The organism is Amycolatopsis ultiminotia, from assembly GCF_039536925.1.
Classification (GTDB): domain Bacteria; phylum Actinomycetota; class Actinomycetes; order Mycobacteriales; family Pseudonocardiaceae; genus Amycolatopsis; species Amycolatopsis ultiminotia.
Genome location: NZ_BAAAZN010000033.1, coordinates 1 through 57,671 on the forward strand (window position 1 = coordinate 1; position 57,671 = coordinate 57,671).

At 70.0% G+C, this 57,671-nt stretch carries 51 protein-coding genes (1 of these 51 running past the window's edge); 23 read left to right on the top strand and 28 right to left on the bottom strand.

Annotated features, from left to right (window positions below):
• The 4 genes from ABD793_RS41115 to ABD793_RS41130 form a co-directional block, all read left to right on the top strand.
• A partial coding sequence (locus ABD793_RS41115; RefSeq protein WP_344869161.1) for an RHS repeat-associated core domain-containing protein occupies positions 1-4,571 on the top strand: 4,571 nt, incomplete at its 5' end.
• A 79-nt stretch (positions 4,572-4,650) separates the two neighbouring features.
• Positions 4,651-5,721: a VanZ family protein gene (locus tag ABD793_RS41120; protein ID WP_344869162.1), complete on the top strand. Its 1,071-nt coding sequence runs from the start codon at positions 4,651-4,653 to the stop codon at positions 5,719-5,721.
• Positions 5,722-5,771: 50 nt separating this feature from the next.
• The gene (locus tag ABD793_RS41125; protein ID WP_344869163.1) at positions 5,772-7,256 is read left to right on the top strand and encodes an AlkA N-terminal domain-containing protein; all 1,485 of its coding nucleotides are present in this window, start codon (positions 5,772-5,774) and stop codon (positions 7,254-7,256) included.
• A complete protein-coding gene (locus tag ABD793_RS41130) occupies positions 7,253-7,735 on the top strand; it encodes a methylated-DNA--[protein]-cysteine S-methyltransferase (protein WP_344869165.1) in 483 nt (160 codons plus the stop codon). The genes ABD793_RS41125 and ABD793_RS41130 overlap by 4 nt, the downstream gene beginning before the upstream one ends.
• Positions 7,736-7,757: 22 nt before the next feature.
• Here the strand turns inward: ABD793_RS41130 and ABD793_RS41135 are convergent, their stop codons facing one another.
• Both ABD793_RS41135 and ABD793_RS41140 read right to left on the bottom strand, forming a co-directional pair.
• The gene (locus tag ABD793_RS41135) at positions 7,758-8,765 is read right to left on the bottom strand and encodes an alcohol dehydrogenase catalytic domain-containing protein (RefSeq protein WP_344869166.1); all 1,008 of its coding nucleotides are present in this window, start codon (positions 8,763-8,765) and stop codon (positions 7,758-7,760) included.
• Between the two features lie 61 nt (positions 8,766-8,826).
• Entirely contained in the window at positions 8,827-9,459 is a 633-nt protein-coding gene (locus ABD793_RS41140; protein ID WP_344869168.1) for a peptide deformylase, read from the bottom strand.
• Positions 9,460-9,539: 80 nt separating this feature from the next.
• Between ABD793_RS41140 and ABD793_RS41145 the strand changes: the two genes are divergently transcribed.
• Positions 9,540-10,736 (top strand): cysteine desulfurase-like protein, encoded by a 1,197-nt coding sequence (locus tag ABD793_RS41145; protein WP_344869169.1) that lies wholly within the window; start codon positions 9,540-9,542, stop codon positions 10,734-10,736.
• Positions 10,737-10,740: 4 nt separating this feature from the next.
• On the opposite strand, the gene ABD793_RS41150 is transcribed toward ABD793_RS41145, so the two are convergent.
• Positions 10,741-11,247 carry a TetR/AcrR family transcriptional regulator gene (locus ABD793_RS41150; protein WP_344869170.1) on the bottom strand — a complete coding sequence of 169 codons (507 nt, stop codon included), beginning with the start codon at positions 11,245-11,247 and terminating at the stop codon, positions 10,741-10,743.
• On the bottom strand, positions 11,180-11,794 hold the full coding sequence (locus tag ABD793_RS41155) for a GNAT family N-acetyltransferase (RefSeq protein WP_344869171.1): 615 nt from the start codon (positions 11,792-11,794) through the stop codon (positions 11,180-11,182). Before ABD793_RS41155 ends, ABD793_RS41150 begins: the two co-directional genes overlap by 68 nt.
• Before the next feature lie 341 nt (positions 11,795-12,135).
• Here ABD793_RS41155 and ABD793_RS41160 point away from each other — a divergent pair, with 341 nt between their 5' ends.
• The 4 genes from ABD793_RS41160 (at position 12,136) to ABD793_RS41175 (ending at position 14,537) form a co-directional block, all read left to right on the top strand.
• Entirely contained in the window at positions 12,136-12,558 is a 423-nt protein-coding gene (locus ABD793_RS41160; RefSeq protein WP_344869173.1) for a hypothetical protein, read from the top strand.
• Between the two features lie 141 nt (positions 12,559-12,699).
• On the top strand, positions 12,700-13,320 hold the full coding sequence (locus ABD793_RS41165) for an Rv1733c family protein (protein WP_344869175.1): 621 nt from the start codon (positions 12,700-12,702) through the stop codon (positions 13,318-13,320).
• A gap of 229 nt (positions 13,321-13,549) precedes the next feature.
• Positions 13,550-13,999: a helix-turn-helix domain-containing protein gene (locus ABD793_RS41170; protein WP_344869176.1), complete on the top strand. Its 450-nt coding sequence runs from the start codon at positions 13,550-13,552 to the stop codon at positions 13,997-13,999.
• Between the two features lie 7 nt (positions 14,000-14,006).
• Entirely contained in the window at positions 14,007-14,537 is a 531-nt protein-coding gene (locus ABD793_RS41175; protein ID WP_344869177.1) for a toxin, read from the top strand.
• 606 nt (positions 14,538-15,143) lie between these two features.
• On the opposite strand, the gene ABD793_RS41180 is transcribed toward ABD793_RS41175, so the two are convergent.
• Complete coding sequence (locus ABD793_RS41180) at positions 15,144-19,079, bottom strand: aminotransferase class I/II-fold pyridoxal phosphate-dependent enzyme (protein ID WP_344869179.1); 3,936 nt, start codon at positions 19,077-19,079, stop codon at positions 15,144-15,146.
• A 618-nt stretch (positions 19,080-19,697) separates the two neighbouring features.
• Here ABD793_RS41180 and ABD793_RS41185 point away from each other — a divergent pair.
• Positions 19,698-20,834 (top strand): MAB_1171c family putative transporter, encoded by a 1,137-nt coding sequence (locus ABD793_RS41185; protein WP_344869180.1) that lies wholly within the window; start codon positions 19,698-19,700, stop codon positions 20,832-20,834.
• On the opposite strand, the gene ABD793_RS41190 is transcribed toward ABD793_RS41185, so the two are convergent.
• From ABD793_RS41190 to ABD793_RS41215, 6 genes are all read right to left on the bottom strand, one after another.
• Positions 20,816-21,478, bottom strand: a complete 663-nt coding sequence (locus ABD793_RS41190) for a PDDEXK family nuclease (protein WP_344869182.1) — start codon at positions 21,476-21,478, stop codon at positions 20,816-20,818. The two genes, ABD793_RS41185 and ABD793_RS41190, sit on opposite strands and share 19 nt — an antisense overlap.
• 71 nt (positions 21,479-21,549) lie before the next feature.
• On the bottom strand, positions 21,550-21,858 hold the full coding sequence (gene trxA, locus ABD793_RS41195; protein ID WP_344869183.1) for a thioredoxin: 309 nt from the start codon (positions 21,856-21,858) through the stop codon (positions 21,550-21,552).
• Complete coding sequence (locus ABD793_RS41200; RefSeq protein ID WP_344869185.1) at positions 21,855-22,244, bottom strand: MerR family transcriptional regulator; 390 nt, start codon at positions 22,242-22,244, stop codon at positions 21,855-21,857. The genes trxA and ABD793_RS41200 overlap by 4 nt, the downstream gene beginning before the upstream one ends.
• Positions 22,245-22,289: 45 nt before the next feature.
• Positions 22,290-23,489, bottom strand: a complete 1,200-nt coding sequence (locus ABD793_RS41205; protein ID WP_344869187.1) for an FAD-dependent monooxygenase — start codon at positions 23,487-23,489, stop codon at positions 22,290-22,292.
• Between the two features lie 120 nt (positions 23,490-23,609).
• On the bottom strand, positions 23,610-24,851 hold the full coding sequence (locus ABD793_RS41210) for an MFS transporter (protein WP_425548854.1): 1,242 nt from the start codon (positions 24,849-24,851) through the stop codon (positions 23,610-23,612).
• 23 nt (positions 24,852-24,874) lie between these two features.
• Positions 24,875-25,396, bottom strand: coding sequence for an ArsR/SmtB family transcription factor (locus ABD793_RS41215; protein WP_344869190.1), 522 nt, complete (start codon positions 25,394-25,396; stop codon positions 24,875-24,877).
• A gap of 159 nt (positions 25,397-25,555) precedes the next feature.
• Between ABD793_RS41215 and ABD793_RS41220 the strand changes: the two genes are divergently transcribed.
• Entirely contained in the window at positions 25,556-27,043 is a 1,488-nt protein-coding gene (locus ABD793_RS41220; protein ID WP_344869192.1) for an alpha/beta hydrolase, read from the top strand.
• Positions 27,044-27,081: 38 nt separating this feature from the next.
• Here the strand turns inward: ABD793_RS41220 and ABD793_RS41225 are convergent, their stop codons facing one another.
• From ABD793_RS41225 to rho, 3 genes are all read right to left on the bottom strand, one after another.
• Positions 27,082-27,489 (bottom strand): hypothetical protein, encoded by a 408-nt coding sequence (locus tag ABD793_RS41225; protein ID WP_344869193.1) that lies wholly within the window; start codon positions 27,487-27,489, stop codon positions 27,082-27,084.
• A gap of 159 nt (positions 27,490-27,648) precedes the next feature.
• Positions 27,649-28,146, bottom strand: coding sequence for a GNAT family N-acetyltransferase (locus tag ABD793_RS41230; RefSeq protein ID WP_344869194.1), 498 nt, complete (start codon positions 28,144-28,146; stop codon positions 27,649-27,651).
• Positions 28,147-29,214: a transcription termination factor Rho gene (rho, locus tag ABD793_RS41235; protein WP_344869196.1), complete on the bottom strand. Its 1,068-nt coding sequence runs from the start codon at positions 29,212-29,214 to the stop codon at positions 28,147-28,149. It lies immediately after the preceding gene.
• Positions 29,215-30,137: 923 nt separating this feature from the next.
• Here rho and ABD793_RS41240 point away from each other — a divergent pair.
• The 5 genes from ABD793_RS41240 (at position 30,138) to ABD793_RS41260 (ending at position 33,829) form a co-directional block, all read left to right on the top strand.
• Entirely contained in the window at positions 30,138-30,476 is a 339-nt protein-coding gene (locus ABD793_RS41240) for a hypothetical protein (protein ID WP_344869197.1), read from the top strand.
• Between the two features lie 347 nt (positions 30,477-30,823).
• Complete coding sequence (locus ABD793_RS41245; protein WP_344869198.1) at positions 30,824-31,222, top strand: hypothetical protein; 399 nt, start codon at positions 30,824-30,826, stop codon at positions 31,220-31,222.
• A complete protein-coding gene (locus ABD793_RS41250) occupies positions 31,219-31,836 on the top strand; it encodes a DUF3558 domain-containing protein (RefSeq protein ID WP_344869199.1) in 618 nt (205 codons plus the stop codon). Before ABD793_RS41245 ends, ABD793_RS41250 begins: the two co-directional genes overlap by 4 nt.
• Positions 31,836-33,113 carry a hypothetical protein gene (locus ABD793_RS41255; protein WP_344869200.1) on the top strand — a complete coding sequence of 426 codons (1,278 nt, stop codon included), beginning with the start codon at positions 31,836-31,838 and terminating at the stop codon, positions 33,111-33,113. Before ABD793_RS41250 ends, ABD793_RS41255 begins: the two co-directional genes overlap by 1 nt.
• Entirely contained in the window at positions 33,110-33,829 is a 720-nt protein-coding gene (locus ABD793_RS41260; RefSeq protein WP_344869201.1) for an ESX secretion-associated protein EspG, read from the top strand. The genes ABD793_RS41255 and ABD793_RS41260 overlap by 4 nt, the downstream gene beginning before the upstream one ends.
• 4 nt (positions 33,830-33,833) lie before the next feature.
• Here the strand turns inward: ABD793_RS41260 and ABD793_RS41265 are convergent, their stop codons facing one another.
• From ABD793_RS41265 to ABD793_RS41275, 3 genes are read right to left on the bottom strand one after another with little or no spacing between them, the layout of a single operon-like run.
• On the bottom strand, positions 33,834-34,604 hold the full coding sequence (locus tag ABD793_RS41265) for an ArsR/SmtB family transcription factor (protein ID WP_344869222.1): 771 nt from the start codon (positions 34,602-34,604) through the stop codon (positions 33,834-33,836).
• Positions 34,605-34,651: 47 nt separating this feature from the next.
• Positions 34,652-36,106 carry a M81 family metallopeptidase gene (locus ABD793_RS41270; protein ID WP_344869202.1) on the bottom strand — a complete coding sequence of 485 codons (1,455 nt, stop codon included), beginning with the start codon at positions 36,104-36,106 and terminating at the stop codon, positions 34,652-34,654.
• Complete coding sequence (locus tag ABD793_RS41275) at positions 36,103-37,251, bottom strand: ROK family transcriptional regulator (protein ID WP_344869203.1); 1,149 nt, start codon at positions 37,249-37,251, stop codon at positions 36,103-36,105. The genes ABD793_RS41270 and ABD793_RS41275 overlap by 4 nt, the downstream gene beginning before the upstream one ends.
• A 151-nt stretch (positions 37,252-37,402) precedes the next feature.
• Here ABD793_RS41275 and ABD793_RS41280 point away from each other — a divergent pair, with 151 nt between their 5' ends.
• From ABD793_RS41280 to ABD793_RS41305, 6 genes are all read left to right on the top strand, one after another.
• Positions 37,403-39,214 carry a peptide ABC transporter substrate-binding protein gene (locus ABD793_RS41280; RefSeq protein ID WP_344869204.1) on the top strand — a complete coding sequence of 604 codons (1,812 nt, stop codon included), beginning with the start codon at positions 37,403-37,405 and terminating at the stop codon, positions 39,212-39,214.
• 4 nt (positions 39,215-39,218) lie between these two features.
• Positions 39,219-40,178, top strand: a complete 960-nt coding sequence (locus ABD793_RS41285) for an ABC transporter permease (protein ID WP_344869205.1) — start codon at positions 39,219-39,221, stop codon at positions 40,176-40,178.
• Positions 40,175-41,005: an ABC transporter permease gene (locus tag ABD793_RS41290; RefSeq protein ID WP_344869206.1), complete on the top strand. Its 831-nt coding sequence runs from the start codon at positions 40,175-40,177 to the stop codon at positions 41,003-41,005. The genes ABD793_RS41285 and ABD793_RS41290 overlap by 4 nt, the downstream gene beginning before the upstream one ends.
• Complete coding sequence (locus ABD793_RS41295; RefSeq protein ID WP_344869207.1) at positions 41,002-42,627, top strand: dipeptide ABC transporter ATP-binding protein; 1,626 nt, start codon at positions 41,002-41,004, stop codon at positions 42,625-42,627. The genes ABD793_RS41290 and ABD793_RS41295 overlap by 4 nt, the downstream gene beginning before the upstream one ends.
• Positions 42,624-43,511 (top strand): ROK family protein, encoded by an 888-nt coding sequence (locus tag ABD793_RS41300; protein WP_344869208.1) that lies wholly within the window; start codon positions 42,624-42,626, stop codon positions 43,509-43,511. The genes ABD793_RS41295 and ABD793_RS41300 overlap by 4 nt, the downstream gene beginning before the upstream one ends.
• A 408-nt stretch (positions 43,512-43,919) precedes the next feature.
• Positions 43,920-44,855, top strand: coding sequence for an MBL fold metallo-hydrolase (locus tag ABD793_RS41305; RefSeq protein WP_344869209.1), 936 nt, complete (start codon positions 43,920-43,922; stop codon positions 44,853-44,855).
• A gap of 82 nt (positions 44,856-44,937) precedes the next feature.
• On the opposite strand, the gene ABD793_RS41310 is transcribed toward ABD793_RS41305, so the two are convergent.
• The 5 genes from ABD793_RS41310 to ABD793_RS41330 form a co-directional block, all read right to left on the bottom strand.
• A complete protein-coding gene (locus ABD793_RS41310; RefSeq protein ID WP_344869210.1) occupies positions 44,938-45,342 on the bottom strand; it encodes a histone-like nucleoid-structuring protein Lsr2 in 405 nt (134 codons plus the stop codon).
• 44 nt (positions 45,343-45,386) lie between these two features.
• Complete coding sequence (locus tag ABD793_RS41315) at positions 45,387-45,971, bottom strand: GNAT family N-acetyltransferase (RefSeq protein ID WP_344869211.1); 585 nt, start codon at positions 45,969-45,971, stop codon at positions 45,387-45,389.
• A gap of 187 nt (positions 45,972-46,158) precedes the next feature.
• Positions 46,159-47,787 carry a phospholipase C gene (locus ABD793_RS41320; RefSeq protein WP_344869223.1) on the bottom strand — a complete coding sequence of 543 codons (1,629 nt, stop codon included), beginning with the start codon at positions 47,785-47,787 and terminating at the stop codon, positions 46,159-46,161.
• 64 nt (positions 47,788-47,851) lie between these two features.
• Complete coding sequence (locus ABD793_RS41325; RefSeq protein ID WP_344869212.1) at positions 47,852-49,060, bottom strand: Dyp-type peroxidase; 1,209 nt, start codon at positions 49,058-49,060, stop codon at positions 47,852-47,854.
• Positions 49,061-49,133: 73 nt separating this feature from the next.
• Positions 49,134-50,309 carry an EfeM/EfeO family lipoprotein gene (locus ABD793_RS41330; protein WP_344869213.1) on the bottom strand — a complete coding sequence of 392 codons (1,176 nt, stop codon included), beginning with the start codon at positions 50,307-50,309 and terminating at the stop codon, positions 49,134-49,136.
• 559 nt (positions 50,310-50,868) lie between these two features.
• On the opposite strand from ABD793_RS41330, the gene ABD793_RS41335 reads away from it, so the two are divergent.
• Positions 50,869-51,576, top strand: coding sequence for an SDR family oxidoreductase (locus tag ABD793_RS41335; protein WP_344869214.1), 708 nt, complete (start codon positions 50,869-50,871; stop codon positions 51,574-51,576).
• A 74-nt stretch (positions 51,577-51,650) separates the two neighbouring features.
• Here ABD793_RS41335 and ABD793_RS41340 read toward each other — a convergent pair whose 3' ends face one another.
• The 6 genes from ABD793_RS41340 to ABD793_RS41365 all read right to left on the bottom strand — a co-directional run.
• On the bottom strand, positions 51,651-52,766 hold the full coding sequence (locus tag ABD793_RS41340; protein ID WP_344869216.1) for a glycerate kinase: 1,116 nt from the start codon (positions 52,764-52,766) through the stop codon (positions 51,651-51,653).
• On the bottom strand, positions 52,763-53,146 hold the full coding sequence (locus ABD793_RS41345; RefSeq protein WP_344869217.1) for an allophanate hydrolase-related protein: 384 nt from the start codon (positions 53,144-53,146) through the stop codon (positions 52,763-52,765). The genes ABD793_RS41340 and ABD793_RS41345 overlap by 4 nt, the downstream gene beginning before the upstream one ends.
• Positions 53,147-53,161: 15 nt before the next feature.
• On the bottom strand, positions 53,162-54,604 hold the full coding sequence (locus ABD793_RS41350) for an NCS2 family permease (RefSeq protein ID WP_344869218.1): 1,443 nt from the start codon (positions 54,602-54,604) through the stop codon (positions 53,162-53,164).
• 106 nt (positions 54,605-54,710) lie between these two features.
• Positions 54,711-55,199 (bottom strand): nucleoside deaminase, encoded by a 489-nt coding sequence (locus ABD793_RS41355; protein WP_344869219.1) that lies wholly within the window; start codon positions 55,197-55,199, stop codon positions 54,711-54,713.
• A gap of 5 nt (positions 55,200-55,204) precedes the next feature.
• The gene (gene pucD / locus ABD793_RS41360) at positions 55,205-57,523 is read right to left on the bottom strand and encodes a xanthine dehydrogenase subunit D (protein WP_344869220.1); all 2,319 of its coding nucleotides are present in this window, start codon (positions 57,521-57,523) and stop codon (positions 55,205-55,207) included.
• Positions 57,520-57,671, bottom strand: part of the annotated coding region (locus tag ABD793_RS41365) for a (2Fe-2S)-binding protein (protein WP_344869221.1) (this coding region is incomplete at its 5' end). The annotated region continues 182 nt past the right edge of the window; 152 of its 334 annotated nt are in view. The genes pucD and ABD793_RS41365, both read right to left, overlap by 4 nt.

A 57,671-nucleotide genomic window follows, 5' to 3' on the forward strand; every position in this document is an offset into this window, starting at 1 on the left:
TGTTCACCCTCGGCATCGGCATGACCTGGGTCGTACCCCAGGTCGTCACCGCGGTCGCCAAAACCGCGTCCAAGATCACCCAGGTCACCACGAAACTGGTCAAAGCACTCAAAGCACTCGTGCCGCTACTGAAAAAAGCCGGCACCCTCTTCGACGACGCCGGCAAAGCCCTCAAGAACATCAAGGGCGGCAAGCCCACGCCCGGGGCCAAGCCCAAGGACATCGACACGCCGAAGGGCAATCCGGGCAAGGACGAGTCCACCACAACCTCCGGCGACGACACCCCGCCACCCCAGAACAAGGACAAGGCGGACGACACCCCGCCACCCCAGGACAAAGACAAGGACGGGACCACCGGCACCTCCGGCGACCACGGCAGCTCGTCGGAAAAGCAACCGCCGCCGCCGGAGAACCGGCCCAAGGAACCTTCCGAAAAGGACCCGGCCGAGCAGCCGAGCGAGCTTCCCGCCGACAACAAGAAGAACCCGTCGGAAACCACCGAATCGTCGTCGGCGAACAACGAGCACACCGAAACCGTCGGTGCGGAGAAGAAGAACGGCTGCAACGACCCGGTCGACATCGCCACCGGTGACGTGTTCCTGGAACTGACCGATCTGGAGCTGGGCAGCCTGCGGCTCGACCGGGTGTACGTCTCGTCCTACCGCATGGGCCGCTCGTTCGGCTCGCGCTGGTCGTCCACCGTCGATCAACGGCTCGAGGTCGGTACCCGCGAAATACGGTTCATCGGCGACGACGGAGTGGTCCTCCGCTACCCGGTGGTCGCGCCGGGTGTGCCGGCACTGCCCTTCGACGGACCGGAATGGCCGCTGTATCGCGACGTAGGTGGCAACTTCGTGCTCGAACAGCTCGAAAAGGCCCGCGACCTCTATTTCGCCGGCACCGGTACGGATGGCGTGCTGCCGTTGCAGGCGGTGGATCTTCCCGACGGTGAGCACGTTGAGCTGTCCCACGACGACCACGGCGCGCCGGTGCTGCTCACGCACTCCAGCGGGGTCCGCGTCGGATTCCGCCACACCGGGGCCCGGCTCACCGAGCTACGGGTACTCGGCGACGATCAGGTACCGGACGTGCTCGTGCGCAGCTACGGCTACGACGAACGCGGCCGCCTCACCGCGGTGCAGAACTCTTCGGGTCTTGCGCTTCGGTACGACTACGACGACGAAGACCGGCTGGTGGGCTGGCAGGACCGCAACGGGGTCTGGTACCGCTACGTCTACGACGCCGACGGCCGCTGCGTCCGCACCGTCGGTGCCGGGGGTTTCCTGGACGGCACTTTCGAGTACGAACCCGGGCGTACCCGGTTCACCGACGCGCTCGGCCACGTTTCGGTCTACGAGCTCAACGAACTCGGCCAGACCGTGCGGGAGACCGACCCGCTCGGCGGGGTCACCACGTTCGACCGGGACCGGGCCGACCGGCTGGTCTCCCGGACCGATCCGCTCGGCCGCACCACCGGTTACCGCTACGACGAACTGGGCACGCTCTGGCAGATCGTGCGCCCGGACGACAGCGTCGTCACGCTCGGCTACACCGAGGGCGAGTTGAGCTCCGTGACGGTGCAGGACGAGGACCGCGTCTGGTACCGCAGTTACCGCACCGGCACCGCGCCCGATCCGGAGACCGAACAGGTCGGCGTCGCAAGCTCGGCGCTGCCGCAGTTCGACACTCCCTTCGACCGGCCCGATCCGGCCGAACTGGACCAGTTCGGCCGGCCCCGCTCCGCGGCCGAGGTCGGCGGCGGCCGGATCCTGCTGGGCTGGACAGTCGACGGGCTGCCCGCCACCCGGATCGGCCCGCAGCGGGAACGCGAGAGCTGGCGGTACGACAGCGAGGGCAACGAGGTCGAACACCTCGACGCACTCGGCCGGCCGACCCGGCGCGAGTACGGGCCGTTCGACCGGGTCACCGCGGTGACCGACGCCGCGGGCGGCCGGACGGCCTACACCTACGACCGCAACCTGCAGCTCTCGTCGGTGACCGATCCACTGGGCCGGGTCTGGAGCTTCTGGTACGACGCGGCCGGGCGGCTGAGCGGGCAGAGCGACTTCGACGGCCGGGTCTGGACCTTCGACCACGACGCGGCAGGCCAGCTCGTGCGCACCACCGGCCCGGACGGCGGAGTCACCGAAAACCGCTACGACCGGCTGGGCAATCTCGTCGAGGTGCGCACCCCGCACGGGAGCACCCACTACCGGTACGACCCGGTCGGTGAGCTCGTGCGGATCGCCTCGGCGGATTCGGTGGTGGAGTTCGAGCGCGACGAGCGGGGCCGCGTCGTGCGCGAGACGGTCGACGGCCGTTCGATCACCTTCTCCTACGACGAACAGCAGCGCACCATCCGGCGGCGGACACCTTCGGGAGCCGTGAGCGAATGGTCCTTCGACGAACTCGAGCAGCCGGTCGCGCTCGCTTCGGCCGGCCACACCGTGCAGTTCCGGCTCGACGACGGCGGCCGGGTCCGGACCCGCGACGTCGACGGGGTGAGCGCACTGCAGCAGTCCTACGGTCCGCGCGGCCGGATGACCGCGCAGTCGCTGTCGAACCCGGCCGGCCCGGTACTGCACCGCACCTTCGACCACCTCGCGGACGGCAGCCTCGCCGCGGTGCACGACACGCAGACCGGAACCACGAGTTACCTGCGCGACGCCGCGGGGCGGATCACCTCGGTATCCGCGGTCAACGGCCAGGAGCAACTGGACTACGACCTGGCCGGGAACCTGGTCCGGTGGTCCGGTGCCGGTGGCGCCACCGACGAGTACGACGCGCTCGGGCGGCGGGTGCGCCACCTCGAACCCGGCGCGTACGGGGTCCGGGCCTGGCACTACTTCTGGACCGGGGAACGGCTGACCGGCGTCAGCACCCCCACCGGTGAGCGGTGGCGCTACCGCTACGATCCGCTCGGCCGGCGGATCGCGAAGGAACGGCTGCTGGCGGACGGTTCGGTGGCCGAGTGGATCCGCTTCACCTGGGACGGCACGACGCTGGTCGAGCAGGAGCACGCGGACTCCACCGGGGCGCACCGGAGCACCACCTGGGAGCTGCTGCCCGGTGCGAAGGCGCCGGTGGCCCAGCTCGAACGCGACGCGACCGGGCAGCGTTTCCTGACCTTCCTCACCGACGAACTCGGCACGCCGACCGGGCTCGTGGACGAGACCGGCAGCCTGGCCTGGCACGGTTTCCGCACGCTCTGGGGACAGGTACTGCCGCAGCCGCGGGCCGGTGCGAGCACCCCGCTGCGCTTTCCCGGCCAGTACGCCGACGCGGAATCCGGCCTGCACTACAACGTGTTCCGCTACTACGATCCGGCCACCGCCCGGTACCTGAGCCAGGACCCGCTGGGCATGGCAGCGGGCCCGAACCCGACCGGCTACGTGCGGGACCCGTTCGCCCAGTTCGACGCGCTCGGCCTGGCGGACTGCACGGCAGGCAAGGGGGCGAACGGCGACTCGCCGAGCACGAATTCCTCAACCCAGCACAACGCCGCCAACACTTCGTCCAGCAGCGCTGGCCCGTCCGGTACGAAGGGGAACAAGCGCAAGGCGGACGACGACGGATCCGGGTCGAACCAGCCACCGGCGAAGAAGGTCAAATGGAATGACCGGCCGCCGTTCAGCAGCAAAACCCTGACGAACTTCAAGAACCAGAAGAAGGATCCGGCCGGTCCGACCGGCGGTCAGACCGGGAAAAAGGGCGGCGAATGGCATGGCCGGCACGTCATCTCCTGGCAGACGATCAAGGGGAACACGGAGAAGTGGGTGGACCACCGCTACCCGGACACCCACCCCGACCATGCGGCGATGAACGAAAAGTACAAGAAGGTCGCCACCGACGCCAACAGCAAGATCAACAACCTGCCGCTCGGCGAGGGCAGCACCAACTCGGGACTCGGCGCCCTGGAGAAGAACTTCCCGAAAATCCGGGAAAACATCCTCAACGGGAACATGAAGCCCAGCGACGCCTTCCAGAAGTCCGGCGGCTACATCACCGGGGACACCGCCGAGGACATCGCGAAGTCGCAGAAGAAGATCGAGAACCTCGAAGCAAAGCAGGCCGACGGCCACAAGCTCAGTGACAACGAGCAGAAGACCCTCAAATCGGAACAGAACAAGGTCGACAACTGGCCCCAGCGGAAGGCGCAGCGAGACGAGTTCGGCAAGGACATCTTCGATTCGCTCGACGAACACCATGTCAGCAAGGAGGACCAGGCAAAACTCAAGCAGGACATGGACCCGGCGGACTACCAGAAGCTGATGGACGAAAAGCGGAAGAAAATGGAGGACGGCCTGGACGACATCGAGTTCAACGCCTCCGTCGACTATCCGCTCGCCAACGGCAAGAACAGTGGTGACGGATTTTCCGGCATCCAGGACTACAAGGACATGTACAACCGCTTCAACGACCTCGGCAACAATCCGGGCAAGTACGACGATGCCGCGGTCGACAAGCTGTTCCAGGACTTCAACGACATGAAACCGCCGCGCGGCAGCCACGACACCATGCAGGAATGGGAGAACCGCCCCGGAAAGCTGCCACCGGCGTCGCTGCCCTGATCAACCGCCGCCGCGGGTCCCGCGGGCACGGACGACCGGCCGCCCGTTACCCTCGCCCCGCACGCAGGGTGGAGGTTCGATGACACAGTGGAGCGGCCCGACGCTGATCGCCGTGGTGGCCGGGTTCGGTCTCGCGTTCGTGCTCGTGCTGCCCTACGTCGCGATGAGCTACCGCAGACGGGGTGAGCTGGGGCTGTTCCGGGCGGTCGCGGCGCCCGCGTTCCTGGTGTACGCGTTCGCGCTGGTCACCTACACCCTGCTGCCGTTGCCGGACGTCAACGCCGCGTTCTGCTCGACGCACCGGGACCTCGGGCATCCGGAGTGGAACCCGCTGCGGTTCCTGTCGGACATGCGGCAGTTCAGCACCGATCTGCTGCACAACCCGGCGCTGCGGCAGGTGCTGTTCAACGTCGCGTTCTTCGTGCCGTGGGGCGTGTTCATGCGGCGGCTGTTCGGACGCAGCCCGGCGTTCGCGGTGGCCAGCGGGTTCCTGATGTCACTGGTGATCGAAACGACCCAGCTCACCGGCGTGTGGTTCCTGATGCCGTGCCCGTACCGGCTCTTCGACACCGGCGACCTGCTGTCCAACACGGCAGGCGCAGCGCTGGGTGCGCTGCTGGCACCGATGGTGCGCCGCCGGAGCAGGCTGCTCCCGGCCGGCGAGCCCCGGCCGGTCCGCACCCGCCGCCGGCTGCTCGCCATGGTGCTCGACCTGATCGCCGTCACCCTGCTGGGCTCGGTCGCGAACGTGATCGTGATCGCGGTCGAATACCTCTTCCAGGGCACCATGCACAGCAGTCCTGCGGTGGACACCGTGCTGTTCACCTGGCTGCCCGCGGTGCTCCTGCTGCTGGTGCTCCCGCTCGCCGGCCACGGCGCGACGGCCGGGCAGCACGCGGTCCGGCTCACCGTCGTCGACGCCAGGGCCGAGCCGCCTTCGACGGTTCAGTGCGTGGTCCGCTTCCTCGTGGGGTCGGGTGGCTACTTCCTGCTCGTCGGCTTCGCGCCGAACTGGGCGACGCTGTGGCTGGTGGTGCATCTGGGATTCCTGCTCTGCACCCGCGGCACCCGCGGGCTCAGCGGACGGCTCACCGGACTCACCGTGATCGACGAACGCAGTCCGGACCGGGTACTCGTCCGGCAACGGTGATGTCGGTTTTTCGCGAGGTTTCGCCGGCCTCCCGAGGCAGACTGAACCTCGTGTACGAGCAGACCGAGCGCTGCATCCGGGCGGTGCAGGCGAAAGACGACCGGTTCGACGGCTGGTTCTACACCGCGGTGCGGACCACCGGCATCTATTGCCGGCCGAGCTGCCCGGTGGTGCCGCCGAAGGTGGCGAACATGCGCTTCTACCCGAGCGCCGCCGCCGCACAGGCAGCCGGCTTCCGCGCCTGCAAGCGGTGCCGGCCGGATGCCTCACCCGGCTCTCCACTGTGGAACGAACGAGCCGACCTCGTCGCCCGTGCAATGCGGTTGATCGCCGACGGCGTGGTGGACCGCGAGGGCGTACAAGGGCTGGCGGCACGGCTCGGCTACAGCGTCCGGCAGGTGGAACGGCAGGTCCGGGCGGAACTGGGGGCCGGCCCGCTCGCGCTCGCCCGCGCCCAGCGTGCGGAGACCGCGCGGCTGCTGGTCGAAACCACCGCGATACCGATGGGCGACATCGCGCACGCGGCCGGGTTTTCCAGCATCCGCACGTTCAACGAGACGGTGCGTGCCGTCTTCGCCCGCACACCGGGTGAGTTGCGGTCCCGTGCCCGCGGCGGCGGACGGGAGAACTCACCGAGCGTGCTCGCGCTGCGGCTGCCGTTCCGCCGTCCACTGTGTCCGGACAACCTCTTCGGGCACCTGGCCGCCACGGCGGTGCCCGGGGTCGAGGAATGGCGGGACGGCGCCTATCGCCGCACGCTCCGGCTGCCACACGGCCACGGCGTGGTGTCGCTGCGCCCCGAACCGGACCACATCGCCTGCCGGCTGAGCCTCACCGACCTGCGGGACCTGGCGGCAGCGATCAGCCGCTGCCGGTGGCTGCTGGATCTGGACGCCGATCCGGTGGCCGTCGACGAGCAACTGGCCATGGACCCGCTGCTGGCGCCGCTGGTGCACGCGGCGCCGGGAAGACGGGTGCCGCGCACGACCGATCCGGCCGAATTCGCCGTCCGCGCCGTGCTCGGCCAGCAGGTCTCGACCGCGGCCGCGCGCACCCACGCAGCGCGGCTCGTACTCGCGCACGGCACCCCGATCGAGGATCGCGAAGGTGGGCTGACGCACCTGTTCCCCACCCCGGAAGACCTCGCCGGGATCGACCCGGAGACGCTGGCGATGCCGAAGTCCCGCCGTGCCACCCTGCTGGGTTTGGTCGCGGCGCTCGTTTCCGGCGAGGCCGACCTCGCCGTCGGCGGTGACTGGGAACGGGCGCGCGCCCAGCTGGACACGCTGCCCGGTTTCGGCCCGTGGACGGTGGAAAGCATCGCGATGCGCGCGCTGGGCGACCCGGACGCGTTCGTGGGCACCGATCTGGGGGTGAAGGCCGCCGCCGGGACACTCGGCCTGCCCACCCGGCCGGCCGCGCTGGCCGAGCACGCCACGAGCTGGCGACCGTGGCGGGCGTACGCCGTGCAGTACCTGTGGGCCACCGGCGACCACCCGATCAACCGCATTCCCGCCGAGGAGGAAACGGCATGAGGCACACCGTGTTCGGGAGCCCGATCGGCCTGCTCACCGCGGTCGCGCACGAGGGCGCGCTGACCGGGCTGTACCTCGAGCAGCACCGGCACCAGCCCGATCCGGCGACCTTCGGCGAGCGCGACGATCAGCCGTTCACCGAGGTGAAGCGGCAACTGGCGGAGTACTTCGCGGGTACGCGGACCGAGTTCGACCTGCCACTGGCCCTGCGCGGCACGCCCTTTCAGCAGGCCGTGTGGCGGGAGCTGACCACTATCCCGTACGGCGAGACGATCACCTATCGCGAACTGGCCGAGCACATCGGGCGGGCAGGTGCCTTCCGCGCGGTGGGCCTCGCCAACGGCCGCAACCCGGTGAGCATCGTGGTGCCCTGCCACCGCGTGGTCGGCAGCAACGGCGACCTCACCGGCTACGCAGGCGGCGTGCACCGCAAACGCCGGCTGCTGGACCTGGAATCGGCACGGCCGCAGGCGAGGTGAGCTGGACGTCCGAAGTGGACGATCAGGCGCCGTGGTCGAGCACCACCCGGAACCGGGCTTTCCCGGACATCATGCGCTCGTAGGCCTCGGGTACGCGGGTCCACGGCAGCACTTCGACCATCGGCCGCACGGCACGGGCTGCGGCGAACGAAAGACTGTCCTCGTTCTCGATCGCCGAGCCGGTCAGGCTGCCGGTGACCGTGCGGGTGCCGTTGATCAGGTCGCCGGTGCGCACCGAGATCGGGTCCGGCGCCGCACCGACCACGATCAGTTGCCCGTTCGGGGCGAGGCCGGGCACCAGCGGGGACATCGACGTGCCGCTCGCCGCCGTCGCCACGATCACCGCCGCACCGCCCAGTTTCTGCAATGCCGCACCCGGGTCCGTGGCGGAGCTGTCGAGGTAGTGATCGGCACCGAGTTTCTCGGCCAGCCCCGCCTTTTCCGTACCGCGTGCGATCGCCACCACGCGATGTCCGAGCGCCTTCGCGTACTGCACCCCGAGGTGGCCCAGTCCGCCGATGCCCTGGACGGCGACCAGCGAACCCGGCCGCAGCACCGGCTGCACCAGCGCGCGGTACGTGGTGATCCCGGCGCACAGCAGCGGTGCGGCGTCCACTGCGGACAGTCCATCCGGGATCCGCGCCAGACCGCTGGTGCGCACCTCGACGTACTCCGCATAACCGCCGTCGGCGTCCACCCCGATGCGCGGCTGATCCGCGCAGTTCACGAAGTCGCCGCGGCGGCACGGATCGCATTCACCGCAGTGCCCGCCGAGGAAGCCGATCCCGACCCGCTCCCCGGCGTGCCAGGCCCGCACACCGTCGCCGACCGCGTCGATCACGCCGGCGATCTCGTGTCCTGGCACGATCGCGTTCGTCCGCTCGCGTTCCACCGCGAGCGCGTCGGTGTGGCAGATCCCGCAGGCCTGCACCCGGACCCGGACCCGCCCCGGTCCCGGCTCCGCCAGCGGACGTTCGACCTGGGTGAACTGCCGGGGTCCGGTGACCTCGAACGCACGATATGTCGTCATGACCGTGCATGGGACCGGGCGGGCGCAGCGGTGTCAAGCCGGCCGGGAGTCCACAACGGACTCACGGCAGCTCGAAACCCAGCTCGCGGGCCGCGTCGGCCGGGGTCGGCTGGGCCCAGCGGCGGGCGACCGCCTCGTGCGTGGACAGCGAGCGCAGCTCGGCGCGGTCGAGGTAGAGGATGCCGTGCAGGTGATCGGTCTCGTGCTGGACGATACGGGCGGGCCAGCCGGACAGCTGCTCGTCCACCGCCGCGCCGGTCTCGTCCTGCGCGGTCAGCCGCACCCGCAGCGGCCGGGCCACCACCGCCTGCCAGCCGGGCACGCTCAGGCAGCCCTCGAAGAACGCCGCGTCCTCGTCGCCGACCCGCGCGTAGGACGGGTTCACCAGCGTCCGGAACGGCAACGGCGCGATACCGCGGGTCGCGAGCGTGTCGGCCGGCACCCCGGGACGCTCGCCCGCGTTGTCCTCGACCACCGCGATCCGCACACCGAGGCCGATCTGCGGTGCCGCGAGCCCCACCCCGGGTGCCTCCCGCATGGTGAGCTTCATGCCCTCGATCAGCGCGGTCAGCGCGGTATCGGTCAGCTCGCCCTCGTACGGCCTGGCCGCGGTGCGCAGCACCGGATCACCGGCCTGCACGATCGGCCACGGCAACGGCAAGGTAAGCAGTTCGTCCACCGAGTCGGCGAGCACAGCCGGCCCCTTTCCACGCAGTTGCCCCGGATGATCGCACGGCTGGCCCCGGCACCGCCGGATCGGGCAAGCTGTCGGCTGTGGCCTACGACGTGAACGCGATCCGCAAGCACTTCCCCGCTCTCCAGGACGGCGCCGCCCACTTCGACGGCCCCGGCGGCTCGCAGGTGCCCGCGAAGGTCGGCGAGGCGATGGCCGCCACGCTGTGCTCGGCCATCGCCAACCGCGGCACCGTCACCGCCGCCGAACGGCGGGCCGACGCCGTGGTGCGCGAGGCCAGGCAAGCCGCGGGCGACCTGCTCGGCGCCCACCCCGACGGCGTGGTGTTCGGCCGCAGCATGACCCAGCTGACCTACGACTTCTCCCGTGCGCTGGCGAAGGACTGGAACCCCGGCGACGAGATCGTGGTGACCCGGCTCGACCACGACGCGAATATCCGGCCGTGGGTCCAGGCTGCGCAGGCCCGTGGCGTGACCGTGCGATGGGCCGATTTCGACCCGGAGACCGGGCAGCTGCCGGTGTCCGCGGTCGGCTCGCTGCTCACCGATCGGACCCGGCTGGTCGCGGTCACCGCCGCGTCGAACCTGCTCGGCACCCGTCCGGACGTCCCGGCGATCACCGCCGCCGTGCGCGAGGCCGGTGCGCTGAGCTACCTGGACGGCGTGCACCTCACCCCGCACAGCCCGGTGGACCGCACCGAGCTGGGTGCGGATTTCTACGTGTGTTCGGCATACAAGTTCCTCGGACCGCACTTCGGTGTGCTGGCGGCCGCACCGGAGCTGCTGGAAACGCTGCGACCGGACAAGCTGCTGCCCTCCAGCGACGCCGTGCCCGAGCGGTTCGAGCTGGGCACGCTGCCGTACGAGCTGCTGGCCGGCACGACCGCGGCGATCGATTTCCTCGCCGCCCTCGTACCGGGTGCGGGGAACCGGCGCGAGCGGCTGCGGGCCTCGATGACCGAGCTGGAGCGCTACGAAACGACCATTCTGGACCGCCTCGACGCCGGGCTGGCCGAGTTGCCGCGTGTCGTCCGGTACGGATCGCCCACACGCCGCCGTACCCCGACGGTGCTGTTCTCGGTCACCGGCACCGCCTCGAAAGCCGTGTACGAACACCTCGCAGGCCGAGGCGTCAACGCGCCCGCCTCGACCTTCTACGCCATCGAATGTGCCCGGCATCTCGGACTCGGCGAGACCGGCGCAGTACGAGCCGGCATCGCGCCTTACACCACGGCGGCGGAGGTCGACCTGCTGCTCGAAGCCGTCGCGGAGCTTTAGCCGGTCACCGGGGCCGCACCGCGGAGTCCAGCACCGGACCGAGCTCCGCCACGACGGTGTCGAGCGGGGCGAGGTCGCGGTCCGCGCGGGCCAGCACCAGCGCCCCCTCCAGTGCGCTGATCATCAGTACCGCCAACGATTCGGCGCGCGCCCGCGGCACCCCCAGGTCACCGAGTGCGGCCACGATCCGGCCTCGCCACTGCGCGAAAGCCGCGCTCGCCCGTTCCCGCAGCGGCTCGCTCTCCGCGGCGACCTCGGCGACCGTGGCCACCAGCGGGCAGCCGCCCGAGTACCCGAGGTCGACCAGTTCCGCCCGCCACTGCCCGACCATCGCGGCGAACAACGCGGACGGCTTCGGCTTCGCCAGCGAATCCAGCGCACGGGACGCCCGGCGCGCGGCGTACCACCCGGCCCAGTCGACGGCCTCGCCGAACAGCTGCTCCTTACCACCGGGGAAGTAGTGCTGCAGTGACCCGCGTGGCGCCTTCGCGTGTGCCACCACCTCGCGCATCCCGGTACCCCGCAGCCCCTGTGTGCGCAACAGCTGTGCGGCGCTGTAGACCATCCGGTCCCTGGCCGGACGTTCCGCCATCCGGGCTCTCCTCTCCCACGATGAACTCGAATTCCCGCTCCGCCCAGCCGAATCCGGGCACCACCCGGAACCCGCAGCTGCGCAGCGGGCCCTCCGCCGCGGCGTTGCCCGCCTGCACGGTGGCGTGCACGGTCCGGCCACGCCACCGCGGGCCACCGGTCACCAACCCGACCAGCCCCCGCCCGATCCCCTGCCGTTGCCACGGATCGGCGACCAGCAGCCCGAGCTCGACGGTCCGCTCGCCGTCCGGGACCGCGTTCAGCAGGCCCGCGGGCACCCCGTCGCGTTCGGCCACCAGCGCGACACCGGCGAGCAGGAACCGGTGGTACCGCACCAGGACCTGGTCCGGATCGGGCGCCCGTCCCAGGGTGAACCGCCGCCGCACCGACTCCGGTGAGCACGCCCGCACCACCTCGGCCACGGTATCGGCGGTGGCGGGCCGCACCTGGCCTATGACAGCTGTCATAAACCAGGGATAGCACGACCCCGGCACTATGACAAGTGTCATGATACCGGCCCGCCCCTCGTCTGCCGGATGATCACGCTGCCGACACGCGCACACCGTCCGCACGCCCGGCCGTCCCGCCGAACCGGGGATTCGCCGTCGGTTTTCCGGCAGGCGATTTCACCTCCCGTATCCGGCATGCCCCACTAGCATTACGAAAACCCGATTAATCCCGCCCTGGATACCATGCGTGACCTGCGGGCCTCTTCGGGTGAAAACCGTTCCCACCTGGTTCCGCGCGGCCGTTTCTTCCCTATCTTTTTCCTGGGCAATCCGCTCGGGCACCAGAAGGGAACACCGCCATGACCCAGTCGCTCGAGGTTCCGACAAAGCAATTCTGCATCGACTGGGCGGTGAACGGCGCCAGGGGCGGGCGCGTCCGGTTCACCCTGTCCGGACAGGTGAGCCTGCTGGACGGCAAGCGGTTCTACAAGATCGACGGCGTGCTCTACATCGCCGAGGGCAGCGCGTACTGCCGGGAAATCGGGAATCCCCGGTTGCACGTCCGGCGCAACGGGATCGAGGAGACCGGGCGGCAGTGGGGCTGGGAAACCGTCAGTTCCCGCAAGAGCGCCAACCGGCTGTGCTCGATGGACGGCTATTTCGTGCGCACCGGTTACTGGGCACCCGCCGACCGCAGCATCCAGCTCGGCATCGTCGCCGAGTACGGACTCGGCCGCCGCCGCTCGCACAGCCAGACCGCGACCGTGCGGATGACCGATTGACCCGGGAGCCGGACAACCCGTCACCCACACGTGTGACAGCGAGTCGGGCGTGCGCAGGAACACACCGGATCCCCAGTAAAACCGGGAAAAACGTTGCCCGGATAACAGCGCCCGCGCGGGTGGCGGAGGACGATGTAAGGCATGCGGTACAGGACTCGGGCAGGCAGACCACCACACTTCTGTAAACGATTGCTGCGACGCCTCGGCTTCGCCCGCAATCCGTTGGTCCGGCGTTCGGACCGGGTCGAGGGCGTGCTGGCCGGAGTGGCCCTGGTGATCGCGCTACTGGCGGTCCCGCTCGCGGTGGCCTTCGCCAGAGCGGACATTGCCGACGAAACCGCCGCATCGGAAATGCAGCTGCGCTCCCGGCATATGGTCACCGCCACGGTGCTCACGACCGCGCCGGAGCAGATGCCGGTCGGCGACAGCGCCCCGGTCGCCGCCACTTCACGGGTCACCGCAGTCTGGCACGTGCCCGGCGGGGCAGCCCGCACCGGCATGATCACCGTGCCCACCGGGGCGGCCTCCACGGGCGCGACCACCCCGATCTGGCTCGACCGCAACGGACGGCAGACCACCGCACCGCTGACGCACACCGACGCGGTGACCAACGGCGTGCTCGTGGCCACCTTCGTCTGGCTGTGCGCGGCCGGGCTGCTGACCGGCGCCCTCTGGGTGGCCCGCCGGATACTCGACCACCGGCGCGCGACGCGCTGGGCGGACGAATGGGCGCAGTTCGCCGGCCCGGAGGCAGTCCGCTAGACCCGCTGCCCCCGGGCCCGCACTCGGCGGACCGGCGGGGCGGCACCCCCAGCGTCGCCCCGGCCCGGTCTACGCCTGTCGTTCTGCCCTGATGTGGGTGGTTAGCCCTCAGCTAACTCGCGATGCGCACAGTCTTGTGGAGGCGGGCTCTCATTGTCAACTCTCCGCTAATCTGAGATAGTTGTGTTAGCTGAGAGCGATCAGCTGCATACTGGAGGGGCGAAGCAGCATGTCCGATGAGACCCGGCCGAGGGATACCCGGCCAACACTGGCCTCCAGACTCGACGATCTGTTCCGCACCGTCCGCCCGCAGGGCAGGCACTGGACCAACGCCGAGGTCGCGGGCGAGCTGAAGCGGGCGTCGCCGGAGCTGAAGGTCGGCGCGGTGTACCTCTCCCAGCTGCGCACGGGCAAGCGCACCAACCCTTCTCAGGAGCTGCTCGCCGGTCTGGCCAAGTTCTTCGGGGTCTCCGTGGCGTATTTCTTCGACGACGACGTGGCGGGCTCGGTGCTCTCGGAGCTGGCCGCGGTCGAGGCGATGCGGCAGGCCGGAGTCCGCGCGGTCGCCATGCGCGCGGCCGGGATGCGGGAGGAGAATCTGCAGGCCATCACCACGATCATGGACCAGTACCGGCAGTTGCAGGGGTTGCCGCCGGTCAGCGACGAAACGGCGAAGTGAGCCGGCGATGACCGAAGCTGTGCAGCGCCGCGAACAGCTGCTGCGGATGCGCGAGGAGGGCGACCGGCGGATCGCCGAGCTCGACCTCCCGGCGAACTACGACCTGGCGACGCTGTGCGCGCGGCTCGGCGAGATCCGCGAACGGCCGATCACCCTCGTCCCGCTGCCGATGCCCGCGTCGCACCCGTGCGGCATGTGGGTCGCCGCCCGCGGGGAAGACCTCATCTTCTTCGACGCCAACACCACCGGGGCGCACCAGGAGCACATCATCTTGCACGAGCTCGGTCACATCATCTGCTGCCATCGCGGCTCGGGCCTGCTCGACGACGAGAGCGCCCGGTCGCTGTTCCCCAACCTCGACCCGGACATCGTGCGCGACATGCTGATGCGCGCGACCTACGACGACGAACAGGAACAGGAGGCGGAGATCATCGCCTACCTGCTCTCCGAACAAATGGGCCGCAAACCCAAGCCGACCACGAAACCACCGGCCGAGCAGGAAAACCCGATCGACCGAATCGAACGCCTCCTGCTGTAGCCGCACCAGCCCACGGCGAGTTTCGGCAGCGACCACGACACCACAACCCCCGACGCGGGCTCACCGACCCAGCACGCACCACGGCAATCCCGGCAACCATCGGGGACATCGCACAACCGAGCAGCCCAGAACGCACCGCTTCAGCCCACAACACACACCACACCAAGCCCGACGATCACTCTCACCGCACAACGCACACCACGACCGGCCGCCCCAGAACGCACCGCTTCAGCGCACACCACAGCAAGCCCCGCAGCCACCGGGGACACCGCAACACCGGCCCCGGACTCGACGGCTCAGCCCACGCCACGCAGCACGGCCAGCCTCAGCACGCACCGCGTACAAGGACACCGCACACCGCGACCAACCCAACCCACAACTCACCAAACCAACCCACGGCAAGCCCGGCAACCATCGGCGACACCGCAACACCGGCCCCGGACTCGACCGCTCAGCCCACGCCACGCAGCACGGCCAGCCTCAGCACGCTCCGCGTACAAGGACACCGCACACCGCGACCAACCCAGCCCACAACTCACCAAACCAACCCACGGCAATCCCGGCAACCATCGGCGACACCGCAACATCGGCCCCGGACTCGACGGCTCAGCCCGTGGCGCGCACTGCGGCGAGTTCGGTGGCCACTGTGGACACCGTGGACCGTAGTTGGTCGGGTTGGTGTTCGCTGGTGAGGAAGAAGCGCAACCGGGTCTGTTCCTCGTCCACTGCCGGGTAGAGGATCGGGTCGACCACGATGCCTCGGTCGTAGAGTGCGCTCGCCAGTTGCAGGGTGCGGGTGGAATCGCCGACCACGCACGGCACGATCGGGGTGTCACCTGCGGATCCGGTGGGCAGTCCTGCCTCGCGGGCCAGTCGCAGGAACAGCCGCGAGTTCTCACGCAGCCGTGCCAGCCGTTCCGGTTCCGCCCGCACCAGCCGGAGCGCGGCGAGCGACGCGGCCGCGTTCGCCGGGGTGATCCCGACGCTGTAGACGAAACCGGGCAGCGAGTGCCGGAGCCAGCGCACCGTCGCCGCCGAACCGGCGAGGTAGCCGCCGCATCCGGCCAGCGACTTCGACAGCGTGCCCATCCACAGGTCGACCCCGGACCGGTCCACGCCGAAGTGCTCGCCGACGCCGGCGCCCCGGTCGCCGACGGTGCCGATGCTGTGCGCCTCGTCGACCATCAGCAGTGCGCCGTAGCGGCGTTTGAGCTCGATCAGCCGCGGCAGGTCGGCGAGGTCGCCGTCCATGCTGTACGCGCCCTCGACCACGATCAGCACCCGGCGGAACCGCGACCGCGTGCGGCGCAGCAGGTCCTCCAGCCGGTCCGGGTCGTTGTGCGGGAACGGGCGACGGGTGGCGCCGGAGAGCACGCAGCCCTGCAGGATGCTGTCGTGCGAAAGGGAATCGTGCAGGATCAGGTCGTCGGGGCCGACCAGGTGGCCGATCGCGCCGACGTTCGTGGCGTGCCCGCTCACCAGCACGAGACAGTCGCCGGTACCGAGGAACCCGGCGAGTTCCGTTTCGAGCTCACGCGAGAGGTCACGGTCACCGGCGAGCAGCCTGCTGCCCGACACGGACGTGCCGTAACGCTCCACCGCCTCGTGCACGGCCGCGGTCACCGCCGGATGCCCGGCAAGGCCGAGGTAGTTGTAGCTGGAGAAGCACAGGTACTCCCTGCCTGCCACGGACGTGGTGGCGGCCATCCGGCCCTGGTGCTTGCGGAAGTACGGATTCGGCACCCCGGCCTCGTCGAACTGCCGCAACCGCGCGTCGATCGCGACCGCCTCGGGAAACCGCTCAACAGCCGCGGTCGCCGGATCCCAGACCGGCCCTGCTCCGGCGGCCGCGGCCGCCGGAGCAGGTGCAGACCCGGTGCCACCCGCAAGCCCGGCACTCTGCACCGCCACGGACGCACCCGGCCTCGCGACGCCATCCCCAGGCCCCGCCACATCCACAGCCGCGGTGCCATCCACAGCCCCGGCCGCATCCACAACCCCGGCGCCATCCACAGCCCCGGCCACATCCACAACCCCGGCGCCATCCACAGCCCCAACCGCGTCCACAGCCGCAGCACCATCCACAGCCCCGGCCGCGTCCACAGCCCCAACGGCACCCACAACCCCGGCGCCGTCGACAACCCCCGCAGCATTCACAGGCCCGGCCGCATCCACAGGCCCGACGCCGTGCACAGCCCCTGCCGCATCCACAGCCGCAGCACCACCCACAGCCCCCGCAGCATCCACAACCCCGGTGCTGTGCACAGCCCCGGCCGTACCCACAATCCCAACGGCACCCACAACCCCGCCCGCGCCCGCAGGACCGGCCGCACCCACAACCCCGCCCGCGCCCGCAGGACCGGCGGCGCCCGCAGGACCGGCGCCCGCTGTCGCTGCGGGGGCTAGCAGGGCGGCCACCGCGCCGATGGTGAGGCCGCGCTGCTGGTCCAGGTCCAGTGCCGGGCAGGGGAAGCGCTTGCGCAGCTTCGCCTCCAGTTCGGTGAGCATGAGCGAGTCGAAGCCGAGGTCGTCGACCAGCAGTTGCCAGGCGAACAGATCACCGACCGGGAACGCGCTGGTGCGCGCGACCTCCTCGAACACCACTGCAGACACCGTGCGAGCGGCCCCGGCCGTCTCCGCCGCGGGTTGCGTGGCGGCCTCGGCGGCTGTGGTGCCCAGCGGTGGCTGTGCCTGTGCCTTGGTGAGCTTCGCGTCGTCGACGATCCAGTGCCGGCGAGGGCTGAGCGGGCTCGGCGGCAGCGTCCACCGGGGCAGCCCTGCCGCCGAAGGGCGCAGGCCGAGCCCGGTGACCGCGCGCGGTGCCAGCTCCGCAGGGGTGCCTTCCGGGGCCTCCTCCTCGGCACCCGGCGAGACGACCCCGGCGTACACATCCCGCGCCAGCTCACCGGCCTGCCCGGATTCGAGGGCGACCGACGCGGCGGCCAGCTTCGCCGCTGCGTCGGCCACGTCGTCCGCGGCCAGCGCGAGCCGCTCCGGGAACAGCGTGCGCCGGGCGAGGGTGCCCGCGACCGCGGCGAGCGGCGGCGTCTCGCGGGTCAGCGTCTCGGCCATCTCCCTGGCGTGCCGGGCCAGCCCCGCCCGATCCCGTGCGGTGAGCAGCAGCAGCCGGGCCTGCGCTGCCGGTTCCGCCGCCGCAGGGGCTGCCGGCTCTTCGAGGACGACGTGCACGTTCGTGCCGCCGAAGCCGAACGCACTCACCCCGGCCCGCCGCGGCCCGTCGCCGCGCCAAGGCCGGACCGTGGTCGCCACCTGCAGCCCCGCCTCGTCGAGGGCGAGGTGCCCGGCAGGCTCGAAGTCCGGTTGCGGCAGGATCTGTCCCTTGTGGACGGACAGGATCGACTTGATCAGACCGGCGATGCCCGCGGTGCCGAGCGAATGCCCGACCACCGACTTCGCCGCGCCGAGGTACGCGGGCTCTCCCGCGTCGCGGCGCAGCTCGCCGAGCGCGGTGATCTCCACGTCGTCGCCGACTGAGGTCGCGGTGCCGTGCGCCTCGAGATAGCCGACCGAACCGGGGTCGACCCCGGCGTCCGCGTAGGCCCGGCGCAGCGCCGTCAGCTGCCCGCGCTCCTGCGGCATCATGCCGCCTTTCACCGTGCCGTCGTTGGACAGCCCGACCCCGCGGATCACCGCGTACACCCGGTCGCCTGCCGCTTCGGCGTCGGCAAGCGGGCGCAGCACCAGCACGCCGGCGCCCTCCCCGAGCACGAACCCGTCCGCCCGGTGGTCGAACGGGCGGCATTCACCGGTGCGGGAGATCGCGCCGATCCGGCACAGCCCGACGAACAGGTCCGGCGTGAGCACCAGCTGCGCGCCACCGGCCACGGCGATCCGGCACCGGCCCGCGCGCAGCGCGAACACCGCGTTCGCCACCGCGGTCAGCCCGCCGGAACAGGCCGCGTCCAGTGCATAGCTCTCCCCGTGCAGGTCGAAGATGTTGCTGATCGAGCTCGGACCCATGTTCAGCAGCAGCCCGGCCAGCGCGGTGGCGTGGAATCCGCCGACCGCGGACGCCGCCTCGGCCAGCTCGGCACCGGCACCGCGGCCGAACTCGCCGCCCGCGAGCTGGCGCAACCGGATGTGCAGGGTGCTCATCTCGCGGTAGCCGCTCTCGCTCAGCGACATGATCACCGACGTCTCGTCGCGGTCGAACCCGCCGGATTCCCAGCCCGCGTCCTGCAGGGCCTCCCTGGTCAGGTCCACCAGCAGCCGGTGCTGCGGGTCGAGCGATTTCGCCCGCCGCGGCGGGATCCCGTAGTGCCCGGCGTCGAACTCGGCGACGTCGTCGACGAGCGCCATCCGGTCCGAGTACGCCGCGGAGGTGTCCCGGAAATCCTCGCGGTAGAACGCCTCCCGCCGCCACCGCGAATCCGGCACCGGCCGAAACTGCGGTTTCGGCTCGCTCAGCAGGTCCCAGTACTCGTTCACGTTGCGTGCGCCGGGAAAACGGCAGCCCAATCCGACCACCGCGATGTCCTGACGATTTTCGGAATTGCCCGGTACAGATACCGTAGACGCCATGGTATGACTTCCCTCGCGCGCCGACCCCACCCAGTGGATCCGAGGCTGCCCGCCAAGGCCGGAATTTTCAAGGGCATCCGGGAAAATGCACGGTAAATGCGCGATCAGGTCAACGCTCGGTAGCCGCTCACTCACCCCGCCGGACAACCACCGCGGCCGCCGGGGGCCCGCAGATACCCGCATTTGCGCAGCACCACCGGCAAACCGGGCAGGTCAGCCGAGTGCGCACGACATGCCGTGTCGAAGCGTGCACGCTGCGCCCCGGCACGGACCCTTCCGACGCGCCGAAGAATCCGTAACTTCCCGTTCACCTGCCCGCCCGCCGGGTAACAGCGCAAAAGCGGATCCAGCACTCCGGACGATGAATATTCACCCAGGCCGGAGCTGCTTTTTCGGGGGCTGCGCCACGGTATGACGGTGGTGTAGGGTCGCCGATCATGAACAGTTCCGCCGAGGATGCCCGCATCGTGCGCGGCGTCCCGTTCACCGGGACCGGTGCGGCTGAGTGCGGGCCGCGACCGGGCGCCGCGGCGGGCTGTCGGCCTTTCGAGCACGTGGCGTCCGGGCGCGCGGTCCCGGTGCCCGCCACGCGTTGACCGCAATTCTGGGGAGTCTGGCGTGGACGCACTGAGGATTGTGCTGTTCGCTTCATCGGCGATCTCGTCGTACGCGGCACTGCTGTACAAACTCTCCGCTGTCCGGCGTTCCTGGCGGGACCCGGCGTATCTCGCGATGATGGCGACGCTGCTGCTGCAGTGCCTCACTTTCACCCTCGGCACGCTCTCGATCGGCCAGTCGCTGTTCGGAGTGCCGAACCTCACCATCCTGCTGCTGCACGTCGTGGCGGTCGCCTATTGCATCAGCGCGCAGATCATGATGTTGCTGTGGGCGAATCCGCTGCCCGCAATCCGCCGGACGGTCCGCGGATGGCTGCTGGCCGGCGCGGTGCTGTGCGTTCTGCTCGTCGCGCTCTTCGCGGTGGCGAACCGGCCGGGCACGCCGGCCTCGGAATTCTCCACCGGCAGCAGCGATCCGGTGATCCTGACCTACCTGCTGCTGTTCATCGTCTCGCAGGCGGTGCCGTGCGTGACGATCTTCCGGCAGTGCCTGCCCTACGCCCGCAGCACCTCGAATTCGTGGCTGCGCCGGGCTTTGCGGATGCTCGCGGCGGGTGCGGCGGTGCTGTTCCTCTACTGCGCCGCGCGCACGGTGAACATCCTGAGCCCGGCACTCGGCCTGCACCTCGGTGCATGGGCGGTCGCCGCGTCGGTGTTCAGCGCGCTGGGCATCGTGGTCGTTTCGGTCGCGCTGACCATGCCGTCCTGGGGCGGGCACGTGTCGAACGCGCTGGGCTGGCGCCGCAACCTCCGGTCCTACCGGGCGCTCTACCCGCTGTGGCATTCGCTGTACGAGTCCACGCCGGACATCGCGCTGGAACCGCCGACCGCAGGCGGATCGACCCGGCGCTGGTCGGACCTGCACTACCTGCTGCACCGCCGGGTGATCGAGATCCGCGACGGCTGGCGCGCGCTGCGCCCGTACATGGACCGTGCCGACCCGGCCTCCGCGAACGGCTCGGACCAGGCCACCGTGGAAGCCAGGAAGATCCGGCAGGCCTTGCACGCCAAGCAATCCGGCCGCACCCCCGAGGCCAGCCACGACGACGGCGGCTTCGCCGACCACGACGCGAAGACGTTCGACGCCGAGGTCGACTGGCTGACCCGGGTGTCGTCGGCCTACGGCAGATTGGGCTGAACCACCTGGGCGGACCGGTCGCCGCCCGGCCGGTCCGACAGCAGCGTCTCGCCCTTGACCAGCCACGCGACACCGAACGCGACCACCGCCAGCGACTCCAGCCACAACGTCGGGTGCAGCGCCGCGGTGGCAGCGGCGAAGAACTGCCCGACGAGCACGATCAGCACCAGGCTGGCCAGCATCACCACCCCGCACACCCGGTAGACCACATTGCGCGAGGTCTTGCGCCTGCCCGGCGTGGTGGCGTCGGTCCTGGTGAACAGGAACAGGCAGAAGAACGCCAGGGTGAGGAAGAAGATCGCGGCGAACACGAGGTGCGCGACGCCGATCGCTTGTTCGGTCGAGGTGGGCTCCGCGGGCCGGGTGGGGAACAGCGCAACGCCGATGCCCGCAACGGCCGCAATGGTGGCGGCGATGTCGTCGATCAGCCCGTAACCGCGGTAGGAGATCAGGAACACGCCGATGGCGCACAGCGTGCCGACGAAGACGTTGCGCAGGTCGCTGTAGTAGTAGCTGCTCAGTGAACCGAGCAGGTCCCCGCCCTCCAGCAGCTGCTTGCCGACGATCACGACGATCGGCAGTGCGATGCCCAGCACGCCGATCGCGCGCCGGAGGAACAGGTACGAGCGCACGAACGTGGTCACGGTGCCGCCTTCCCGGTGTGTGCACCCTTTTTACCGCCTTCGGCGGGTGCTCCGGTGGCGAATTCACCGGCTCAGCCGAGCGCGTCGTCCAGTTCCGCGAGCAGTTTCGCCTTCGTGCGGGCCCCGACGAACGCGCGCACCGGGCTGCCGTCGCGGAACAGCATCAGCGTGGGCAAGGCCATGACCTGGTACGCACGCGCGGTTTCCGGGTTCTCGTCGGCGTTGCACGCGCGCACGGTGAGGTCGTCGCGTTCCGCGGCGATCTCCTCGAGCACCGGTTCGATCATCCGGCACGGCGGGCACCAGTCCGCCCAGAAGTCGACCAGCACGGGCTTGTCATGCCCCAGCACTTCGGCGGCGAACGTGGCGTCGGTGGTCATCGGGGTTCCTCCGGTGCGGTGCAGGGTTCGGCCACCCGGGTGGTGGCCACGGCGAGCTTGTCCAGCAGGGCGGTGCGCACCGCGGCGAGGTCGCGCAGGCAGGCCTCGACCTCGTCGAGCTTGCGCCGGTAGACCTCGACCGACGCCGGGCACGCGTCGCCCGCGTCGTGTCCGGTGCGCAGGCAGTCGACGAACGGACGCGTGTCGGCGAGGCTGAACCCGACGTCGCGCAACGTCTGGATCTCGGCGACGAGGCGCAGATCGTCCTCGTCGTACTCGCGATAGCCGTTCGCCGCTCGGCCTGCCGGAAGCAGACCCTCCGCTTCGTAGAAGCGCAGGGCCCGCGTGGTGGTCCCGGTCAGCCGGGCGAGTTCGCCGATCCGCATGCCTTCGACGCTAAACCTTGCCCCTTGCGGCAAGGCAAGCCCGGCTCAGGCGGGCACCGGGTTCGCAGGCACCGGGTACTCGCGGAACTTCACCGCGTTGGCCGCCCTGGTGCCCATGTGGTCGAACACCCGGCCGCCGATCGGACCGGCCAGCATGCGGTAGGTCCGGTTGCGGGAGCGGACCTTCTTGTCCGTCGGCGGAACGAGGAAGCTGCCCGAACCGGCGCCGTTCTTCTGCCCGACGCGGGCCGGTTTGCGCAGACGCTGCTCGTAGCGGGCGAACGCGCTCCGGTGGTCTCCTCCCGCGGCGGCGAGTTCACCGGCGAGCACCTGCGCGCCCATCATGGCGAGCCCGGTACCGGAACCACCCGGCCCGGCACACCACGCGGCGTCGCCGAGCAGCACCACGCGGCCACGTGACCAGCAGTCGAGTTTGATCTGGCCGACCCGGTCGAAGTACAGGTCCGTGGCGTCGGCCAGCGCGTTCAGCAACCGCGGCGTCTCCCAGCCGGCACCGGCGTACGCCTCGGCGATGATTTCCTTCTGCCGCGCCGGATCCGGCCGCCCGTAGCCGTGCGGATCGCCACGGAAGTACAGGCCGACGTGCACCGTCTCCGGATCGCGGTGGCTGGCGAGCATGACACCGCGCCCGGCCTCGTTGTGGATCAGCCCGCGGTGGTCGAGGCCGAGGTGGTTCGGCGCGGCGAACCCGGCGACGTGGTAGCCGAGTTCGGTCCGGAACCGCGATTCCGGGCCGAACGCCGCCGCACGCACCCCGGAGTGCACCCCGTCGGCGCCGACCACGAGGTCGAACCGGCGCGGGGCACCGTGGCGGAAGGTCACCTCGACTCCATCGGTGGTCTCGGTCAGTGTGCTGACCCGATCGCCGAACAGGTACTCGGTGTGGTCCTTGGTGCGGTCGTAGAGCACCCGGGCGAGATCCCCGCGCAGGATTTCGAGCTCACCGCTGATGAACCGGCTCGGCACGGTCTGCACCGGCCTGCCCGCCGGGTCGAGCAGCAGCTGGTCGCCCATCCCGGTCTCGTACCGGCGGAGCTCGTCGAGCAGGTCCATGGCGCGCACCAGCCTCATCTGTTCACCCCGGAAGTCGACGGCCTGCCCGCCGGGCCGCAGCGCGGGCGCGGCTTCGACGACAGTGACCGAATAGCCGTAGCGGTGCAGCCAGAAGGCCGCGGACGGGCCGGCCACGCTCGCGCCGGAAACCAGGACGGTCTTGCTGTTCATCGGTACTCCCTGGGTCGATCGGGTTTCTCGGGTTTCGATGCCGCCAGCGTGCGGCGGACCGCTTACCGACCCCGCACGAACCGCTGACGGTGCCCGTCAGTGCCCGTCAGTGCCGGTCGGTCACGGCGTGATCGCGCCGGAGCCCACCCGGAGTACGCGGACCGCGCGGCCGCACAACGTGCCTGCGGTGGCGAGCACGACCAGTGCCGCCCCGGCGTGCAACGTCGCCGGTACACCGAATGCGGCGGCCACCGGGCCGGCGGCGGTTTCCCCGATCGGCATCGCGACGAGGGAACCGATCACGTCGTAGGAGTACACCTTCGCCAGCCGGTCCGCCGGGATGTGCTGCTGCAACGAGACATCCCAGGCGATGGCGAACTGTTCCAGCGCCACTCCGGTCACGAACATCGCGGCGAGCAACAGGCCCAGCACCGGCGCGTCCGCCATCACCAGCAACGGCACCGCCTGGACGAAGGTGACCGCGACCCCCAGGTACAGCGCCCTCCGCGGCTGCCACCGAGAAGCGACGATCCCGCCGACGAGCGCCCCCACCGTCTCCGCAGCGAGCACGAGCCCCCAGCCGCTGCGGCCGACGCCACGGTCGGCGACCGCGGGCCCGAGCACCTGCATGCACCCCGTCACGACCGCATTGACGACCATGAACTGCAGCACGACCGGCCACACCCAGTGCCGTCCGGAGAACTCTCGCCAGCCCGCGCGCAGATCGGCCGGCGGACGGCCGGACGGCGCGTTCGGGTCCGCGGCAGCAGCACCGACGGCGACCGGCCGGATCGCCGCGAGAAGGCGGTGGTAGCAGCCGGCGGCCAGCGCGAAGGCGAGGCTCGTCGCCGTGACCGCCCAGCCGGGTCCCACGAACGCGGCCAGCAGCCCGCCGAGCGGTGCGCCCGCGACCATCCCGGCGTTCGACGCCATCCTGGCCACCGCGTTCGCCGGGCGGAGCAGGCCGGACGGCACCGTCTGCGGGGTCATCGCGAGCCCGGTCGGCAACGACACCGCCGCCAGCGCGCCGTTGACCACGTTCAGCACCACCAGCAGCGGGACCGAGGCGAGTCCGGCCAGCACGCTCACCCCGATGGCGACCTGGCTGACCGCGGCCGCCGCGGCCGTGCCCTGCATCAGCACCGGCCGTGGAAGGCGATCGGCGAGCACCCCGCCGAACAGCACCAGCACCACCGTCGCCGCGGAACGGGCACCCACCACGATGCCCAGATCCACCGCCGAACCGGTCAGATCGAGGACCGCGAACGCCAGCGCGACCGGCGCGACCGCGTTGCCGAGTGAGACCGCCGTCCGCCCGGACGCCAGCCGGCGGAACGCCGGGTACCGCAGCGGGGCCCGCATTCCGGCCGGAACGACGTCCGCGCTCACTGCCGTGGATGCATCTGGAACAGCGAAATCGTCGCGCTGGCCCGCACCGTGCCCGGGGTGCGCGGCGGCTTCGCCTCCTCGTGCAGCACCTCGCCGAGCTGCCGGGCGAGCCGCAGCGCGGTCTGCCACGCCTGCGGGCTCACCCAGACCTCGGCGTCGGTCGTACTGCCGCGGACCCGGGGTTTGCGCAGTTCGGTGCGCCGCCGCAGTTCCTCGCCGAGTACGGCGGCCAGCACGAGGTGATCTGCCCGTCCGGCCTCGAGCCGTTCCCCGCTCTCCGGGCCGTGCCGGTACCGCTTGGCGCGGCCGCCGCGGATCGAGACCTCCTCGGCGACCCGCACCAGCCCGGCCCCGTGCAACCGCCGGAGGTGGTAGCTGACGTTGGCCTGGCTCTCGCCCAGCTCCCGCGCGGCCTCCGCGGCGCTCATCGCCGTCCCGGTGAGCAGCGACAGGATCCGCAGCCGCAGCGGATGTCCGAGGGCACGCAGGCTGCGCAGCCCGTCCGGGGAGGTGGTCACCGGACCAGTCTGCGCGCGGCCGGCGTCCACCGTCAAATGAGTATTTGGCGGTTGATACTCCACAAAGGACGGACAGCCCCGGCCGAGTCCGGAGCGTGGACTTCTGGCAGGATCCACGCCACTGAAGTCACCGGCGCACGGCGAAGGGGCAGGCTGCGGATGGGTCTTGGCAGGAAGATCGCCGTGCTGACGACGGCGGCCACGGCACTGGCAGGCATGGCCGCCGGGGTGCCCGCCGCGGCGAGTGGGATCGACTGGAAACCGTGCCCGGCCGCGAGCGGGGTGGACTGCGCCAGCCTGACCGTGCCGCTCGACTGGGACCACCCCGGCAACGGCACGATCCAGCTCGCGCTGGCCCGGCGCAAGGCGACCGATCCGGCGCACCGGATCGGCTCGGTGCTGATGGACCCCGGCGGTCCCGGCGGCGCGGGCGCGGGCGAGGTGCAGAACGGCTGGTCGTTGTCGCCGAAGATCACCACCCGGTTCGACACCGTCGGCTTCGATCCGCGCGGCGTCGGGCAGAGCACCGCGGTGCGCTGCGGCCTCGACGAGATCAGCGCGGACGATCCGCAGGTACCGAAGGACGCCGCCGAATTCCGGCAGCTCATCTCCTACGACCGGGCGTTGGGCACCAGTTGCGCCCGGAACACCGGACCGCTCGCCGAGCACGTCGACACTGCGAGCGTGGTCCACGACATGGACGCCATCCGGGCCGCACTCGGCGAGTCGAAGCTGACCTACTACGGCGTTTCCTACGGCAGCCTGATGGGCCAGCAGTACGCCGAGACCTACCCGGACCGGGTCCGCGCGCTCGTGCTGGACAGCAACATGGACCATTCCATCGGCACCACCTGGGAGTTCCTGCGCACCGAAACCCAGGCCGTGCAGGAGCTGTTCGACCAGTTCACGGCCTGGTGCGGCCGGAGCACCTCGTGCGCCCTGCACGGCCAGGACGTGCACGCAGTGATGGCGGAGCTCTATTCCCGCGCGGAACAGGGCAAGCTCGGCACCCCGGACGATCGGCTCGACCCGCTCGCGCTCGTCGGGCTGATCACCCAGAACTTCTACGGACCCACCTGGGACGCGCTCGCCAAGAGCATGGTCGAGCTGCGCGACGGGAAACCCGCCGAGGCCGCTTTCGGCACCGGTGAGATCAGCGTGCCCAGTGCGTTCGGCAGCGTATTCTGCTCGGACTGGCGGCTGCCGGTCACCAGTTTCCCGCAGCTGGAGGGCTACCGGCGGGCGCTCGCGGCGGTCTCCCCGGACCTGCACTTCTCCCAGCTCGGCTGGGGCGCGGCGACGGGTTGTGCGGGCTGGCCGGCGCCGGTGCGCAACCCGCAGCACCCGCTGTCGATCCGCCCCGGGGTGCCGATGCTGATGCTGAACAGCCGGTTCGACCCGGCCACCCCGTACGGCTGGGCCGAGCGGGCGGCGCGGCAGGCCGGTGCGCCGCTGCTCACCTACGACGGCTGGGGCCACGGCGCGTACTTCAAGAACAGCCAGTGCGTCACCGACGCCACCGACGAGTTCCTCCTGGCAGGTACGGTGCCCGCGCCGGGCACACACTGCGCTGCGGTGCCTCCTTCCGGACAGTCCAGGGTGGACGGTCCGGCGGGAAACACCGCGCCGCGGACGGTGGCGTACTGAGGCCGCGCCCGGCCCCTTCCGGAGCCGGGCGCACCGCGTCAGTACTCGTCGCGTCCGGTGAACTGCTGTTCCAGCAGCTCCGCCGAACCGGCGACGAGCTCCAGCGGATCGACGAACTCGTTGAGGTCGAGGTTCACCAGCGGCAGCGAATGCCGCAGCACGAGGTGCTCCCCCATCGCCACGATACCGCCGACGACCAGCGTCTCGCCTGCCTCGCTGAGCACGCGGTACAGGTCCACCTCGTCTACCCGCGCGAACGGGGTGGCGATCTGCACCCAGTCCTCACGCCGGTCGAACACCTCCCGCGCGATCACGATGACCTGCGCCCTGCCCTCGGTCTCCGCGTCGTCGGAGAACGAGATCCGGACCCGGATCTCGTCCGGTTCGTCTCTGATCACCCGGTATTCGTGCCTGATGAACGCGACCAGGTCATCCCACTGGGCCACGCAATTCCTCCCGTCGATAGCTCGCCGAAGATCAGCTTAGTGAAGGGAGCGGGGTCCGGACAGCCGAATCACGCGGCGGAGCTTCGGCGCCGCGGCAGGGGTTTCGTGCCTGCCGGAGAGGCCGGCACGAGGGGGGCAGCCGGTTCGCACGGCTGCCGGTCACCACGCTCGGGCGCTGAGCCGGTAGAACGCGAACGGTTCGCCGCCGCGGCGGATCTCGCGCCGGTAGGTGAACCCCAGGCGCTCCATGACCGCGCGCGAGCGGAGATTGTGCACCTCGGTGTAGGAGAGCACTTCGCCGGCACCGAGCGTTTCGAAGGCGTACTCGAGCCCGGCTCGGCCGATCTCGGTGGCGTAGCCCCGTCCCCAGTGGACTTCACGCACCGCCCAGCCCAGCTCCAGCCGGCGGGCACCGTCGACGTCCTGATAGGACAGTCCACCTCGGCCGATCAGTTCACCGGATTCCCGGTGGTGGGCAAGCCATTTTCCGGCGCCCTCGGCGGCCCAGCCCCGGCCGATGGCGGCGGCGCGGGCCTGCGCGTCGGCGCGAGTCCAGGTGCCGTACCAGCGGGCGATGCCGGGGTCGGCGTGCAGGCGGTACAGCTCATCGGCCAGGTGCGGGCCGATCGGGGTAAGGCGCAGGCGTGCGGTGTGCACTCAGGCCGCCATCCGCTCCGGAGTACCGAGCGAAGCACTGACCCTGGCGATGAATTCCGCATTGGATTTGGTGGTGCGCACCTGCTCGAGGAACTGTTCCGCAGCGCGCTTCGGGTCCTGTCCGGCCAGTGCGCGGCGGACCTCGGCGAGCACGGTGAGTTCGGCGGCCGGGACGATCAGCTCGTCGCGACGGGTGCCGGAGCCGAACAGGTCGACCGCCGGGAACACCCGGTGGTCGGCGAGGGTGCGGTCGAGCCGGAGTTCGGAGTTGCCGGTGCTCTTCAGCTCCTCGAAGAACACCGTGTCGGCGAGGGAACCGGTGCCGACGAGCGCGGTCGCGATGATGGTGAGCGAACCGCCACCCTCGACATTGCGCGCGGCGCCGAGGATCTTCTTCATCGGGTGCAGTGCACTCGCGTCGACCCCGCCGGAGAGCACCCGCCCGGACGGCCGCGCGGCGAGGTTGTACGCGCGGCCGAGCCTGGTCAGCGAATCGAGCAGCAGCACCACGTCGCGACCGGTTTCCACCAGCCGCTTCGCCCGTTCCAGCGCCAGTTCGGCGACCGCGGTGTGCTCGGCGGGCTTGCGGTCGAAGGTCGACGCGACGACCTCGCCGTGCACCGTGCGGCTCATCTCGGTGACCTCCTCCGGCCGCTCGTCGGCGAGCAGCACCATCAGGTGCGCCTCCGGGTGGTTCAGCGCGACCGACTGCGCGATCGCTTGCAGCACCGAGGTTTTCCCGGTGCGCGGTGGTGCGACGATCAGCGCCCGCTGTCCCTTGCCCAGCGGCGCGACGAGGTCGAGCACGCGGGTGGTGAGCTGGTGACGGCTGGTTTCCAGGACCAGCCGCTGATCCGGGTGCACCGGGGTGAGCCGTTCGAACTCCGGCCGGTCCGCACTCGGCGGCGCACCGTTGACCTCGACGAGGTCGCCGTGATCGAGGACGATTTCGTCGCCACGGCGCAGCCCGTGGGAACGGACCAGCCCGGCCGGGACGGTGGGTCCGCCCGGCTGGTAGCCGAGTGTGGCGGACTTGCCGTGGATGTCGAGAATTCCTTGCTGTGTCATGGTGAAACTCCTGAAATGCGGGGCGATCGACGCCTGGTGCGGATCGCCGGGAAGAAGCCGGGGGAACCGGCGGGGAGGAAGGACCGACGGGGCCCGACGCGGGCCACCGGGAACTTCCGGGATTTCCGTGGGCGGCTGGGCCGACATCCACGGGATCCGACCGGAGGATAGCGCATCAGCAATCCCCCGCACAACCGTGCGGTGACCGGCCACACTCGCCACCGGCGGCCATCCGGCCGGCCGGACCGGGAAGGAGCGGCTGTGCACCTGGTTTTCCCCGTGCTGCCGGACGCCCTCCCCGGGCTGACCGGACCCGGCCGCGCTGCTGGCGTTCACGTCGCTGGTGGCCGCCGCGCTGCTCGTGGTCCTGCTGACCGCACACGCGGACCGCGGGGAACCGCACTGTGGTCGATCCCCGCTCGGGCCCGCCGCACTGCCTTGTACGAACACTCCCGCCGCGCGGCCTACCTGCGGCTGCGTGATCGCAGCACACCCGGCAGTGCCCGGCCACGCGCCCCCTGGGGTTGTCCGCCGTCGCCGCGTAAACCCCGCCGTCCGACTGCTCCGCGATGGTCCTCTTAGGACGGTCCGGCGATCGTCACCGAGCCATCCGGCGGGCACACCGGATCTGCTGAACCGACCGGCGTTTCGCGCCCAGCACGGCAGCCCCTTGGCGTTGGCCTACTTCCGGCTCTTCCGGGCGCTCGCGCATGGCCGGTGCACCGGTGTGTGGTTCCGCGTACCAGCCTGCCGCTCACAGCCAGGCTCGGTACTGCTCTTTCGGATGCGCATGGCCTGAGCCGGCTGTTCTCCGTGCGAAACCGGGGTTTCCGAGCGCGTATCACCGTCCTTTTCGGACGATTCGGTACGCGGCTTTCCTCGCACATGCACACCAGCCTCGAGCACCCCGGGGGAGTTCCGTCATGACCACCTTGCTCAGCGCGCCGCTTGCCGGCGCTTACCACCTCGTCCACTGGCTCGCGACGTTCGCGGCGGCGATCGCCGGACCGTTCGCGACCGCGGTGTCGACCGTGCCGTTCACCGCCGCCGTGCGGCTGGCGCTCGTGCCGGTCGCCAGAGCGGCTGCCCGCGGGGACCGGGCGCGGGCCGCCATGCTGCCGCAACTGCGGGCCCTGCAGGACCAACACCGAGACGACCGGGACCAGCTGACCGCCGCACTGGCCGATCTGCAGCGGGAATCGGCACCTCGCCGTTCGTCGGATGCCTGCCGACGCTCGCGCAGCTGCCCTTCTTCTGGGTGATCTACCACCTGTTCAGCTCGGCCGTAGTGGCCGGCGGCCCGAACGCACTGCTGGGCAGCACCCTGTTCGGCTGCCCTATGGAACGGTCGTGGTCACCGGCCTTATTCCACTGGCCGCCTCGCTGTACCTGCTGACCACCACGACATGGACCGCGGTGGAGCGAATGATGCTGCACCGATAGGCACGAATCCACCGGGAAAAACCAGAGAAAATGCGTCTAGAATATGCATCACTAGAGTATTTATGTCTTGTCACGGCGAATTCCGGAAAACGCATCACAAGCGGTAAGTGATCGGCTACCGTGCTCTCTGTCTGCAATTGCCGACAGCGGTGCCGAGGGGGCAGCCATGTGGGAGGACGTCGGATTCGCGGTGGCAGGGACAGCCACCCAGACCACCGGGGCGGGCGGCTTCGTCCTGGAACCGGACGAGGCAAAACAGCTGCTCAGCAGGCTTAAAGGGGTTCGTGACCAGCTTCTCACCATGCAGCGGCGAGCGGCCCGCCTTTGCGCGATGACGGCACCGTCGCAGGATCCGGGCACCATGGCCGCGCACGAGGCATTGGTCGGTGACGGCGGCGGGAAACTGGGTGCATTCTCCTACGGTGGTGGCCACGTCGATCTTCAGCTGGCCTATGTCACGGAACTCGTCGACCGGATATCCGCCGCGCTGGGTATGACAGAATCCAGCGACCATCATCAAGCCGGACTCCTCGGCGAAATCGACCCTCCCGGAAAGACGGAATGAACCTCCGCGCACCATTGGCACTGCTCGGTGCGGCTCTGTTGCTGGCCGCTTGCTCGAGCACGACGGCAGGCACCCCGAGTCCCGCCCCGAGCAGTTCGACCGCACCGGCCAGCCGGGTACCGCCCTACGCCGGGGCGCCCAAAGTCGAGAACCCGCTGCCGGATTCGGTGCTCGCCGGTGACCCCTGCCAGGCCCTCACCCAGGAACAGATCGTCTCGGACGTCGGCCCCGGCATCACCGGCAAGCAGGAAAGCGCATCCGGCTTCGGCCCGACGTGCGACTGGCCCGACAGCGATGCCGGTTCACTGCTCACGGTCTCCTTCATGACCGGGCAGAAACTGGGCCTGAGCGCGCTCTACGACCAGACCAGGAAACTCATGAAGCGGTTCGACGTGCTGCCGCCCGTCCAGGGCTACCCGGCCGTCGCCTACGACGATCATCCGGGACCGCAGTCGCCGTCCTGCCAGACCGCCGTCGGGATCTCCGACACCCTGCGCTTCGAGATCGGGGTCGAACTCGGCGCCGCCAACCGGGACAAGACCGACGCCTGTCGGATCACCACCGCGGTCGCCGGGCAGGTGCTCACCACGCTGATGCAGAAAGCGGGTCGCTGATGGAGGTCGCCGACATCGTCAAGCAGTGGATGGAACAGCACCAGCCTCCATCCGTGCCGATCGATCAGATCGTGCGCCAGGTGCAGGCCGGTAATCCGGCCGGCTGGCACCAAGGTCTCGCCGACTCCCGGCAGATGGCCACAGACCAGGAAGCGCTCAGCCAGGACATGACGCAGATCCTCGGCAGACTCGAACCGGCCTGGAGCGGGGCGGCGGCCGGGCAGGTGTCGTCGCGGTTGCAGAAGGTGCGGGCGTCCATGATCGACGCGCACCAGACCTTCCTCGACAACAACGCCACGCACACCAACAACACCACGATGTACGAGAATCTGCGCAACCAGCTCGCCCCGATGCCGGGCAAACCCAGTCTCGCACCGGGCCAGACCGCGGACTGGTCAAACTACGACTACCTGGCCAAGGCCATGGCCTACAGCGACGCCTCCGAGAAGAACCTTGCCACGTACCAGAGCTTCGTCGACCAGAGCCGGGGCAACAGCGGGCAGCTCAAATACGACTACGGGACCGTCGGTGCCTACGACGGCGGCGACGTCTCCCTGAATCACCAGCCCGGCAGCACCGCGCAGCCCGACGGGCCACGCTCGGCCGGCGGCGGAACCCAGTCCCCACCCGGAGGTGCCGGTGGATCTCCGGCGTACTCCGGCGGCCCGTCGTCGGTGCCAGGCCAGTCCGGCGGCACCGGCGGGTACCCGGGCGCGGGCCCGCATCCCGGTGGCGACAGCACCACGACCAGTTCCGTCGGCCAGCCCGGCTATCCGGACGTTCCCGGCACGGTCGGCACCGGCACCGGCACCGGATTCGGGTCCGGCGGATCGGGACCGGGCAACTCCGGACCGGGCGGATCCGGCGGCCTGGGCGGGTTCAGCCCCGGCGGCCTCGGACCGGGTACCGGGACAGGCGGTGGCGCCGGCCGGTTCGGCGGCACCGGACCGGGCACACCGGGTGGCGGCGCGGGCTCGGGAGCACGCGGTAACAACCCGGGGGCCGGAGCACGCGGCAACGGCCCAGGTGCGGGAGCACGCACCGGCACCGGTGTCGAATCCCCTGGTGTCCGGCCGGGCGCTGCCGGACGGGTCGGGGCGGCCGGCGAGCGCGGGATGTCCTCGGCCGGTGCACCCGGCGGACGGGGCGGGAAGAAGGACGAAGACGAGGAGCACGAACGCAAGTACGTCCTCGACGTCGACCTCTTCGCCGACGACAAATCCGCGGTCGATCCGGTGACCGGACTTCGTCCCACCCCGCCGACGCTCGGCACATGACCGCGCTCGAGGAGACGGTCCTGCTGCCTGCCACCGCGTTCGGCATCGCCTGGGACATGCTCGACCTCGGTGCGCCGCATCCGGTCTTCGGCATCGACCGGTACTTCTGGCCGGACGACGCCGGCAAACGGCAGCTGCACACCGCGACGCTCGAGCTGCTCACCCGGCTCCACCTTGCGCACGACCGCACGCTGGACCCGCGGTGGCGGACCACGCTGCACGTGCTGGGCAACGCCGAGCGAGAGTGTTTCGGCTGGTCCCAGCTGCGCGACGGAACCCGCCGCAGCGCGCTCGCCGCATTGCGCGGCGCGGACGCGGTGCTCGCCACCGTGCACGACGACCTGGTCGAACTGCACCCCATCCCCACTGCCCGGCTGGCCACCGCGCTGTTCGACACCCTCCCCGAGGTGCCGGGCGCGGCAATCCGCCCGGTGGTCGTGGACCGGCCGAGCGAGGAAACCCCGGACCTGTTCGAGGACAGCCACGACCGCGATCACCTGAGCGCCGTGCTCACCCGGCCGCAGGAAGCCGTGCACCAGCTCTACGCGGCCCGCCGGGTGCGCGGACGCCGCATCACCGGCGGCCCGATCACCGCGGTCGACCTCGACATCGGCCGTGTGCTCACCTACCGCAACAGCGACGACCGGATCGAGCTCATTCCCGGCCACCCCCGCGCGGTCGTGAAGGTCCTCAACGACACCTACGCCGTCCTGTAATCGCTCACGGCTTCCTCCGCAGATCCATCGACAGCAGTTTTCCCGTCTCCAACAAGGACTTCAGGTTCGACAGCACCACGGCCCAGCCACCGGAGACGTCCCGGTGCGCCTGCTCGTCGGCGAGGTCGGTGTGCGTCACGGTGAGCCGCACGACGCCCTGGTACTCCTGGATGTCGAAGGCCACCCGGGACGGCACCTGGTCCTCCGGGCCGGCCGGATCCAACCAGGTGGTGACGAGCCGCCTCGGCGGGACCGCCTCCACCACCTCGCCGACGACATCGGAAACGCCGGAGCCGTCGGCACGCACATGTGCCCACCGGGAGCCCTGCTGCCAGTCGGATTCGTTGCGGTGCGCCCAGTACTGCGCGGTCGTGTCCGGATCGGTCAGCGCTTCCCACACCCGTTCCGGGGTGCTCTCGATATAGGTGACGTAGACGAAACTCGGCTTCTCGCGCATGGCTTCCTCCGCTCGGTGTTTGACCGCACTCAAGGCACGCAACCGGGGGCGCTCGAACCGGTCCACCCACCTCTCCTGCATTTCCTGCAACGGCACCGGATTGAGGTAGTGCAGCTTCTCCCGGCCCCGGCGAGCGGTGCTCACCAGGTTCGCCGCCGCCAGCACGGCGAGGTGCTGGGTGACCGACTGGCGCGTCATGTCCAGCCGCCGGCACAGCTCGCCCAGCGGTTGCCCGTTGTCCTCGCGGAGCAGATCGAGCAGGTACCGGCGGGTCGGATCGGCCAGCGCCTTGAACACCTTGTCCAGGTCCGGTTGCACACGCACAGTAAGGCAGGTAAATACCTGCATGTCAACCCCGGTGCAGGTCAGAGCAGTTCGGCAGCCATGGCCGGGGCTGGCATCCGGGCGTCGAACGGGAACATCGGCCGTTCGATGGCGTGGTGGCCGAGGCGCAGCAGATCCTGGTCGACGCCGCCGGGGGTGAGCGCGAGCAGCCAGCCGGCGGCCATCTCGTACAGCTCCGGTTCCAGGTAGCCGATCTTCACGATCACCAGGTCCGCCTGCCGGGGGTGCAGACCGAGGGCCCGGAAGTCGGACTCCAGGTGATACGGCTTGCGCCGCGCGGTCACGATCACCTGCAGACCACCGACCGCGAGCACCACCGCGGTGCCGGCCACCGGGTCGCCGGCATCGATCGCCGTCACCCTTGCGGTGACCGGCACCGGACCGTGCGGGCCGGAGTCGACCTTCCCGCCCACCTCCAGTGAGACCGTCGCGCCGACGCCGGCCTCGACTGCGGCGGCCACTGCCTCGGGGTCCACAATGGCCGCGTACAACGTGGTCAGTTCGGACTCCACAATGGACGGCGTGTGCAGCAGCACGTCCAGGCTCCACGACGTGTCGCCGGCACCACCCGCGGTCGGGTTGTCCCCGGAGTCGCTGATGAAGAACGGCCGCTTAGGCGAGGACGCCGCCTGCGTCAGGCATTCCGGCAGGGTTCCGGTCGGCGCGACGAACGCGAAGTCGTGCCGGGCGTCCCAATAGGACTGCGCGAGCCGGGCGGCCTGCGTGCGGAGCACCTCCTCGTCGTCGCCGCTCACGACTACCGCGGCCTGGCACCGCGGTTCGTCCGCCCAGGCGTAGCCGACCCAGATCGCCGCGTCGAGAACCCCGTCGAGTGCTTCGACCTCGTCCACTGCGGCATACACGCTCTTCGCCGGTTCCAGCCGGGTGCTGGTCTTCTCCCCTGGCAGCAAAACCGGCACCGGCACCCACGCCTTCTTCGGCCGGCCACCGGCGCGCAGCCGGGCGACGAGGTTGCGCGCGGCCCGCTCACGGGTGTCCCAGGCGTCGGTGTGCGGCGCCTTGCGGTAGCAGGTGATCAAGTCGAGCGCGGTGGCCAGCTCGCGGGAAACGTTGCCGTGCAGGTCCATCGACGCCGACACCAGCACGTGCGGTCCGACGATCGCCCGGATCTCCTGTGCCAGCGCACCTTCCACGTCGGTGCGGCCGACCACGCTCATCGCCCCGTGGATGTCGAAGAACAGCCCGTCGAGTTCTTCTGCCGCACGCAGCCGGCGCAGCATCTCGCCGGACAGCTCGGCGTAGGCCTCCTCGGTGACCGCGCCGCCGGGCAGGGAACGCGCGTCGACCAGCGGCACCCACTCCACGTCGTGCGCCCAGTCGGCATCGAGGAAGTCATAGCGGGCCAGCAGGTCCGCACCGCGAAGCACCCGGAAATCGTCCACAGTAGATCGATGTGGGGAGAACGTGCTCGATTCGATGGCAATTCCGGTGATCCCCACTCGCAGCCTCTTCATCGCCCGCTCCGTATCGCTTGGTCGAACACTTCGTCCAACGCGAGCGCACCCGCGCCGTACAGCCCCGCGTCCGCGCCGAAGCGCACGCGGTCGATCCTGAGTTCACTGGTGGCCAACGGAAGGCATCGCTCGTACAACGCGCCGCGCACCGCCGCGACGAACGCCTCCGAGCCGGACAGTGCGCCGCCGAGCAGCACTTCGTCCGGGTTGCCGAAATTGACCACTGTGGCCAGTACCTCGCCGAGTTGCAGTCCGGCCCGCCGGACCGCGGTGGTCGCCGCCGGATGCCCGTCCTCGGCCGTCGCCACGACCTGCGCGGTGGTTTCCACCGCCAAACCCTGTTCCCGCAACTGGGCCACGAGTGCGGCACCGCTGGCGACCGTTTCCAGGCAACCGCGGTTGCCGCAGGTGCACGGGCGGCCCTCGGCCGCGGGCACCCGGACGTGGCTGATGTCGCCTGCCACCCCGGCCCGGCCGCGGTACAGCTCGCCGCCGACCACCAGCCCGGACCCGATACCGGTGCCCGCCTTCACCGCGAGCAGGGTGCGCCCCGGCGCACCGGCCATCGATTCCCCCAACGCCTGCAGATTCGCGTCGTTGTCCACCACGACCGGGAGATCGAAGTACTCGCCAAGGGTGTCGCGCACCGCGAACCCACGCCAGCCCGGCATCCGCGAGGGCAGCGTGATCGTGCCGGCGCCGACGTCGACCGGACCGGGGAAAGCCACCCCGAGTCCCAGCATCCGGCCGGGGCAGCCGGATTCCGTGAACACCTCCCGTACCGTCGCGGCGAACGCGTCGAGCACCTCGGCCGGGTCCCGGTTGATCTCGAGCGGGCGCTCCTGCACGCACAGCAGGTCGCCGGCCAGGTCGAGTGCGCCGATGCGCACATGCCGCGAGCCGACGTCCGCGGCCCAGACATGGCCGAAACCGGCGTTGACCGACAACAGTTTCGGCCGCCGTCCCCCCGCGGAGCGCCCCTCACCGGACTCGGTCAGCACCCCGGCGGAGATCAGCGCCTGCGTGCGCACGGACACTGTGGACTGCGGGAGCCCGAGCACCCGCGCCAGGTCCATCCGCGACGCCGCCTGCCCGTGCGCGACGAGCCACAGCAGGCGCAACGGGCCGACCGAGTCCTGGGCCACCGGGTCACCTACTTAAATCAAAGCTGATGTAACCAAACTGTCAAACTGCCCTCTTGGCAATTCGCATCTCGCGTGCGAGATTACACGGCAACCGAGAACCGGCCGAGCCTCACGGCTATGGCTTTCATCAGATCTGTTGGAAGTGATGTCGATGGTTCGACGCCCGTGGCGCTCCGCGCTCGGCGGTGTCCTCGCCGTCGCACTCGTGCTGTCCGGGTGCGCGGGGGCGACGCAGCAGCACGGTGGCGGTTCCGGGAAACCGGTCGCCGGCGGCACCGCGCGATTCGCCCTGCCACCGTCCGCGGCGCCGAACTGGATCATGCCGATCTCGATCCCCGGGTACGGCGCCAGCTACAACGGCGCGGTGCGGAACACCCTGTTCGTCCCGCTGTACAACTACGACGGCGAATCCGGCACGGTCGCACTCGACGACCGGTCCAGCGCGGCCAACCCACCTCGTTACTCGGCCGGGGGCACCTCCGTCACGATCACCCTCAAACCACTCACCTGGGCCACCGGCGACCCGCTGACCAGCCGTGACGTCGAGTTCTGGCTCAACCTGCTGCGCGCGGGCAAGGACAACTGGGGCAAGTACTCCGCGGGCCTGATGCCGGACAACATCAAGTCCTTCCACGCGGTGGACGACCGCACCTTCACGCTGACCCTGGACAAGGCGTACAACCAGGACTGGTTCACCGCCGATCAGCTCAGCCTGATCGTGCCGATGCCGCAGAAGGCCTGGGACCGCACGAGCGCATCCGGTCCGGTCGGCGACCACGACCGCACCCCGGACGGCGCGAAGAAGGTCTTCGACTTCCTGGTCGGCGAGGCCAAGCAGCTCGGCACGTATCCGACCAATCCACTGTGGAAGGTCGTGAACGGGCCGTTCACCCTCGCCGGGTTCACCGCCTCCGGCCAGGTGACGCTGAAGAAGAACCCCGCCTACACCGGCCCGGATCCGGCCGAACTGGACACCGTGCAGTTCCTGACCTTCACCAGTTCCGCAGCCGAGTACAACGTGTTGCGCGCGGGCGGGGTCGATTACGGCTACGTGCCCACCGCCAACCTCGGCCAGCGTGACCGGATCGAGGCGCAGGGCTACCGGATCGAACCGTGGACCGGCTGGTCGATCACGTACTCGCCGTACAACTTCAACAATCCCGAACTCGGCAAGGTGTTCCGCCAGCTCTATGTGCGACAGGCGATCCAGCACGCAGTGGACCAGCAGGCCATCACCTCGGTGATCTGGCGGGGTTCGGCCAAGGTCGGCTACGGTCCGGTTCCCCAGGACAACGACACCAAGTACCTGTCGGCCCGGCAACGAAGCAATCCCTACCCCTTCGATGTGGACAAAGCCCGGCAACTGCTTTCCGCGCACGGCTGGAAACCCGGCTCCGACGGGGTGCTCGCCTGTGCTGCCGCGGGTACCGGACCGGATCAGTGCGGCGAGGGGATCGAGCCCGGTACCCGGCTGTCGATGACTATGCTCACCGAGTCCGGCTCCGACGAAACCGACGGCACGATGCAGGAACTGCGCTCGGAACTGTCGAAGGCCGGGATCGAGCTGCGGATCAACGCGCAACCGCTGAACACGGTGCTGGCCAACGGAACCGCGTGCAAGCCGCAGGACGCGTCCTGTTCGTGGCAGCTGTCCTACTTCGGCACCCAGGGCAGCTGGTACTTCCCCGCCAACCCGAGCGGGGAGCAGCTGTTCGCCACCGACGCCGGGACCAACTTCGGCAGTTACTCCGACCGGCGGGCGGACGAGCTGATGAACGAGACCAACCTGTCCTCCGCCGACCAGGCGATGTTCGACCACAGCGCCTATCTGGCCGAACAGCTGCCGGTGCTGTGGCTGCCCAACCCGCCGTATCAGGTGTCCGCAATAGACACCGCGTTGCGGGGCGTGCGCCAGGATCCGCTCGCCGGACTGCTGCCGCAACGCTGGTTCTGGACGAGGTGAGGACATGACGCGCTACATCCTGCGCCGGCTCGCGCTGGCCGTGGTGGTCGTGCTGCTGGTCACCGTGGTCACGTTCGTGCTGCTGCACCTGCTGCCCGGCGGCCCCGCGCGGGGCGTGCTCGGGGTCACGGCCACCACGGAGCAGATCGCCGCGTTCAACCACGAGCAGGGTTTCGACCAGTCACTTCCGGTGCAGTACTGGGATTTCCTGCTGCGGCTGCTGCACGGTGACCTCGGCGATTCCTACACGCAGAACTCCCCGGTCGCCACGCTGCTGGCCGAGCGGCTGCCGAAAACCCTGCTGCTGACCGTGGTCTCCACGCTGCTCGCGATCATCGTCGCGCTTCCGCTCGGCGTATGGCAGGCGGTCCGCCGCGGCCGCGCCGTGGACCACGTGAGCACCACGATCACCTTCCTGCTCTACGCCACGCCGGTGTTCTTCCTGTCCCTGGTGCTGATCATCCTTTTCGCGCAAGTACTGCCGTGGTTCCCGGCACAGGCCGCACAGGGCGAGACGATCGGGGAGCTGCTCTCGCAGCCGGGTTCGCTGGTCCTGCCGGTGATCGCGGGTACCGGGGCCGCGCTCGCCGCATTCAGCCGTTATATGCGAGCGTCCACTCTGGACAATCTGGCCGAGGACTACGTGCGCACGGCGCGGGCCAAGGGCACCCCGGAGCGCACGATCATCTGGCAGCACGTCTGGCCCAACTCGCTGACGTCGGTGGTCTCCATGCTCGGCTACTACGTGCCGGTGGTCTTCAGCGGTTCACTGGTGATCGAATCCATGTTCAACTACCCCGGCGTCGGGCTGCTGTTCTGGACCGCGGCGCGCAACGCCGATTTCCCGGTGCTGCTCGGCGTGGTGCTGGTGGTCGCCGTGGCGACCGTGCTCGGTTCGCTGCTCGCGGACCTCGTCCAGCTCGCGATCGATCCGCGGGTGCGGGTGAAGGGAGCCCGGTCGTGACTGTCCTGTCCCGACTGCTCGGCCGGCGGACTGCGCTGGCCGGGGCGATCCTGCTGTTGATCGTCGTGCTGTTCTGCTTCCTCGGCCCGCTGCTCTACGGCACCGACCAGATGCACACCGACCTGTCCGCGGCCCGGCGCTCGCCCGGTTCCGGACATCCACTCGGCACCGACGACCTCGGCTATGACGTGCTCGGCCGCCTGATGGTCGCCGGGCGGACGTCGCTGGTGATCGGCGTGCTGGCCGGACTGATCGCGACCGCGATCGGCGCGGTGTGGGGCGCGGTGGCCGGGTACACCGGCGGCTGGGTCGACGTCGCGGCGATGCGCGTGGTCGACACCGGTGTGGCCATCCCGGCGCTGTTCCTGCTGCTGGTGGCCGCGACCCTGGTCACGCCGAGTGTCGGTGTGCTGGCGTTGCTGATCGGCGGGGTCTCCTGGCTGGTCCCGGCGCGGCTGATGCGCGCGGAGACGGTGAGCCTGCGCGAACGTGACTACATCCGGGCGATCACCGTGCTCGGCGCGAGCCGCACCCGGGTGGTGTTCCGGCACATCATCCCGAACGCGATCGGCACCGTGGTGGTGAACGCGACCTTCCAGATCGCCGACGCGATCCTGCTGGTGGCGTACGTGAGCTTCCTCGGCCTCGGCGTGCCCGCCCCGGACACCGACTGGGGCGCGATGCTGTCCAAGGGCATCACCTACACCTTCGACGGTGCGTGGTGGCTGATCCTGCCGCCGGGTATCGCGATCGTGCTGGTGGTGTGCGCGATCAACTTCCTCGGCGACGGACTGCGCGAGGCGTTCGCGGTGAAGGGGCGGCGATGAGCGAGGCAGTGCTGGACATCCGCGATCTGCGCGTGTCCTATCAGGATGGATCGACCGCGGTCGACGGGCTTTCGCTCTCCGTGGCACCCGGTGAGATCGTGGCGCTGGTCGGCGAATCCGGTTCGGGCAAGAGCACTGCCGCACTCGCCGTGCTCGGCTTGCTGCCCGCGAGCGCGGCAGTCTCCGGTTCGGTCGTGCTGACCGGCCGCGACGTACTCGACCTGCGAGGCGAACAGCTGCGGAAGCTGCGCGGGCCGGCTGCCGGGATGATCTTCCAGGAGCCGATGACCGCGTTGAACCCGTTGCGCACCATCGGGTTCCAGCTCGCCGAGGCAATCCGCAACCACGATCTGCCACGGCGCAGGCACCGGCACTACCATCCGCGGTGTGTCGAGCTGCTCGAACGCGTCGAGGTGCCGGAACCGGCGGCGCGGCTCAAGCAGTACCCACACCAGCTTTCCGGCGGGCTGCGGCAACGGGTGATGATCGCGATCGCACTCGCCGCCGGGCCGAAGCTGATCATCGCGGACGAACCGACCACCGCACTCGACGTCACCGTGCAACAGCAGATCCTGGACCTGCTGCGTGACATCCGTGCGCAGGAAGGCACCGCGACGCTGCTGATCACGCACAACATGGGGGTGGTCGCCGACGTCGCCGACCGGGTGCTCGTGCTGCGCTCGGGCAGGCTGGTGGAGCAGGCGCCCGCCACCGAGCTGTTTTCCTCCCCGCAAGCCGACTACACCCGCGAACTGCTGGCCGCGGTACCGCAGCTCGGCTCGTTCACTCACGATCCTGCGCCGGAAGAGCAGGCGAAACCGGTGCTCGCACTGTCCGAAGTGGTCGTCGAATACGGCGGGCGCCGGGCGGTCGACCGGGTGTCCCTCGAGGTCGCCGCGGGCGAGATCGTGGGGCTGGTCGGCGAATCCGGTTCGGGCAAGACCACGCTCGGCAACTGCGCGCTCGGGCTGGCCATCCCGAAGTCCGGTACGGTCGAGGTGCTGGGTGGCCCGCTGCCGCGGGGAACCGGGCGCAGCGCCCGCGCGGTACGCCGACGGATCGGCGCGGTGTTCCAGGACCCGGCGTCGTCGCTCGACCCCCGGATGACGGTCGCACAGACCGTGGCCGAACCACTGGTGGTGCACACCTCGGCCGGTCGCGGTGAACGACGGCGACGGGTGCGTGAGCTGCTCGACGCGGTGGAGCTGCCGGAGGCGATGCTCAGCCGGTACGGGCACGAACTGTCCGGCGGGCAACGGCAACGGGTCAGTCTCGCCCGCGCCCTGGTGCTGGGCCCGGATCTGCTGATCGCGGACGAACCGACGAGCGCGCTCGACGTCTCCGTGCAGGCCTCGGTGCTGGAGGTGTTCCGACGGCTGCACGAGGAGTTCGGGTTCGGCTGCCTGTTCGTCAGCCACGACCTCGCGGTGGTGGACAGCCTGTGCGACCGGGTGGCCGTGCTGCGGTCCGGTGAACTCGTGGAGCACGGCCCGGCGGAGGTGGTCCTGCGTACCCCGCAGCACCCGTACACCCAGGCGTTGCTGCTCTCCTCCCCGGTACCCGACCCCGAGCTGCAACGGGCACGACGAGTCGCGTTGTCCACTCCGGATCCCGCCGCGTGAACTACGTGCGGGCAGGCGTGGACATCGGCGCCACGAAGACCCTGGTCGTGGTGTGCGACGCCGAGGGCCGCGAACTGGCCTCGGCCTCCGCACCCTCGCAGGCACATCGCGGTGGTGCGGCCATTGTGGACCGGGCGGCGAGACTCGTCCGCGCCCTCGTACCGGGCCACCGCGTACTGTCCGGGGTCGGCGTCGGCGCGGCCGGGGTGGTCGATCCGGCCGACGGCACGATCCTGGTCACCGGGAACTCGTTCACCGGCTGGGCGGGCACCCGGGTCAACGCCGAGCTCTCCGCCCGGCTCGGCGGGGTGCCCGTGCGCACGGAGAACGACGTGAACGCGTTCCTCCTCGGCGAACTGTCCACAACGGACCGGCACGTACTCGGCGTGGCGCTCGGCACCGGTGTCGGTGGCGCACTGTACGTGGACGGCCGGCTGCTGCACGGTGGCGGCATCGGTGCCGGGGAAATCGGCCACATCGGACGGCACGGTCCCGAACCGTGCACTTGCGGGCAGATCGGGCACCTGGAGGCCTACGCCTCGGGCCGGTCACTGTCCCGCCGCTACGCCAAGGCGACCGGCCGGACCCGGCCCGCCGAAGCCGTCGCGGCCGCTGCCCACGACGGCGACCCGGCAGCGAACGAGGTGTTCGCCGACGCCGGGCGTTTCCTCGGCGACGCGATCGCCTACGCGGCCGGGTTGCTCGGTATCGAGAGCGCGGTGGTCGGCGGCTCGGTCACCGGCTCGTGGTCGCTGCTGGAGAAACCGCTGCGGGAAGCGCTGGCGGAGCAGCCGCTGCTGTCCGGCGCGCCGGTGGAGATCCGGTTGTCCCGGGGCGGGGCCAAGGCGGTGGCACTCGGTGCGGTCGGCCTCGTTCCCGGCTGACCCGCCCGACCAGCGGGCACACCGTCGGCCCGGACCGGATCGCGTCGCCCTGCTACTCCGGATGCAGTAGCGCCCGCACGGCACCGCGGATCGTTTCACCGCACCGTGTGTAACGGACGTGGCAACGCTCCGCGATGATCCGGCATCGACGGGTCCGGTCCGGTGCACAGGCGCAGCCCCAGGCCGCTGCCGTGCGCTGCGGTTTCGGCTGCGCAGTTGTCCTGCGGTGGCATTTCACCCGGCCCGTCCGCGTGTCGGCGTGGCGACGCCGGAGTAGCCAGCCGGTTTCGGTACGTGGGCGTAGTCTCCCGGCAGCTGACAGCAACCGACTTGGTCTATACCATTCAACTCCACTAGCATGCAGTGGTCCGGTCGGCCCGCCGGCACAGCTCACCGAGGGGGGAACGTATGAGCGCCATCAGGCGGAACATCGTCCCGCTCCGTTACTCGGACCCGAGCGTGGTCGCCTATGTGCGCAGCCCGACCGATTGGCTGGTGTCCAACTGCGGCTGGATCCGCGGCCGCGACGGGGTGCTGCTGGTGGACACCTGCGGGACCGAACAGGACACCCTCGACCTGGTCGCCGACGTCCGCAAGTACTCAGTCGTCGAAATGCCGCTCACACTGGTGCTGACGCACGCGCACGGCTCCCACCACAACGGCACCGGGGTCGCGCTGCGCAACGGCGGGCGGGTGCTCGCGGCGGCGTCCGCGGTGGCCGAGGTGCGGGCCGGCGCGCAGCGCGACGAAGAGACCTTCAGCTGCACGCGTTGGGGCAAGCTGGAACCGCCGCGCCCGGAAGTGGTGCACGCGGTCATCGAACCGGTTGAAGTGGACCTCGGCGATGTGGTCGTGGAGGTCGTGCCGTTCCCCGGCGTCGCACACACCGACGGTGACCTCGTGCTGTTCGAACCCCGCACCGGCACGCTGTTCACCGGCGACCTGCTGTCGGTCGGCTCCACGCCGCTGGCCACGCACGGTTCGGTGCCCGGCTGGCTGACCGCGCTCGACTGGCTGGACAAGGTGTTCCCGGACGTGCGCACGTTCGTGCCCGGACACGGCGAGCTACGGCATCCGGGCAGCTTCCCGGTGGCCGTGCTGCGCACCTACCTGCACTGGCTGCTGGACGCGACCGCACCCACCGACACACCGGATTTCGCCGGACTGGCCGCCATCGCGCGCCGCCGCTGGCCCACGTGGACACTCCCGGAACGGCACGTCGGCAACCTCATGCGGGCGCACGCCGACCAGCACGGCCACCCGCTGCCTCCGGAGGCGGCGATGCGCGCCATTCTGGAGGCCGCGGGCGGCAAGATCGACCTGGACGCCCGGCTCGGTCTCTGAGCCCGGCCCAGGTCGCAAGTGGACACCCGGGGAAAGCCCCGGCGACCGGGGGTTTCCCCGCCCGCCGGCAGTACTTCGAGGTTCAGGCCTTCTTGCGGCCGCCGCGTTTGCGCGCAGGCTTGGCAGGCGGTTCCTCGACGGTCTCCTCGCGCTCCTCGTAGGCGCGGACGATTTCCGCAGGCAGCCTGCCGCGGTCGGAAACCTGGTACCCGTTGGCCTCTGCCCATTCCCGCATCGTCCGGTTGCGTTCACGGTCGGCTGCGGTCGAGGTCGGCCGGGGGGCGGCACCCGCGGCGATCCGGACCTTGCGCCCGCCGATCCGCCGGGAGACCGAGACGTAGCGGGCCAGCTCGTCGCGCAGCGCGGCGGCGTTTTCGTCGGACAGGTCGATCTCGTAGTTCACGCCGTCGAGACTGAACGGGACGGTCTGTTCGGCAATGCTGCCGTCGACGTCGTCCACCATCTCGACATGAACCTTCTGCGCCATGGTTCGCGTTCCTTTACCTTCTACAGGATGTGCCTTCGTTAACCCTATCGTGTCGACAGAGGACTCGCGCCGCCCGACTCCCGAACCGGACGGGACAACGCGTACTCCACATCGCCCTGTTCCGCCCCCGGCAGATATTCCGGCCACGCCAGGAAGAAGGTGCGGACGTGCTTCAGACCGGCCTTCTCCAGTACCCGCCGGGAACCGTGGTTGACCGTCATGGTGGTCGCCACGACGCGTTCCGCACCGAGCTCGGCGAATGCCATCCGGACCAGTGCCCGCGCCCCTTCGGTCGCCAATCCCCTTCCCCACGCCGCGGGCAGCAGCCGGTACCCGATTTCCGTTCCGCCGGTGAGCCCCGCGCTCGCGGCCGGGCGCAGGGAGAACCAGCCGACGAATCCGGCACCGCGTTCCTCCGCGGCAAAACAGCCGTGCCCTGGCGGCAACGTGCGGTATTCGGACAGCAGGGCGGGCAGGGTCGCGGTCTCGACCACTCGCCGCGGCTCGGGCCTGCCGTCACCGAGAAAACGCATCACGCGCGGATCTCCGTGCAACGCGGCGAGTGAATCGGCATCGGCCACGGTGAACGGGCGCAAGCGCAGCCGTGCCGTTTCGGCCACCCCGGACATGGCCGAGATTGGACCAGCCCGCCTGCGTCTGCGCAAGTGGTTTGTCCGCAAATGCCGCGAAGAACGGCGCCTCGATCGGCGCGATGCCGACGGGCGGAAATGCCGAAGGCCACCGGATACCGAACCCGGTGGCCTTCGGAGAGTGATTAATTGCTGACCCGGTGTTGCACGGGCCGGGATTTCCCGCTCAGTGCTGCCCGGCGGACGCGACCGCACCCGATTTCGGATCGAGCCGCAGCTTGCCCGCCTGCGGCCGCACGAAGCCGAACATGTTCCACAGTCCGCCGGCCCGAGCATCGAACGAGGAATCGCCGATCCGCCCGGCGAACCAGTTGTCCTCGATGAACTTCAGCACCGAGGTCTGGTCGGTCCTGGTGTGGTCGACGTAGTTCACCTTGCTGTAGGGCGAGACGACCAGCAGCGGCAGCCGCGGGCCGTAACCGCAGCGGTCGGCGTAGCCATCGTGGCCGACCGGCTTGCCGGTGCAGATCTCCTGGTCTTGGGAGGCGTCCCGCGAGCCGTTGACGATCGCCGGGCTCGCGTGGTCGTACCAGCCGTCGGAGTCGTCGTAGGCGAGCACGACCGCGGTGGAGCTCCACTCCGGGGACTGCTGGATCTTGTTGATCTGTCCGGCCACGAACTGCTGCTCGTCCAGCGGATCGGAGTAGCCCGCGTGCCCGTCCTGGTACTCCGGTGCCTTGAGGAAACTCACCGCGGGCATCGAACCGGCCTGCAGCGAATCGTCGAAATCGCTGACGTCGTACTGGTGGTTGGCCCGGTCGGTCTGGCCGATCGCCTGCACCGAGGACGGCGGCAGGTGGTGCGGGTTCGCGGTCGACTGGTAGTACTGGAACGGCTCGTGGTGCGGGCTGTAGTCCACCGAGGACTGTTCGCCCACGTTGGCGTGCTGCTGCCCGCACACCGCGTAGTCGCCGTCGGTGCCGGTCGGGCGGAACCCGCCCTGGAACCAGCCCCACGTGACGTGCCGCTGGTTGAGCAGGTCACCGACGTTGCGGCCGTGCATCGCGCCGAGGTTGTCCGAGGCGGTGTGGTTGTTGTCCGAGCAGTCGTCCCACGCCGGGTCCGGGTCGTTGATGACCGTGCCGACCCCCTCGGCGTCCGGCGACTGGGTCACCGAGGGGTCCGAAACCGGCTCGTGCGAGACCGGGTCGACCGCCTGCATACCGTGCGTCTGTCCGGAGATCAGGTTGATTGCACCGGGGGTGGACGGGCCGAACACGGTGTTGAACGAGTTGTCGCTCAGCGCGTAGTGCTGCGCGTAGTTCCACATGCCGGTGACGGTGTTGCCGTCGTAGTAGTCCATCACCAGACCGGGTTCACCGAACAGCACCGGCTGCCCGGTGCACTTGTCGGTCTCGGTCTTCTCCACGAACTTGTCCATTGCGCCGCCGTTGAACGCGGCCTGTTCCGCACCGTAGCTGTGGTTCTGGTCGCAGGTCAGCGCCTGGTCGGGGCCGAGCCGCTTCGGGTTGTAGGCGTTGGGGTTGTCGGTCAGCAGCTGCCGGTCGAGGCCGTTGACCTTCGGGGTGTTCTTCGCGGGCTGGAACGGGGTGCCGTTCTCGTTGGTCGCGTCCGGGTAGGTGCCGAAGTAGTGGTCGAACGAGATGTTCTCGCCGAAGATCACCACCACGTGCTTGATCGGGGTCAGGGTGGGCAGCCACGACGCGGGCCGCGGACGCAGCTGCTGCGCGTCCGCCGAGGTGGCCGCGGAGCCCGTGGCGATGGCGAGCACCGCAGCCGAGGCGAGCGCGCCGGCCCCGAGCAGCCGGCGCGTCCGGCGCCCTCGCCTGCCGATTCCTGTGTCCACTGGGGAATCCTCCTGGTTTCGTTACCTCGTGGTGGGAACTGCCGGGCCGCCCTCAGTGCAGGAGCGCCCGTCCGAAGTGGTCACCGGGGCCGGTGACCCCTGGCAACGCGAAGAAATAGCCCCCGCCGAACGGGGAGATGTAGTCGACCAGCGGTTCGTCCGCGAGCCGCCGCTGGGTCGCCTCGAACTGGCGCTCGAGATCCTGCTGGTAGCAGGTGAAGACCAGGCCCATGTCCAGGTTGCCGTTGGCGTCCACGCCGCGGTCGTAGTTGACCGAACGGCGCAGGATCCGGCTGTGGTCGGTTTCCGGGGTGCGCGGGTTGGCCTTGCGGATGTGGCTGGTGAGCGGGATGACCGTGCCGATCGGATCCTCGGCGTAACGCGGAGTGTCCGATTCGGACTCCCCGTCGAGCGGGGCGCCGGTGTCGCGGCGCCTGCCGAACATGTTCTCCTGCTCGGTGAGCGACACCCGGTCCCAGAACTCGACCAGCATCCGGATCAGCCGCACCACCTGGTAGCTGCCGCCCGCGGTCCACGCGGGCTCGCCCGCCTGCCCGGAAACCCACACCAGCCGGTCCAGCTCGTCGTCCGCGGGGTTGGCGATGCCGTCCTTGAACCCCATCAGGTTGCGCGGGGTACCGGACGGACGCGACGGTGCGGCGAAGCCGTTGATCTTCCACCGCAACTGCATGCCGCCACGGGTCGCGCGGGCGATGTCGCGCAGTGCGTGCAGCACGGTGTCGGTGGCGCCTGCGGAAAGCGTGAGCGACAGATCTCCGTGGCACTGCGTGGAATCCAGTGCGTCGTTGGGGAACATGGTCATCGGCTTGAGCTTCTTCGGTTTGCGGTCGGCAAGGTCGTACCGGTCGTCGAACAGCGACGAGCCGACACCGACCACCACGCCGAGATCGCTGTGCGGCACCACCGGCCCGAGCACCCCGGAATCCGCAGGCGGCGCGGTGATACCGAGCGCGGGCGGTGCACCCCCGACGGTGAGAAACCGGGCGCGGTCGGTGATTTCCCGGAGCAATTCGGTCAGCTCGGCCCGATCCTGCGCGACCACGTCGAACGAGGCCACCACCGACTGCGCGGGCGGCTGACGCAGGATCGCCGCCTGCCGTGAACCGTGAAACGGCACCGAAGCGGTCTCTTCGGCGGCCGCACCACCACTCGCAGCCACCCCCATCCCGGCAGCCGCGGTCAGCCCGGCACCGACCACACTGCGGCGCAGAAAACTCCGACGGGAGGACTCGGTGCTCACGCCGCCTCCGCGGGAAAAAACACATCGGCGGTATCCATCGCCGCCTCCGCGGGAAAAAACACGTCGGCGGGGCTCACGAGATCCTCCTCGGTTCGGCGATGGCCGCGATCGGGGCCAGTTGTTCGGTCAGTTCGCTGACGTCGCCGTTGATCTTCTGCCGCTCCGGCGGGCTCAGCCCGCTCACCGGCGGCCATGAACCGTCCGGGCGGCGGGCGGCATCCAGGGTGGTTTCGGTGCGCTTCATCCAACTGTCCACAGTCGACAGCCGGGGATAGCGCGGGGCCAGTACCGGACGCAGCACGTCGAGCACGGCCTGGACGCCGTCGAGGTTGGCTCGTGCGGTCGCGAGGTTGGTGCCGCTGCCGTAGTCGGTGGCGGCGGTGAGTTCGAATTGCAGGGAATTCTCCACGATCTCGTGTGCGCGCAGGCCGAGGTCGTTCGGATCGACCTGACTGTCCGGAAAGGACTCCCGAAGGCTTCGCACGTCGCTGTCCAGCTGGTCGGCGACCGGACCCAGCGCGGCGAAGTCCTCGTTGTGCCACAAGCCGTGCTCGAGCCGGTGGAATCCGGTGAAGCCGGGGTCGGCAGTGCCGCCGGGCAGACCGTCGGTGGTGCCGTTGATCGCGCCGTCCGAGTCGCCGAACGCGTCGTAGGCCGCACCGAGGCGTTCGTAGGTCAGGTGCGCGGTGAGCCACGCCGACTCACTCGCCGCGCGGTCGCCGCCGTGCACCGCGTTCTTCAGCGCTCCCACGTCGGAAACCAGCTGGTCGAGGCCCTTGGTCACGTGCGCCTGGTAGGCCTTGAGCGGCTGCAGCAAGTCGGCCTGGGTCACCGGCGCGACGCCTGGGCCCCGGTCCGCACCACCACTCACGGTGACCGTGGGGCCGACGATGGCCGACGAGTCCTCGGGCAGACAGCGGAACGCGTAGCTGCCGTTGCCGAGAGTGACCTGCAGCGGCCGGGTGGTGCCGGTGCCGAGTCCCTCGACCTCGCCGTAGATCACGCCGGTCGCCGGATCGACCAGGTCGACCTCCGCGGTGACCGAACCGGTGTTGTGCAGGTGGAAGGTCTGCTGTCCGGCATGCGGCTCGGTCCAGCCCTGCCCGCAGGCCGACCGCGAAATCCGGATTTCGGGATCCGCCGCGGACGCCCCGTCCGGCCAGACCGCGAAACCGATCACCACCGCCGCGCCGAGCACCACGACCCCACCGGCCCCCGCCACCCAGCGGGTACGCACAGACCCGGGCACGTACACACTCCTGCCACTCGTTCGGACTACCGAGCGGAAATTATGCGTGCGGAAAGTGCCGAAAAGCGGACCGAGACCAGCTCCCCTCCGGGAATTCACCAGGACTTCAACCAGGAACGGAAGAAATCGGATATACCCACCAAAGCACCGGCCGGTGCCGGACCCGATTCGCCGCCGGTCGCCCGGTACACCGGCAACACCGTGCCGGGGCCGCCGCCCGGACGCGGATGCCGGCGGCGGTGCCCGGAAACGCACTCCCCGGGCAGCCGCCGACGCCCAGGCGTCGCCGAAAGTGATACAAGAGTGCGGTGGTGGCAGATCAGCAACCGGAGCGACCGCGCCCCCGGACCGGGCAGGCTTGGCAAACGGGCTCCCGCCCCCGGCCAAACACCGGCCGGGCGCGTCCGACCGAACACCGGCCAAGCGAGCCCGCGGAGCACAAGCCCGGCACGTCAGCCAACCACCAACCACACGAAACCACCCAGCACAAGCCCGGCACGTCAACCAACCACCAACCACACGGAACCGCCGCGCGCCGGTCCGGTAGGTGGTGGGGGTGGTGAGCGAACCGGTTGCGCTGATCACCGGGGTCGGGAGGCGGGTGGGGATCGGTGCGGCGATCGCGGAGCGGCTGCGCGCGGACGGCTGGACCGTCGTCACCACGCGCTGGTCCGATTACGATCGGCGGATGCCTTGGGGCGCTGATGAAACCACCTTCGGCATGGAAGCCGACCTGGCGGATCCGGGGACTCCGGCGCGATTGTTCGATCAGGTCAGCGCCGAGTACGGCGTGGTGCGGGCGCTGGTGCTCGCGCACTGCGAGTCAGTGGATTCCGGGGTGCTCGACACCACCGTGGAGAGCTTCGACCGGCACTTCGCGGTCAACGCGCGGGCGAGCTGGCTGCTGATCCGCGAGTTCGCCCGCCGCTACCCCGGACCGCCCGGCGTGGGCCGGATCGTCGCCCTGACCAGCGACGACGTGGTGCACAACCTGCCGTACGGGGCGAGCAAAGGCGCACTGGACCGGATCGTCCTCGCCGCGGCGAGGGAACTGGGACACCTCGGCATCACCGCGAACGCGGTCAATCCCGGCCCGGTCGACACCGGCTGGATGGACGAGCCGTTGCGGGCCGAACTCCAGGCCAGGACCCCGCTCGGCCGCCTCGGACTGCCCCGCGACTGCGCCGGTCTGGTCTCGTTCCTGTGCGGCCCGGACGGTGGCTGGCTGACCGGGCAGCTGCTGCTCAGCAACGGAGGATTCACCTGAGCCCCACGTACTCCGCCTGCCTGGGCGCCTCCTACCGAACAACGGACGATCCTCGTACGCCATGGGCAGTCCGGCTAACCGGCCACCTCCACCGGAGCCGGACCGGTCGACCACTCCCGTGCCAGCCGTCGCGCGCAGAGGTGCAGTAGCGTGCGGGCCTGCGCCATGCACCGGGACTCGTCCGGGTCCACATCGGACAGTGCGTGTACCGCGTGGAATCCGGCGGTCCGGCAGGCGGCCGGGGTGAGCAGGCACCGTCCGGCCAGCGCGACGACCGGGGTGTTCCCGGCCGCACGGACAACGCCGATCGGCGCCTTTCCGTGCAGCGACTGGGCGTCCAGCGAACCTTCGCCGGTGACCACCAGACGCGCTTCTCCGGCGGCGGCCGGGAAGTCCAGGAGTTCCAGCACCACGTCGATCCCCGGCCGGATCCGGGCGCCCAGCGCGGCCACCACGGCGAATCCGACCCCGCCCGCCGCGCCTGACCCCGGTGTCGTCGCGTGGCGCGGTCCCAGTAGTTCCGCCCACCGGTGAAGGCCCCGTTCCAGGAGCGCGATGTCGTCCGTCGTCGCGCCCTTCTGGGGACCGTAGACCGCAGCCGTGCCATTCGGTCCCAGCAACGGGTTGTCCACATCAGACGCCAGGACCAGATTCATCGGAGGCAGCCCGGAAAGGTCCACAGTGGATACCAGGGTCAAGCTGCCGCCGCCTGGGGGAACAAGATTCCCGGAGGAGTCCAACAGCCTGGCGCCCAACGCGGTCAGCATGCCCGCGCCGCCATCGGTGCACGCGCTGCCGCCGACCCCCAGTACCACGCTGGTCGCACCGGCGGCAAGTGCAGCGGCGATCAGTTCCCCGGTCCCGTGGCTCGACGCCGTGCACGGTGCGGGCAGTCCGCCGGGCAGCCGGGACAGGCCCGAGGCCTCTGCCAGCTCCACCACGGCAACCTGGCCGCGCAGCGCAAAGTACGCGGTACCCCGCCGTCCGGTCGGGCCGGATACCCGCACCGGGACGCGCCGGAAGCCGGCGGCGACGGCGGCGGCCACTGTGCCCTCACCGCCGTCGGCCACCGGCAGCCGGCGCACCGGCTCCGAGGGCACCACCGCGGCGAACGCCGACGCCACCACGTCCGCCACCTCCGCGGCGGTGAGCGAGCCCTTGAACTTGTCCGGCGCCACCAGCACGGTCACGCCGGTGCACCGGCCCGGAACGTCCGCCAGTCACCGATCTCGGTGATGTCGCGGAGCGGGACGTGCGAGGTCTGCGGACGGCGCAACAGCATCCCGAACGCGGAACTGCCGTCGGCCAGTTCGAGCACGCCCAGCTCCAGTTCCGGTGGTTCGGCGGGCAGCACCCGATCCCGCAGCACGTCCAGCGGCACGTCGTAGACCTCACCCGTGATTGCCGCACCGCCGTGTGCGACTGGGACCAGCGCCGGGCACTGGCCGCCCACCGAATAGAACCGGTACTTCGCCGCGGTGCTGGTTTCGGCGACCAGTGGCGCGCCGTCGAGCAGGTGGTGCAGCGGCTCACCACGCATCGCGCCGCCGTTGAGGAACATCAGCGTCATCTCCAGGTCCTTCCGCTAGAAGATCGCCTTGACCACGTTGATTCCGAAGTAGACGGTGAACACCAGTGCCAGCACGGTGAGGATCCAGCCCGCCTCACGCCACTTTCCGCGGCAGGTCTTCACCAGCACGTAGGCGATCAGGCCGGCACCCACCCCGTTGGTGATCGAGTAGGTGAACGGGATCAGCGCGACGGTGAGGAACACCGGGATCGTGTAATCGCTGTCGTGCCAAGGAATATTGCGGCACTGCGCGACCATCATCCCGCCGATCACCACCAGCGCCGGTGCCGCGGCCTGTGCCGGCACGATGCCCGCGATCGGCGTGAACACCAGGGTCGCCGCGAACAGCAGGCCGGTCACCACGCTCGCCAAGCCGCTCCGCGCACCCTCGCCGACGCCCGCGGCCGATTCCAGGAACACCGTGTTCGGCGACGATCCGGACACCCCGCCGGCAATCGCACCCGCGCCGTCGACCAGCAGGATACGGCCCATGCGCGGCACCCGGCCGTCCTTGGCCAGCCCGGCCTCCGCGGACACGCTGGTGATCGTGCCCATCGCGTCGAAGAATCCGGACAGCACCAAGGTGAACAGGAAGGTCGTCGCGGTGAGTGCGCCGGCCGAGGCGAAACCGCCGAACAAGTCGACGTGCCCGAGCAGCCCGAAGTCCGGTGCGGCGACCACAGTGGAGGGAAGCGTCGGAGTGGTCAGACCCCAGTTCCCGACACCGAATCCGTCGTGCAGCAGCACGGAAAGCGCAGTCGCCACGGCGATGCTGATCAGCACCGCACCGGGTACCTTGCGCGACATCAGCACGGTCATCAGCAGCAGTCCGAAGCAGAACACCGCGATCGGCCAGCCGTCGAGGTGGCCGTCGACGCCGAGCCGGACCGGCACGGTCGAATCCGCCGAGTCCGGTGTGCGGGTCACGAAGCCCGCACTGACCAGGCCGACGAGTGCGATGTAGAGGCCGATACCCACGGTGATCGCGGTTTTGAGCGGGCCGGGAATCGCGTTCATGATGCGCTCCCGCACACCGCTCACGGCCATCAGCACAATGCAGACGCCCTCCAGTACAACGAGCCCGAAGGCCTGTGCCCAGGTCATCGCGGGGGCCATCTGGAACGCAACGATGCCGTTGATGCCGAGCCCCGCGGCGAGCGCGAGCGGGGCGTTGCCGACGAGTCCCATGAGGACGGTCATCACTGCGGCCGCGAGCGCGGTGGCCGTGGTGACCTGCGCGGCACTGAGCTTCGCTCCGGTGATGTCGGCGGAAGCACCGAGGATGAGCGGGTTGAGCAACACGATGTAGGCCATCGCGACGAAGGTGGTCAGTCCGCCACGGACTTCGCGGCCGACGGTCGTACCGCGAGCCCGCAGATCGAACATCCGGTCCACAACGGACTTGCGATCCGGTCCGGGAGCCGGGGTCACCGCGTTGTCAACGCGTACCTGGGTCATGCGTCCTCCCCTTGCCGGTGGGTGTGCCGCGCTGAGGGCGCGACGGGACGTTGGGTTTTTCAGGTGCTCCGGTCAGCACCGGGGAATGCCCGGTGGGGTGTGGGCTTCAGTATTCGATCCGGTCGGTTCGGGAGAGCCAGGCGTCGAACGGCGCGAAGGGGTCCTTCAGCGACGTGTGCGAGACGGGTACTGCCCAGGTGTCGCGGGGTGTTTCGAACAGTTCGTAGAAGGCACGGTCGTCAAAGCCGGCCTTCGCGGCGTCGTGCCGGTCGGCCGCGTAGAGCACCCGATCCACCCGTGCCCACAGCGACGAGGCCAGGCACATCGGGCACGGCTCGCAGGACGACACCAGCACGCAGCCGGCCAGGGTGAACGTGCCGAGTGCCTGACAGGCCGCGCGGATCGCGACCACCTCGGCGTGCGCGGTCGGGTCGAGCGTCGGAGTGACACGGTTGACTCCGGTGGCGATGATCTCGCCGTCCTGCACGATCAGCGCACCGAACGGCCCGCCGCCGTCGGCGACGTTGCGGGTGGCGATCCGGATGCTCTCCAGCAGCCACGAACGTTCCAGGTCGGCGTGCAAGGAAAGGGTCATTTTCTTCAGCTCCCCAGGGTTGCGGTGAGGTGTTCGGGTCGGATCGGGACACGCGGCAACTCCAGCCCGGTGGCCGCGCGGATGGCGTTCGCGACGGCCGGGGTCGCGGAGATCGTCGGGGGTTCACCGACCCCGCGCACCCCGTACGGAGCATGCGGATCGGGGCGTTCCAGTACATCGATGCGCATCGGGGGCATGTCCAGCACGGTCGGGATCAGGTAGTCGGTGAACGACGGATTGCGCACTTTCCCGTCCACCACCTGGATTTCCTCCATCACCGCCAGGCCGAGGCCCTGCGCCGAACCACCCTGGATCTGACCGAGCACCGCCTGCGGGTTCATCGCCTTGCCCACGTCCTGCGCACAGTCCAGCTGCACCACCTTCACCAGCCCCAGCTCCACGTCCACATCGACCACCGCACGGTGCGCGGAAAAGCCGTACTGCACGTGGGCGTCGCCCTGGCCGGTCTCCGGATCCAGCGGGTGGGTCTCGCGGTGGTGGAACTCGCGGGTCTGCTCCAGGATCTCGTCGCCGAGAACGTCCACAAGCGACGCCACGACCTCACCGTCCGCGGCGACGACTTTGCCCGCGGACAGCGACATTCCCGCCGCCGAGTGGCCCAGCTTGCGTTCGGCCAGCGCGTACACCGCTTCCGCCACGGCACGGCAGGCGTTCCGGACCGCGCCACCGGTGATGTAGGTCTGGCGGGAAGCGGAGCTGGACCCGGCGTCGCCGATACTGGTGTCCGCCGGATGCACGGTCACCCGCGGCAGACCCAGCTCGGTACGTGCGATCTGCTGTTGCAGGGTCACGAGTCCTTGCCCCACCTCGGCTGCCGCAGTGTGCACCATCGCGACCGGCTCGCCGCCCACGACCTGCAGCCGGACCCTGGCGGTGGAATAGTCGTCGAGGCCTTCGGCGTAGGAGATGTTCTTGATCGTCACGCCGTACCCGATGCCACGGACAACGCCCTCGCCGTGGGTCACATTGGACGCACCGCCGGGCAGATCGCGGATGTCGGTCTCCGCGCCACGCTCGGGCGGCAGTGGCAGGTCCCGCACGCGCTGCACCAACTCGGCAACCGGTGCCGGGAAATCCACCACCTGTCCGGTGACGTTCGTGGATCCCTGACTCATCGCGTTGCGGATGCGCAGCTCGGCGGGATCGAGACCGAGCGCCGCGGCGAGTTTGTCCATCTGGGATTCGTAGGCGTAGGTCGGTTGCACCGCGCCGAGCCCGCGCATCGCACCGCAGGTGGGGTTGTTGGTGTACACCCCCCAGCCCTCGATTTTCGCGTTGGGCACGTTGTACGGGCCGACGCTCAACGTGGTCCCGTTACCGACCACCACCGGCGTCTTCGACGCATAGGCGCCGCCGTCGAAGTACAGCCTCGCGCGGACATAGACCAGGTCACCGTCCTTTGTGGCGCCGTGTTCGTAGTACATCCGTGCCGGATGCCGGTGCACGTGGCCGAAGAACGATTCTTCCCGGTTGTACACCATTTTGACCGGACGTCCGGTGCGCAGCGCCAGCAGGCACGAGTGGATCTGCATCGACAGGTCCTCACGGCCGCCGAACGCCCCGCCGACGCCGGACAGCGTGAGCCGCACCTTCTCCGGTGGCAGGCCGAGCGCACGGGCGGTCTGCTTCTGGTCCACGTGCAGCCATTGCGTGGCGAGGTACAGGTCCACGCCGCCGTCTTCGTCCGGCACCGCAAGTCCCGATTCGGGGCCGAGGAAAGCCTGGTCCTGCATACCGATCTCGTACACCCCGGACACCACCACGTCCGCGGTGGCGTCCGGATCACCGCGCAGGATGCGCTGGTGGCGCACCACATTGCCGTCCGGGTGCAGTTTCGGCAGGGTCTCGTCGTGCGCGGCTCGCTCCATTTCGGTCACCGGTTCGAGCACCTCGTACTCGACCACGATCTCCTTGAGCGCCTGCCGGGCGATCTCCGGATGGTCGGCCGCGAGAATCGCCACCGGCTCACCCTGGAACCGCACGCGGTCCACCGCCAGGGCCGGCGTGTCCTGGTACTTCAAGCCGTAACGGTTTTCCCCGGGAACGTCCGCATGGGTCAGTACGGCGTGCACGCCCGGCTGCGCGAGCGCACGGGACACGTCGAGCCGCCGGATGCGCGCATGCGGATGCGGGCTGCGCAGCGTGGCGCCCCACAGCATGTCCTCGTGCCACAGGTCCGAGGAGTAGGCGTATTCGCCGCGCACCTTGAGCGTGCCGTCCGGACGCAGCGGGCTGGTGCCGATGCCGCCGCTGACGGTGTCGCTGAACTCCTGCGGTGACCGAACCGGGGCGGGGCGGGTCATACCGGCTCCTTCCGTGCGGCGGCGAGCCGCACTGCTTCGAGGATCTTCTCGTATCCCGTGCACCGGCAGAGGTTTCCGGCCAGCGCCTCGCGGATCTCCGCGTCGCTCGGATCGTTCGTGCGGGCAACCAGGTCGTGGGCGGTCACCA

Excerpts from the sequence above, each read along its gene's own strand:
- ABD793_RS41120 (WP_344869162.1), top strand. The coding sequence starts at position 4,651 with ATGACACAGTGGAGCGGCCCGACGCTGATCGCCGTGGTGGCCGGGTTC.
- ABD793_RS41130 (WP_344869165.1), top strand. The coding sequence starts at position 7,253 with ATGAGGCACACCGTGTTCGGGAGCCCGATCGGCCTGCTCACCGCGGTC.
- ABD793_RS41135 (WP_344869166.1), bottom strand. The coding sequence starts at position 8,765 with ATGACGACATATCGTGCGTTCGAGGTCACCGGACCCCGGCAGTTCACC.
- ABD793_RS41150 (WP_344869170.1), bottom strand. The coding sequence starts at position 11,247 with ATGCGCGAGGTGGTGGCACACGCGAAGGCGCCACGCGGGTCACTGCAG.
- ABD793_RS41155 (WP_344869171.1), bottom strand. The coding sequence starts at position 11,794 with ATGACAGCTGTCATAGGCCAGGTGCGGCCCGCCACCGCCGATACCGTG.
- ABD793_RS41160 (WP_344869173.1), top strand. The coding sequence starts at position 12,136 with ATGACCCAGTCGCTCGAGGTTCCGACAAAGCAATTCTGCATCGACTGG.
- ABD793_RS41165 (WP_344869175.1), top strand. The coding sequence starts at position 12,700 with ATGCGGTACAGGACTCGGGCAGGCAGACCACCACACTTCTGTAAACGA.
- ABD793_RS41170 (WP_344869176.1), top strand. The coding sequence starts at position 13,550 with ATGTCCGATGAGACCCGGCCGAGGGATACCCGGCCAACACTGGCCTCC.
- ABD793_RS41175 (WP_344869177.1), top strand. The coding sequence starts at position 14,007 with ATGACCGAAGCTGTGCAGCGCCGCGAACAGCTGCTGCGGATGCGCGAG.
- ABD793_RS41180 (WP_344869179.1), bottom strand. The coding sequence starts at position 19,079 with ATGGCGTCTACGGTATCTGTACCGGGCAATTCCGAAAATCGTCAGGAC.
- trxA (WP_344869183.1), bottom strand. The coding sequence starts at position 21,858 with ATGACCACCGACGCCACGTTCGCCGCCGAAGTGCTGGGGCATGACAAG.
- ABD793_RS41200 (WP_344869185.1), bottom strand. The coding sequence starts at position 22,244 with ATGCGGATCGGCGAACTCGCCCGGCTGACCGGGACCACCACGCGGGCC.
- ABD793_RS41205 (WP_344869187.1), bottom strand. The coding sequence starts at position 23,489 with ATGAACAGCAAGACCGTCCTGGTTTCCGGCGCGAGCGTGGCCGGCCCG.
- ABD793_RS41210 (WP_425548854.1), bottom strand. The coding sequence starts at position 24,851 with ATGCGGGCCCCGCTGCGGTACCCGGCGTTCCGCCGGCTGGCGTCCGGG.
- ABD793_RS41220 (WP_344869192.1), top strand. The coding sequence starts at position 25,556 with ATGGGTCTTGGCAGGAAGATCGCCGTGCTGACGACGGCGGCCACGGCA.
- rho (WP_344869196.1), bottom strand. The coding sequence starts at position 29,214 with ATGACACAGCAAGGAATTCTCGACATCCACGGCAAGTCCGCCACACTC.
- ABD793_RS41240 (WP_344869197.1), top strand. The coding sequence starts at position 30,138 with ATGACCACCTTGCTCAGCGCGCCGCTTGCCGGCGCTTACCACCTCGTC.
- ABD793_RS41245 (WP_344869198.1), top strand. The coding sequence starts at position 30,824 with ATGTGGGAGGACGTCGGATTCGCGGTGGCAGGGACAGCCACCCAGACC.
- ABD793_RS41250 (WP_344869199.1), top strand. The coding sequence starts at position 31,219 with ATGAACCTCCGCGCACCATTGGCACTGCTCGGTGCGGCTCTGTTGCTG.
- ABD793_RS41255 (WP_344869200.1), top strand. The coding sequence starts at position 31,836 with ATGGAGGTCGCCGACATCGTCAAGCAGTGGATGGAACAGCACCAGCCT.
- ABD793_RS41260 (WP_344869201.1), top strand. The coding sequence starts at position 33,110 with ATGACCGCGCTCGAGGAGACGGTCCTGCTGCCTGCCACCGCGTTCGGC.
- ABD793_RS41270 (WP_344869202.1), bottom strand. The coding sequence starts at position 36,106 with ATGAAGAGGCTGCGAGTGGGGATCACCGGAATTGCCATCGAATCGAGC.
- ABD793_RS41280 (WP_344869204.1), top strand. The coding sequence starts at position 37,403 with ATGGTTCGACGCCCGTGGCGCTCCGCGCTCGGCGGTGTCCTCGCCGTC.
- ABD793_RS41285 (WP_344869205.1), top strand. The coding sequence starts at position 39,219 with ATGACGCGCTACATCCTGCGCCGGCTCGCGCTGGCCGTGGTGGTCGTG.
- ABD793_RS41295 (WP_344869207.1), top strand. The coding sequence starts at position 41,002 with ATGAGCGAGGCAGTGCTGGACATCCGCGATCTGCGCGTGTCCTATCAG.
- ABD793_RS41305 (WP_344869209.1), top strand. The coding sequence starts at position 43,920 with ATGAGCGCCATCAGGCGGAACATCGTCCCGCTCCGTTACTCGGACCCG.
- ABD793_RS41310 (WP_344869210.1), bottom strand. The coding sequence starts at position 45,342 with ATGGCGCAGAAGGTTCATGTCGAGATGGTGGACGACGTCGACGGCAGC.
- ABD793_RS41315 (WP_344869211.1), bottom strand. The coding sequence starts at position 45,971 with ATGTCCGGGGTGGCCGAAACGGCACGGCTGCGCTTGCGCCCGTTCACC.
- ABD793_RS41345 (WP_344869217.1), bottom strand. The coding sequence starts at position 53,146 with ATGACGCTGATGTTCCTCAACGGCGGCGCGATGCGTGGTGAGCCGCTG.
- ABD793_RS41350 (WP_344869218.1), bottom strand. The coding sequence starts at position 54,604 with ATGACCCAGGTACGCGTTGACAACGCGGTGACCCCGGCTCCCGGACCG.
- ABD793_RS41355 (WP_344869219.1), bottom strand. The coding sequence starts at position 55,199 with ATGACCCTTTCCTTGCACGCCGACCTGGAACGTTCGTGGCTGCTGGAG.
- pucD (WP_344869220.1), bottom strand. The coding sequence starts at position 57,523 with ATGACCCGCCCCGCCCCGGTTCGGTCACCGCAGGAGTTCAGCGACACC.